59 protein-coding genes and 1 pseudogene (1 of these 60 cut by a window edge) are annotated in these 55822 nt (G+C 62.5%); 22 read left to right on the top strand and 38 right to left on the bottom strand.

The features are described from left to right. Together QMK32_RS25405 and QMK32_RS18605 are read right to left on the bottom strand one after the other, a co-directional pair. Positions 1 to 255, bottom strand: partial view of a dienelactone hydrolase family protein gene (locus QMK32_RS25405; RefSeq protein WP_502943691.1) — the 5' portion only. 69 nt of this gene lie to the left of the window's left edge; the window shows 255 of its 324 coding nt (coding positions 1-255); its start codon is at positions 253 to 255; its stop codon lies beyond the left edge, outside the window. Between the two features lie 253 nt (positions 256 to 508). Beyond that, positions 509 to 2080 (bottom strand): MFS transporter, encoded by a 1572-nt coding sequence (locus QMK32_RS18605; RefSeq protein ID WP_283476659.1) that lies wholly within the window; start codon positions 2078 to 2080, stop codon positions 509 to 511. A gap of 623 nt (positions 2081 to 2703) precedes the next feature. Here QMK32_RS18605 and QMK32_RS18600 point away from each other — a divergent pair. Continuing rightward, positions 2704 to 3696, top strand: a complete 993-nt coding sequence (locus QMK32_RS18600) for a hypothetical protein (protein WP_283476658.1) — start codon at positions 2704 to 2706, stop codon at positions 3694 to 3696. A 190-nt stretch (positions 3697 to 3886) separates the two neighbouring features. Here the strand turns inward: QMK32_RS18600 and QMK32_RS18595 are convergent, their stop codons facing one another. The 11 genes from QMK32_RS18595 to QMK32_RS18545 form a co-directional block, all read right to left on the bottom strand. Next, the gene (locus QMK32_RS18595; RefSeq protein ID WP_283476657.1) at positions 3887 to 4432 is read right to left on the bottom strand and encodes an RNA polymerase sigma factor; all 546 of its coding nucleotides are present in this window, start codon (positions 4430 to 4432) and stop codon (positions 3887 to 3889) included. Positions 4433 to 4587: 155 nt separating this feature from the next. After that, a complete protein-coding gene (locus tag QMK32_RS18590; protein ID WP_283476656.1) occupies positions 4588 to 5004 on the bottom strand; it encodes a hypothetical protein in 417 nt (138 codons plus the stop codon). Positions 5005 to 5077: 73 nt separating this feature from the next. Next, complete coding sequence (locus QMK32_RS18585; protein WP_283476655.1) at positions 5078 to 6082, bottom strand: C39 family peptidase; 1005 nt, start codon at positions 6080 to 6082, stop codon at positions 5078 to 5080. A gap of 58 nt (positions 6083 to 6140) precedes the next feature. Continuing rightward, positions 6141 to 7241, bottom strand: a complete 1101-nt coding sequence (locus QMK32_RS18580; protein WP_283476654.1) for a hypothetical protein — start codon at positions 7239 to 7241, stop codon at positions 6141 to 6143. Between the two features lie 225 nt (positions 7242 to 7466). Further along, positions 7467 to 9434 carry an Hsp70 family protein gene (locus tag QMK32_RS18575; protein WP_283476653.1) on the bottom strand — a complete coding sequence of 656 codons (1968 nt, stop codon included), beginning with the start codon at positions 9432 to 9434 and terminating at the stop codon, positions 7467 to 7469. A 264-nt stretch (positions 9435 to 9698) separates the two neighbouring features. Beyond that, positions 9699 to 9842, bottom strand: coding sequence for a hypothetical protein (locus QMK32_RS18570; protein ID WP_283476652.1), 144 nt, complete (start codon positions 9840 to 9842; stop codon positions 9699 to 9701). A 99-nt stretch (positions 9843 to 9941) separates the two neighbouring features. Next, entirely contained in the window at positions 9942 to 10226 is a 285-nt protein-coding gene (locus QMK32_RS18565; protein ID WP_283476651.1) for a recombinase family protein, read from the bottom strand. Between the two features lie 108 nt (positions 10227 to 10334). Beyond that, positions 10335 to 10538, bottom strand: coding sequence for a zinc finger domain-containing protein (locus QMK32_RS18560; protein WP_283476650.1), 204 nt, complete (start codon positions 10536 to 10538; stop codon positions 10335 to 10337). A gap of 265 nt (positions 10539 to 10803) precedes the next feature. Beyond that, positions 10804 to 11709: a class II aldolase/adducin family protein gene (locus QMK32_RS18555; RefSeq protein ID WP_283476649.1), complete on the bottom strand. Its 906-nt coding sequence runs from the start codon at positions 11707 to 11709 to the stop codon at positions 10804 to 10806. Between the two features lie 125 nt (positions 11710 to 11834). Further along, positions 11835 to 12719: an acyl-CoA thioesterase domain-containing protein gene (locus QMK32_RS18550; protein ID WP_283476648.1), complete on the bottom strand. Its 885-nt coding sequence runs from the start codon at positions 12717 to 12719 to the stop codon at positions 11835 to 11837. Next, positions 12710 to 13663 carry an aldo/keto reductase gene (locus QMK32_RS18545; protein ID WP_283476646.1) on the bottom strand — a complete coding sequence of 318 codons (954 nt, stop codon included), beginning with the start codon at positions 13661 to 13663 and terminating at the stop codon, positions 12710 to 12712. The genes QMK32_RS18550 and QMK32_RS18545 overlap by 10 nt, the downstream gene beginning before the upstream one ends. 95 nt (positions 13664 to 13758) lie before the next feature. On the opposite strand from QMK32_RS18545, the gene QMK32_RS18540 reads away from it, so the two are divergent. Then, positions 13759 to 14346, top strand: coding sequence for a TetR/AcrR family transcriptional regulator (locus QMK32_RS18540; RefSeq protein ID WP_283476645.1), 588 nt, complete (start codon positions 13759 to 13761; stop codon positions 14344 to 14346). Between the two features lie 612 nt (positions 14347 to 14958). Here QMK32_RS18540 and QMK32_RS18535 read toward each other — a convergent pair. Genes QMK32_RS18535 through QMK32_RS18525 form a run of 3 tightly spaced genes read right to left on the bottom strand, consistent with a single transcriptional unit; the run spans position 14959 to position 18766 of the window. Beyond that, positions 14959 to 15312 (bottom strand): hypothetical protein, encoded by a 354-nt coding sequence (locus QMK32_RS18535; RefSeq protein ID WP_283476644.1) that lies wholly within the window; start codon positions 15310 to 15312, stop codon positions 14959 to 14961. A 47-nt stretch (positions 15313 to 15359) separates the two neighbouring features. Further along, positions 15360 to 16808: a GTPase gene (locus tag QMK32_RS18530; protein WP_283476643.1), complete on the bottom strand. Its 1449-nt coding sequence runs from the start codon at positions 16806 to 16808 to the stop codon at positions 15360 to 15362. Then, positions 16805 to 18766: a dynamin family protein gene (locus QMK32_RS18525; protein WP_283476642.1), complete on the bottom strand. Its 1962-nt coding sequence runs from the start codon at positions 18764 to 18766 to the stop codon at positions 16805 to 16807. Before QMK32_RS18525 ends, QMK32_RS18530 begins: the two co-directional genes overlap by 4 nt. A gap of 281 nt (positions 18767 to 19047) precedes the next feature. Here QMK32_RS18525 and QMK32_RS18520 point away from each other — a divergent pair, with 281 nt between their 5' ends. Both QMK32_RS18520 and QMK32_RS18515 read left to right on the top strand, forming a co-directional pair. After that, the gene (locus tag QMK32_RS18520) at positions 19048 to 20319 is read left to right on the top strand and encodes a DUF7373 family lipoprotein (protein ID WP_283476640.1); all 1272 of its coding nucleotides are present in this window, start codon (positions 19048 to 19050) and stop codon (positions 20317 to 20319) included. A gap of 326 nt (positions 20320 to 20645) precedes the next feature. Then, a complete protein-coding gene (locus QMK32_RS18515; protein WP_283476639.1) occupies positions 20646 to 20858 on the top strand; it encodes a hypothetical protein in 213 nt (70 codons plus the stop codon). 126 nt (positions 20859 to 20984) lie between these two features. On the opposite strand, the gene QMK32_RS18510 is transcribed toward QMK32_RS18515, so the two are convergent. Together QMK32_RS18510 and QMK32_RS18505 are read right to left on the bottom strand one after the other, a co-directional pair. Further along, positions 20985 to 21347, bottom strand: a complete 363-nt coding sequence (locus tag QMK32_RS18510; RefSeq protein WP_283476638.1) for a hypothetical protein — start codon at positions 21345 to 21347, stop codon at positions 20985 to 20987. Between the two features lie 524 nt (positions 21348 to 21871). Then, positions 21872 to 22252 (bottom strand): VOC family protein, encoded by a 381-nt coding sequence (locus tag QMK32_RS18505; RefSeq protein ID WP_283476637.1) that lies wholly within the window; start codon positions 22250 to 22252, stop codon positions 21872 to 21874. A gap of 192 nt (positions 22253 to 22444) precedes the next feature. Between QMK32_RS18505 and QMK32_RS18500 the strand changes: the two genes are divergently transcribed. Beyond that, on the top strand, positions 22445 to 23041 hold the full coding sequence (locus QMK32_RS18500) for a GNAT family N-acetyltransferase (protein WP_283476636.1): 597 nt from the start codon (positions 22445 to 22447) through the stop codon (positions 23039 to 23041). A gap of 30 nt (positions 23042 to 23071) precedes the next feature. Here the strand turns inward: QMK32_RS18500 and QMK32_RS18495 are convergent, their stop codons facing one another. Beyond that, entirely contained in the window at positions 23072 to 23281 is a 210-nt protein-coding gene (locus tag QMK32_RS18495) for a hypothetical protein (RefSeq protein WP_283476635.1), read from the bottom strand. Between the two features lie 86 nt (positions 23282 to 23367). Here QMK32_RS18495 and QMK32_RS18490 point away from each other — a divergent pair, with 86 nt between their 5' ends. Beyond that, on the top strand, positions 23368 to 24000 hold the full coding sequence (locus QMK32_RS18490) for a hypothetical protein (protein WP_283476633.1): 633 nt from the start codon (positions 23368 to 23370) through the stop codon (positions 23998 to 24000). A 469-nt stretch (positions 24001 to 24469) separates the two neighbouring features. Here QMK32_RS18490 and QMK32_RS18485 read toward each other — a convergent pair whose 3' ends face one another. Together QMK32_RS18485 and QMK32_RS18480 are read right to left on the bottom strand one after the other, a co-directional pair. Beyond that, positions 24470 to 25309, bottom strand: a complete 840-nt coding sequence (locus QMK32_RS18485; protein WP_283476632.1) for a hypothetical protein — start codon at positions 25307 to 25309, stop codon at positions 24470 to 24472. Positions 25310 to 25499: 190 nt separating this feature from the next. Continuing rightward, positions 25500 to 25916: a PaaI family thioesterase gene (locus QMK32_RS18480; protein ID WP_283476631.1), complete on the bottom strand. Its 417-nt coding sequence runs from the start codon at positions 25914 to 25916 to the stop codon at positions 25500 to 25502. Between the two features lie 79 nt (positions 25917 to 25995). On the opposite strand from QMK32_RS18480, the gene QMK32_RS18475 reads away from it, so the two are divergent. Continuing rightward, positions 25996 to 26808, top strand: a complete 813-nt coding sequence (locus tag QMK32_RS18475; protein ID WP_349307575.1) for a helix-turn-helix domain-containing protein — start codon at positions 25996 to 25998, stop codon at positions 26806 to 26808. 292 nt (positions 26809 to 27100) lie between these two features. On the opposite strand, the gene QMK32_RS18470 is transcribed toward QMK32_RS18475, so the two are convergent. The 4 genes from QMK32_RS18470 to QMK32_RS18455 all read right to left on the bottom strand — a co-directional run bounded on the left by QMK32_RS18470 (position 27101) and on the right by QMK32_RS18455 (position 33017). Then, positions 27101 to 28552 (bottom strand): amidase, encoded by a 1452-nt coding sequence (locus QMK32_RS18470; RefSeq protein ID WP_283476628.1) that lies wholly within the window; start codon positions 28550 to 28552, stop codon positions 27101 to 27103. Between the two features lie 721 nt (positions 28553 to 29273). Continuing rightward, positions 29274 to 29669 (bottom strand): DUF6262 family protein, encoded by a 396-nt coding sequence (locus QMK32_RS18465; RefSeq protein ID WP_283476627.1) that lies wholly within the window; start codon positions 29667 to 29669, stop codon positions 29274 to 29276. Next, positions 29666 to 31591, bottom strand: a complete 1926-nt coding sequence (locus tag QMK32_RS18460; RefSeq protein ID WP_283476625.1) for a tyrosine-type recombinase/integrase — start codon at positions 31589 to 31591, stop codon at positions 29666 to 29668. Before QMK32_RS18460 ends, QMK32_RS18465 begins: the two co-directional genes overlap by 4 nt. 253 nt (positions 31592 to 31844) lie before the next feature. Beyond that, positions 31845 to 33017 (bottom strand): site-specific integrase, encoded by a 1173-nt coding sequence (locus tag QMK32_RS18455; protein WP_283476623.1) that lies wholly within the window; start codon positions 33015 to 33017, stop codon positions 31845 to 31847. A gap of 161 nt (positions 33018 to 33178) precedes the next feature. On the opposite strand from QMK32_RS18455, the pseudogene QMK32_RS18450 reads away from it, so the two are divergent. The 3 genes and pseudogenes from QMK32_RS18450 to gap form a co-directional block, all read left to right on the top strand. Further along, a pseudogene (locus tag QMK32_RS18450) lies at positions 33179 to 33712 on the top strand (excalibur calcium-binding domain-containing protein); the annotation flags it as partial. Positions 33713 to 34075: 363 nt separating this feature from the next. Then, positions 34076 to 34654 carry a TetR/AcrR family transcriptional regulator gene (locus QMK32_RS18445; protein ID WP_283476621.1) on the top strand — a complete coding sequence of 193 codons (579 nt, stop codon included), beginning with the start codon at positions 34076 to 34078 and terminating at the stop codon, positions 34652 to 34654. A gap of 21 nt (positions 34655 to 34675) precedes the next feature. After that, positions 34676 to 35671 (top strand): type I glyceraldehyde-3-phosphate dehydrogenase, encoded by a 996-nt coding sequence (gene gap / locus QMK32_RS18440; RefSeq protein ID WP_283476619.1) that lies wholly within the window; start codon positions 34676 to 34678, stop codon positions 35669 to 35671. Between the two features lie 244 nt (positions 35672 to 35915). On the opposite strand, the gene QMK32_RS18435 is transcribed toward gap, so the two are convergent. Beyond that, on the bottom strand, positions 35916 to 36422 hold the full coding sequence (locus QMK32_RS18435) for a DinB family protein (protein ID WP_283476618.1): 507 nt from the start codon (positions 36420 to 36422) through the stop codon (positions 35916 to 35918). A gap of 436 nt (positions 36423 to 36858) precedes the next feature. Between QMK32_RS18435 and QMK32_RS18430 the strand changes: the two genes are divergently transcribed. After that, on the top strand, positions 36859 to 37059 hold the full coding sequence (locus QMK32_RS18430; protein WP_502943690.1) for a recombinase family protein: 201 nt from the start codon (positions 36859 to 36861) through the stop codon (positions 37057 to 37059). A gap of 102 nt (positions 37060 to 37161) precedes the next feature. On the opposite strand, the gene QMK32_RS18425 is transcribed toward QMK32_RS18430, so the two are convergent. Continuing rightward, positions 37162 to 37593: a protein-tyrosine phosphatase family protein gene (locus QMK32_RS18425; RefSeq protein ID WP_283476617.1), complete on the bottom strand. Its 432-nt coding sequence runs from the start codon at positions 37591 to 37593 to the stop codon at positions 37162 to 37164. Positions 37594 to 37694: 101 nt separating this feature from the next. Next, positions 37695 to 38660 (bottom strand): recombinase family protein, encoded by a 966-nt coding sequence (locus QMK32_RS18420; RefSeq protein ID WP_283476615.1) that lies wholly within the window; start codon positions 38658 to 38660, stop codon positions 37695 to 37697. A 177-nt stretch (positions 38661 to 38837) separates the two neighbouring features. Between QMK32_RS18420 and QMK32_RS18415 the strand changes: the two genes are divergently transcribed. Beyond that, positions 38838 to 39671 (top strand): MerR family transcriptional regulator, encoded by an 834-nt coding sequence (locus tag QMK32_RS18415; RefSeq protein WP_283476613.1) that lies wholly within the window; start codon positions 38838 to 38840, stop codon positions 39669 to 39671. A gap of 869 nt (positions 39672 to 40540) precedes the next feature. On the opposite strand, the gene QMK32_RS18410 is transcribed toward QMK32_RS18415, so the two are convergent. The 3 genes from QMK32_RS18410 to QMK32_RS18400 are packed head-to-tail and all read right to left on the bottom strand — an operon-like array spanning position 40541 to position 44423. Beyond that, on the bottom strand, positions 40541 to 42967 hold the full coding sequence (locus tag QMK32_RS18410; RefSeq protein WP_283476610.1) for a site-specific integrase: 2427 nt from the start codon (positions 42965 to 42967) through the stop codon (positions 40541 to 40543). Beyond that, positions 42964 to 43305 (bottom strand): helix-turn-helix domain-containing protein, encoded by a 342-nt coding sequence (locus QMK32_RS18405; protein ID WP_283476609.1) that lies wholly within the window; start codon positions 43303 to 43305, stop codon positions 42964 to 42966. The genes QMK32_RS18410 and QMK32_RS18405 overlap by 4 nt, the downstream gene beginning before the upstream one ends. Continuing rightward, positions 43302 to 44423 (bottom strand): tyrosine-type recombinase/integrase, encoded by a 1122-nt coding sequence (locus tag QMK32_RS18400; RefSeq protein WP_283476607.1) that lies wholly within the window; start codon positions 44421 to 44423, stop codon positions 43302 to 43304. Before QMK32_RS18400 ends, QMK32_RS18405 begins: the two co-directional genes overlap by 4 nt. 105 nt (positions 44424 to 44528) lie before the next feature. Between QMK32_RS18400 and QMK32_RS18395 the strand changes: the two genes are divergently transcribed. The 5 genes from QMK32_RS18395 to QMK32_RS18375 all read left to right on the top strand — a co-directional run bounded on the left by QMK32_RS18395 (position 44529) and on the right by QMK32_RS18375 (position 48748). Next, the gene (locus QMK32_RS18395; RefSeq protein WP_283476606.1) at positions 44529 to 45047 is read left to right on the top strand and encodes a recombinase family protein; all 519 of its coding nucleotides are present in this window, start codon (positions 44529 to 44531) and stop codon (positions 45045 to 45047) included. A 563-nt stretch (positions 45048 to 45610) separates the two neighbouring features. Next, on the top strand, positions 45611 to 46543 hold the full coding sequence (locus QMK32_RS18390) for a DUF2637 domain-containing protein (protein ID WP_283476605.1): 933 nt from the start codon (positions 45611 to 45613) through the stop codon (positions 46541 to 46543). After that, entirely contained in the window at positions 46540 to 47145 is a 606-nt protein-coding gene (locus tag QMK32_RS18385; protein ID WP_283476603.1) for a TetR family transcriptional regulator, read from the top strand. Before QMK32_RS18390 ends, QMK32_RS18385 begins: the two co-directional genes overlap by 4 nt. A 186-nt stretch (positions 47146 to 47331) precedes the next feature. Continuing rightward, positions 47332 to 47826, top strand: coding sequence for an HAD family hydrolase (locus QMK32_RS18380; protein WP_283476601.1), 495 nt, complete (start codon positions 47332 to 47334; stop codon positions 47824 to 47826). Between the two features lie 106 nt (positions 47827 to 47932). Next, positions 47933 to 48748, top strand: a complete 816-nt coding sequence (locus tag QMK32_RS18375) for a hypothetical protein (RefSeq protein WP_283476600.1) — start codon at positions 47933 to 47935, stop codon at positions 48746 to 48748. Positions 48749 to 48862: 114 nt separating this feature from the next. Here the strand turns inward: QMK32_RS18375 and QMK32_RS18370 are convergent, their stop codons facing one another. Beyond that, entirely contained in the window at positions 48863 to 49237 is a 375-nt protein-coding gene (locus QMK32_RS18370; protein ID WP_283476599.1) for a histone-like nucleoid-structuring protein Lsr2, read from the bottom strand. Between the two features lie 199 nt (positions 49238 to 49436). Between QMK32_RS18370 and QMK32_RS18365 the strand changes: the two genes are divergently transcribed. Both QMK32_RS18365 and QMK32_RS18360 read left to right on the top strand, forming a co-directional pair. Then, positions 49437 to 49637: a type II toxin-antitoxin system HicA family toxin gene (locus QMK32_RS18365; RefSeq protein ID WP_283476597.1), complete on the top strand. Its 201-nt coding sequence runs from the start codon at positions 49437 to 49439 to the stop codon at positions 49635 to 49637. Then, positions 49634 to 50020: a HicB family toxin-antitoxin system gene (locus QMK32_RS18360; RefSeq protein WP_283476596.1), complete on the top strand. Its 387-nt coding sequence runs from the start codon at positions 49634 to 49636 to the stop codon at positions 50018 to 50020. The genes QMK32_RS18365 and QMK32_RS18360 overlap by 4 nt, the downstream gene beginning before the upstream one ends. Before the next feature lie 93 nt (positions 50021 to 50113). Here QMK32_RS18360 and QMK32_RS18355 read toward each other — a convergent pair whose 3' ends face one another. The 3 genes from QMK32_RS18355 to QMK32_RS18345 form a co-directional block, all read right to left on the bottom strand. Further along, positions 50114 to 50236, bottom strand: a complete 123-nt coding sequence (locus tag QMK32_RS18355; protein ID WP_283476595.1) for a hypothetical protein — start codon at positions 50234 to 50236, stop codon at positions 50114 to 50116. 10 nt (positions 50237 to 50246) lie between these two features. Next, positions 50247 to 50924: a formylglycine-generating enzyme family protein gene (locus QMK32_RS18350; protein ID WP_283476593.1), complete on the bottom strand. Its 678-nt coding sequence runs from the start codon at positions 50922 to 50924 to the stop codon at positions 50247 to 50249. Positions 50925 to 51267: 343 nt separating this feature from the next. Further along, on the bottom strand, positions 51268 to 51954 hold the full coding sequence (locus QMK32_RS18345; RefSeq protein WP_283476592.1) for a DUF2510 domain-containing protein: 687 nt from the start codon (positions 51952 to 51954) through the stop codon (positions 51268 to 51270). A gap of 459 nt (positions 51955 to 52413) precedes the next feature. Here QMK32_RS18345 and QMK32_RS18340 point away from each other — a divergent pair, with 459 nt between their 5' ends. After that, positions 52414 to 52728 (top strand): hypothetical protein, encoded by a 315-nt coding sequence (locus QMK32_RS18340; protein ID WP_283476591.1) that lies wholly within the window; start codon positions 52414 to 52416, stop codon positions 52726 to 52728. A gap of 56 nt (positions 52729 to 52784) precedes the next feature. Here the strand turns inward: QMK32_RS18340 and QMK32_RS18335 are convergent, their stop codons facing one another. Continuing rightward, positions 52785 to 53099, bottom strand: coding sequence for a hypothetical protein (locus tag QMK32_RS18335; protein WP_283476590.1), 315 nt, complete (start codon positions 53097 to 53099; stop codon positions 52785 to 52787). A 71-nt stretch (positions 53100 to 53170) separates the two neighbouring features. After that, entirely contained in the window at positions 53171 to 53383 is a 213-nt protein-coding gene (locus QMK32_RS25400; RefSeq protein ID WP_502943688.1) for a restriction endonuclease, read from the bottom strand. A 495-nt stretch (positions 53384 to 53878) separates the two neighbouring features. Here QMK32_RS25400 and imuA' point away from each other — a divergent pair, with 495 nt between their 5' ends. Next, positions 53879 to 54733: a DnaE2-dependent mutagenesis accessory factor ImuA' gene (gene imuA' / locus QMK32_RS18330; protein ID WP_283476589.1), complete on the top strand. Its 855-nt coding sequence runs from the start codon at positions 53879 to 53881 to the stop codon at positions 54731 to 54733. Further along, on the top strand, positions 54730 to 54954 hold the full coding sequence (locus QMK32_RS18325) for a hypothetical protein (protein ID WP_283476588.1): 225 nt from the start codon (positions 54730 to 54732) through the stop codon (positions 54952 to 54954). The genes imuA' and QMK32_RS18325 overlap by 4 nt, the downstream gene beginning before the upstream one ends. 224 nt (positions 54955 to 55178) lie before the next feature. On the opposite strand, the gene QMK32_RS18320 is transcribed toward QMK32_RS18325, so the two are convergent. Continuing rightward, on the bottom strand, positions 55179 to 55822 hold a 644-nt coding region (locus QMK32_RS18320), incomplete at its 5' end, for an alpha/beta fold hydrolase (RefSeq protein ID WP_283476587.1).

Raw genomic sequence — 55822 nt, 5'->3', positions numbered from 1 at the left:
CCCCACAGGGCCATGAAATGCGGGGAATGCCCACTGTCCCGGTCGGGGTAGGCGGCCGCCGGTTCGCGTGGCGACCAAACCGCCGATGCAGTAACCGACTACCCCGATTCGACCGCCGCTTGCTTCAGGCTGTTCAGCGAGGAATTGGCGGTATAGTTCCGCGTCGCTCACAACGCGCTCCGCAGTGTGCTGAGGGTCGGGCGTCTTTCTCCAATATGGGTAGGGAGCCCGATCCGGGGTGCTCGACCGCCTCACGCCTCTACCGCTCGGAGCGACCAAGCCGGGAAAAGGGGCAGTTTCGTGAGTCCGCGGGAACCGACGATTTCGTCGCTACCGGGGTTGCGCCCCGACCCACCTCTATTGAGCTTGGAATGGACGTCACCGACCGGCGGGGGCTCGCCCATCGCACCATCCGACCAGGTCCAGCACGCAGAGATGTCTCGGTCGATCAGGTAAATGGCTTGACTACGGTCGGACTCTGAGGGGCCAGTCCCACAGCCGGCGACGGCTAACCGCTATCCGAGTGGAAGCTGACATCCACTGACTGGGAATGTTGTACGGTCGGTGCCGCTCGATCATCGAAGTCGACAGGCTCAGGGTCGTCGAACGCCTCCGTCGGTGCCGGAGTCTGCGTGGCTGGGCGCAGCGCGAACACCAAGAGAATCGCACCCACGAATGTGGCAGCAGCTATCCAGATAACACCGAAGTGCATTGCGTGCACAAATGCGGCATCGGCGGCGCGCTGCAATCCGGTGATCCCGTACATACCGGCGACATGCCGGGCCTGTTCGGCGGAAATCTCGGCGCGGTCAGCGAGATCTCTTGGCACACCGACCAACGAGGGCTTGATCTCCGAGCGATAAGCGATGGACATGATCGTGCCGCCCACTGCGATGCCAATCACGCTACCGGCTTGTCGCACTGTGTTCGTGATTGCCGATCCGGCACCGGATTTCTCCAACGGAAGAGTGCTGAGCAACGCGCCGGTGACGGGGCCCATGACCATACCGACCGTCAAGCCCTGCACCAGAAGCAGCGCCTCGATCCAGACGAGCGGCGTGGTCTGATTCAGGAACCCGTAACCCGCCATCGTCAGTCCTGCCACCAGAAGCGAGGGCACCGCAACCGGGCGCAGGGACCACTTACTGACCAACCGCGCACCGAGTGGGGCACCTATTATCGCGCCGAGCGCCGTGGGGAGATTGGCCAGGCCAGCTTTCAATGGCGAAAAGTAAAGCACGCCCTGCATGTAGAAGGCGTTGTAGAACGTGATTGCGGCGACCGAGAAGAACAGCAGTGCCATCGCGGCGTTTGCCCCACCGAAAGTCCGCTGCGCCAGCAGACGCGGGTCGAAGCTCGGTGTCTCGATATTCAGCTCGGTAAGTATGAACACGCCCAACAAGGTCACCCCGATCAGGATTGGTAGCCACACATCGATGGCACCCCAACTTGTGACTTGGCCTGCCCGTATCAGCCCATACGAGAGTGTCGCGAGCCCACTGACCGAAAGTAGCATGCCTGCCGGATCAAGAGACCGTTTGATGGGACTCCGAAAGTTTGGAACCAGGAAGGCTGTTCCCAGCAGCGCCACCGCCACGATCGGGATATTTATTATGAAGATCGATCCCCACCAGAAGTGGCTGATCAGGACTCCTGCAACTACGGGTCCCACTGCCATTCCGATACCGGCATTTGTTGACGAAATCGCGATCGCCGTCGCCCGCTTGGGTCCGGTGAATGTCCACAACAGGATGGCGAAATTGGCCGGCATGATGAATGCGGCACCGAGACCCATCAACGCTCGGGCGGCAATGAGCTGCCCGGCGGTCCCGGCATATGCTGCCCAGACTGACGCGCAGGCGAAGGCGACGAGGCCGAACATGATCATCAGCCGATGACCGAACCTGTCACCGAGAGCCCCCGCAGTAAACATCAGGGTTGCAAATACCAGCGTGTAAGCGCCCGTTGCCCATTGCAGTTCTCCAGGGCTGGCATTCAATCCTTTTACTGGGTCGGCGAGAGTCTCCAAGGCAATGCTGAGAACAGTATTATCCAGCCAAATAAGTACCGATGAGATCATAAGAACCGCCAAGATTAAATAAGGTCGAGTCTTAAAGGTGCCGGAAATGCTTGTCACGAATACTCCCTACACCGTTGGGTAAATGCGATCCCTAAAGTAGGAGCGGACAGGGACTTTGTCAAACTAGATGTTTTGCTCAATATCCGGTTTCAACTGTTGCAAATCAGGTTACTTTTGTGCCTCAGGAGCAAGATGGGCACATTCTGAAAAATGTTTAAAAATTCTCTTGCCGAATTCGACAATATATGTCCCTAACCACGATCTTTCGTAGGGCGGACGGGCACGCGTGAGCGGTTCTAGATTTGGTTTTCGGACCCGGCTGTCTCGTGCGCGCACGGTGACTCTGGCCGATGTCGTTCGGCGGGCGCTCGGTTCCGCGGTCCGAGGTGTCGCGCGAGTGCGTCCTCAGATGCCCATACGTCAAGCTGTCTTGACGGTAAGGGAGATTTTCTACATCCAGTCCTGAACTCCCGCCCCACGTGTCACGGTGACGACGCAGCACACGGCCCCGATGTCGGGGCCGGCTTCGGAGATAATCGGGGCCGGGGGAGTCGCATACCTGAGTGTGCGGTGTCTGTGGAACTCCGTCGGCGTTGTCGGTGTCTGCGGGTAGCGTCACTTTCGTGTCTGCGAGACCACCTACCGTACTCCACGGCTACCGCTACGAATGGCAGCTGTTCGTCGATTGGTGCACCGCGAGCGATGTGAACCCACTACCGACATCGGCGCTCACTCTGGTGGAGTTTCTGGGCGACAATCCCGCCGGCGATTCCGTTCAGTTGCGGCGAGTCTCGGCGATCAACAGTCGACATAGGGGTGCCTGCCTTCCTGAGCCCGGGCGCGTCACCGCGATCAGGCTCGCACTCGACTCCGCCCGCAGCACCCGAATTCGGCACCGCGCTACCCAGCTCGGGGCGCTGGCTACAGCGCTACCCGTGACTGGGTCGACGGAGGCATTGTTCGGGCGCCGCGACGCGGTCCTGTTGCTGTTAGCGGGCGCAGGTATGTTGTACACCGCGATCGCCGGCCTCGACCGGGCCGATATCGCAGTTCGGGACGCGAGCCTGTGGATCGGCGGGCGCCATCAACTTCTGATCCCATCAACCCCTGAGCTGGATCCCGGCGAGCTGTGGAGACGCTGGCGCACGGTGCTGGCGTTCTCCGACCGCTATCCCTCGACCACGCTGCTCTTCCAGCACCTGCTGGGAGATACGTTTCCGGACATGACCGCAGTCCCGAATCGTGCAGGTCCGGTTGCTGTCTCGATCGATCGGTGGGGACACATGCCGCTGCCACCGGTTGCGATGTCGCCGGCCGCGATAGCCGACATAGTGCGCGCGCATGCGACCGGTCAACCGCCCCGCCGCATTATCGGCCGTCCCCTTCGGTACAACGATCAACCTGGCAGCGACCACCACCCGACTTCGATTGCAGCAGAGTGTGTTTCAGCCGATCTCGATCCCGGCTACTACACCGCCGGTGTCGCTGCCCGCCGACGCGCGCACGAGAAGTTATCCGAGCTTCCCTCGCTCGTCGACGACGTCGAAGACCGCATCGAGCAACTCCTGCAACGCACCCTCGATTTGCTGGACGGCGCGTCCATCACCGAACAATGACCGTCGGGCTTCGGTGCATGCATGGAGACGGCATGTCCAGAGAGTCAAAATGTCTCGCCGGTCGATGATGCGTTGACCTGTTGAGACCACGATCATTCACGGTTGATCTAGGCAGGTCGGGGAGTGAGGGTGTCGGGCTCGGCGTCAAAACATCCGCGGCCGTGCCGATCGCGGAGATACGGACTGCCAGTCACTGCAGGGCGGGTGTGAGCAACTCTCTGAGTTGTTTTCGTCCGCGGTGGATTCGGGTCTTCACTGTCGCGACAGAGATCTGTTGGTGTTCGGCGATATCGGCATAGGGCAGGTCACCGAATTCGGCAAGAACGATGGCGGTTCGAAAGTCTTCGGGGAGCTGCATCAGTGCCCAGTGGATTGCATCGGCTGTGCTGATTCGGTCATCGAATCCGGTCGCATGCTCGGTCAGGTCGATTCCCGATCCGTCCTCGGAGCCGTCGATGTCGAGGCTGGCGGTGGGTTTGCGTCGCCTGACGATCGCGAGTGCAGCGTTGGCTGCGATGCGATGGAGCCAGGTATTGAACCGGGCGTCGCCGCGGAACTTGTGCAGATTCTGCCAGGCTGCGGTGATGGCGTCCTGCAAGGCGTCTTCGGCGTCGTGAGTGTTGCCGGTGATCTGTAGACATACGTGCCAGGCGTTGAGACGGTACTTTCCGGCGAGTTCGGCGAAGGCTCGGTGATCTCCAGCCCGGCAAGCGGCCAATAGTTCCGCATCGTTCATACCGCCCCCGGTTCTCTTGCAGACTGCCCACCCGAACTGCTGCGCGGCCTAGATGCTACCTGTCGGTATGCGAAGCTGCGGAGGCAGAGTTTTCGTCTCACCGCCGAACCGGTTGGGAAAGTCTGTCGACCGATACGAGAGGGCCCGTCGGTGATCTACAGGTCAGTGTCCGAATGGCCTTGATCGTGATGGATCTCAGGTCCGTGGTCTTCGATGGCGGGGTTGATATCGGGTTCGTAGGGGGAGAGGTCCACAAGGTCATCGACGGGATTGTCGTCGTCGGTGAACTGGCGGTGCCCACCGTCCGAGGTGTCGATGTGGGTAGGGATGGCGCCGATGAGGACGACATCACCCTCCGTACCTTCCTCGTGATCGTCGTCGTCGATCAACACGATGTCCTCGTCTACGGGCATTGCAGGTAGATCATCCTGCTCCGGTACGAGGTCAGCATCGATGATGTCGCTGGTGGGATCGAGTGCCACCTCGAGGATGCGGTCCCACACGGCGTCGGGGAGCGGCGGCAACGCGCTGGTCACTCCCAGGGATGCCAGCAAAGACTCGTCGTCGGTCATCGGTCATCTCCTGTCGTGGCGTCGTATTCCATGCAGGTTTCTGCACCGGAGATAGTGCGGCGTGGTGATGTGTTCATTGTGCCCTGTCTCGTCCGGAGAGGTCGATTACGACGGTGCGGATCGGATGCGATGCTGCAGAGGCGTGGCCGGCGGTGTCGAGCAGGTCAGAGTCGGGTTCGTCGGTCAGGAGAAGCTGGCGCCCGGAATCGGACCAGGCGTCTTCGAACTGTTCGATCGAGATTTCAAGCTGACTGCCCGAGGGCACACCGGGGTCGGAGAGGATGACGACTCCGCGGTCGTCGTCGATGCCGGCGACGACGAGAACATGATCGGCAGTGTTGTCTTCTCCGTCCTCGCCTTCTGGTCGCCAGATTTCGCCGGAATCGACCATCGCGACAACGGCGTGGCCGTCGTCGAGTGAGGTGCGTACATCGTCCAACGAACCTGTGCTGATCGTCGCGGGTACCCCTTGGTCTTCGAGGAGAATTTCGATGTTGGACAACGTCATTCCCTGCGAAGGGTCGCCGTCGACCACCAGTCCGAGTTCGACGGCCCGGTCCATCAGGTACTGGGGATCAGTGATGTTCGCACCGGTGTACTCGGCGACGATCTGGCCGACAACCGCAGGCCCGCAGTATCCGTCGATCTGTTGATAGAACCAGTTGATCGTCCAGGCGCTCGGATTACCGTGCACAGAACTCTCGTTCGTCTCGGCGCTGGCCGTTGCCGCGGTGTCAGCCTCCGGCAAGTTCTCGCTCGGCGTGCTGGCTTGATGTGATCGTGCTGTGTCGACAGCGGAACTTTGGGCCGGGCCGTCGAGGCCGTCTCCAGTGAGATCTGGGACGCTCACATCGCCCTTTGTTGCCTCGGCGGCGCCGGCAGACGGAAAGAACGCTGGGGCCGGCAACGGTAGAGGTGAATCGGCGACGTCGCCGGCGAAGAGTTCTCCTGCATCGTCACCGCCCCACGCAGTGCAGGTGTCAACGAAAAGGTCGGGGCCGCCCTGGACGCCGTCGTCGGCGGCGGAGAGATCTGGGGCTGCCGCCGACCACGTGTAGTCGCCGAAGTCGTTCATCATTTTCGATCCTTTCTGCCCCACTCGATCTCGTCTGACGCCTGGCGGTGGAGAAGGCGAGTCAGACCTGGTCGTAGCTGTCACAACTGGCGATGGATGCCTCTGGTTCGTATGCAGGCTCCGGTTCGGTCGGCGCATCGTATTGGGTGCTGGGCAGGAGGGCTTGCAGGTCCGCCATGCTGCCCAGTTCTACGTCGGCGCTGGTGACGGTAGTTTCCAGTGAAATGTTGTTGTCGAGGTCGGCTGCGCCCTCGTCGAACATGCCATCGCCGTCGACGTCCACCATTACGGTGTTGGTGATCTGGTCACCGTCGGTGTCGGCTTCCACGGTGTCGAGGTACCCATCACCGGTGGTGTCGATGAGAGCCACGTCAGGATGACCGTCGCTATTGGTGTCGACCATCGTCTGGGTGACGTGCCCGTCCACGAGAATGTCCTGCTGAAGGATCTGACCAGTCGCGTTGTCCAAGTAGGTGACCTGGTCATCGTGGTAGTCGCCGTCGAGGTCCACTGAGACCTTGGTCATGCCGTTGGCCTGTTCGGCAGTGCTCTCGTAGCTGTAGTTGTCGTCCGTGTCCTGCTGGACCAGGACGATGTTGCCGTCGTCGTCGTATTGGGTGATGGTGCTGATGCCGTCCACCTTCGAGTACACGGCCTCGAGCTCGACCTCCCCGGCGACACCGACTGTGTCGTTCAAATCGACGATGGGCGCTTGCGCGCTGTACGAGTCGGTTGCGGTGACCGGCTCCTCGACGGGCGCGGACGAGGTTCCGTAGCTGGCGCTGAGCGGGTCACCGGTCACGTCGCCGGTGGCATCGCCGGTGGTATCGCCCGAGTTCAACGTGACTGGCTCTTCTGCCGGTGCGGTCGCAGTTCCGTAGCTGGCGCTGAGCGGGTCACCGGTGACATCGCCGGGGACCGCGTCCGGGGCCGACGTGACACCAGTCTGTGGTCCGAACGCTGCGTCGACTTCCTCGAGCTCGTCGGCGACGAGCTCGTCCATTTTCTCTTCCTTCTCACTCATGCTCAGCGAGTCGTCGTCGGAGACTTCCTGCAGCTTGGCTCGGAACTCGGCGGTATCGGAGGAGTCGTACACGGTCGGATCGTCGTACACGGCAGAAGTGGATGTCGTCTCGGGAGTGGTGGTGTCGTTGCTGTTCATGGTGTGTCCTCGCTGTCATCGGTTCAGGTTGGCGCGTGGTGTTGGTAGTTAGATGCAATGAGAGGGGCCAAAGGTTCCCGCATCCTCGAAATTGGTCCCCGAGCTGCGGCACAGACGATGTCGAATGCCGCAACCAACTGCAGGGACCACCGAACTCGATTCGGTGGTCCCTGCAGTCGATAACCTCACGTGTTGCCCTGAGTTCCGGCCGGAGCTCGTCGTCGATCAGTTGATGAGACCAGCTCTGTTCAGAAAGGTTTTCGCACCGTCGAGTCCGACTGCGCCGGTGTAGAACACCATTACCCCAGTCGAACCGTTGGCGTAATTGATGTCGTACTGGTTGGCGTACTTCGGGCCGGACAGGTGCGCGGCCGCGGTTCGAGCAACATTTTCGACCACCACGTTCTCGTCGACGGCAGTGTTGTTCTGATACCCCTGCCGCAGCGCCAGCACCTCCTTCTTCGCATCGCGCACATCGACCGACACGATGACCCCCGATCGAGCGTCGGTGACAATACCGGCGGTCAGAGGGCTGCCCTCGCGGATGATGCACTGAATCTGCAAGCCGCCGTTATCGGTTTCCCCGCTGGCGGTGCACTTTTCGACGTCCAGCTCACTTTTGAGCGCAGGCGGAAGCGCTGCCAAGACAGCTTCCTTCGTTGCCGGCGGCGCGGTGGACCCGTCGCCGCCCGATGCTGCAGCAGGCTCGGCGCCAGTGGCGGCCGCAGTGACGGTGCTGCCGCCATTTCCCTGGTTCCACGCGAGAGTTCCGCCGGCGACAACGATGACGAGCACTGCCGCTGCCGCGCCCGCGAGCAGGAGCTTTCGCCTGGAACCAGGCTGCCGGTCACCAGGCTGCGGTGCGTTCGCGGTGGCGGCGTAACCCGCTGGCTGCTGCCACTGCTGCGTCGGCGCGCCGGTGGGCGAAGTGTTGTTCTGATGTGCCGGGTGTGCGTAGGAGGGGGGAGCTTGTTGTTGCGGTGGAGCCGGATTGGGGTACCCCTCCCCGCCCGGTCTCGGGGCCGATTGTGCGGGATTCGCAGGAGGGAATGTCCGTGTCGAGGGATGCGGCGATCCGGTGGGGGCGGGCGATCTACCCAGGCCCCGGACAATAGGTGCCGCAGCCGCGAGTGCACCCTGCGCGACCACGGTTTTCGGGTCGTCGAGGGTCGCGATCGGGCCCAGGCCAGCGAGCCTGTCGTGCACGAGCGGTATCCGAGAGGAGCCGCCGGTCAGATACAGCGCCTCGAGTTGGCTGGGATCGGTGATGTTGGCGTCGGTGAGAGTCAGGCGCGCCAGGGTGACAGCTTTGTCGAGGACCGGTGCGATGAGTTCTTCGAACTCGTCGCGAGTGATCTGAAATTTCTCGGTACGCCCGTCACCGGTGACACTGATGGTGGCCGAGGGAGCCTCGGAGAGTAGTTCTTTGGCACGGCGAATCGAGTCGTCGAGTGCGTAACGCACATCCAGTGGTGCCCGGGTGCGCAGGAAGTTCAGCAGGTCTGGGTCGCGGTCGTCGAGCTGGCGATCGACCCAACGCCTGATGTGCGCGTCGAGGTTCTTTCCGCCCAAACCGTTATCGCCGCGGGCGGCGATGATGTCGAAAGTGTCGTGTTCGTTGGCTTCGAGGACGGCGATGTCGAGGGTGCCGCCGCCGAAGTCGAACACAGCGATTTTCGTTCCGGGAGTGAGGCTGTGGGCGCGGGAATAGTAGTGGGCGGCCGCCCGGGGTTCGGAGACCGTGGTGACGGTCGAAGAGTTCAGACCCAGTTGCGCCGCGGCATCGAGCAGTACCTGAATTTCGCGCGGCGACCATGCTTCGGGGTGGGTGAGGACCAGCTCCGAGGGTGCGGCGCCGTCGTGGGTGCTGGTGGCGCGCGCGATGACCGATTCGAGAACAGCAGCAACGGGAACAGAGGAGGAGATGGTGTAGCCGTTGACAGTGACGACGCCCTGCCCGATGGCGCGTTTCGGCGACGGCATGTAGGCGGCGGGGTTGGATTCGGCGCGGTCGGTGGCCACGTCGCCGACCGAGATGTGGTCAGGGGACTCGACGAAGACGGCAGAGGACATGGTGGTGCGGTTATGACTGAGGGTGAGTGCTTCCACTGCGCCGCTGATCGGGCTGGTGTGGGCGGCAGCGGTATTGGATGTACCGAAGTCGATACCCAGGATCCACTCTCGTGCGCGCATCACTGCCTGCCCGCAGCGAGGGTGCTACGTCCGGGTGAAGAGTCGGGCTGGCGGGGCGACATCAAGCTCGAGTACATCGTCGATCGTCCTTCCACACGTCTCTCGGCGCGCATGGGGCCCACGCGCGGGAGATATTTTTGTTCTCGAAGAGTTAGATGCTCGCGGCCGGGTAAAGGTTCCCACCGATCGCATTGTTTTTTCGAGGCCCAGGAGGGCGGGATCCGAATACCCCGGAAAGGGTCCGCGGGTTGCTATAGGACCTGGTCAGGCGTCGTTGTCAGCGAGTACCCGGTAGAGCGAGGCGACAGAGGGATGCCGGCCAGCGCTTTGGCCGGTCTTGGTGGTCAGCTTCTTCACAATGTCGGGTATTGGGGTGCCCTTCTCGCGTAGCGCGTGGGCGAAGCGCACGTCGTCGATCACCTTCGGCCGGCCGCCGCGGTCGACGGCAGCCTGCTGGCCTTTTGAGGGTCTTCTCTCGGATGTACTCGCGGTCGAGCTGAGGCGACGTCAAGCACGGCGAAAGCATCGAGCCCATGCCGAGCGGGTCCTAGATCCGGTCAGCTGCTCCAGTTGCACCCCACCGCTTTGTAGCTGGGCAGATGGGGCATAAGTTTCTGCAGCGTTGCGGGCGAGGCGTTTGAGCTCGTGCACGGTCAGGATCACCGCTTGGTCCGGCGCAGCGGTCTTGATCTCGTGGACGAGGGCCAGTGCCTTCTCCAGCTCGGGGCGGATCTTGATGCGGATGCTGACCTTCTCGGAGAGCACCCGCGTACAGCGCGCGGCCGAGAGCATCGAGCTGGCTCTGCAGCTCCTGCCGGGCCGTACTGCAACGGGCGTAAACGATTCGGATCGGCATCCCGTTCGTCTCAGGCTTCGCCGCGACGACCTGAGTCTCTGCGTTCACTTCTTGCCGGGGCACTGGTCGCCCGGGACAGCGACGGTGAGCTCGTAGCGCAGCGACGGCACGAGGGTGAACCAGGCCGTGTAGTACTTTGCAGCGGTCTTCCCGGCCTGTGTCCAGCACGAGCTTGCTACCGGCGCCTCGCACTTCGAACACGGATAGCGTTCGACCGCAGCGGCGGCATGTTCCGAGGTCAGGTCCATCCCTGATTATCTCAGAATGTGTCTGAAGACTCCGGTACGAGTCAGCCCGTATGGAGATTCGACGTTGACATGGTCATGGGTATGTCAACGTCGAATCTGATGGTCGTGCCAGGTCCACTCGGTGATAGCGCGTGGATCGACCCGCGACACGCCTCATGCGCAGGCACCTCGGGCCGACGTTCGATGGTATGCGCGCGGAACGCTATCCATACGAAACTCCTTCCTGTGGTGGTCAACCACCTATATCAGGATGATCGCGCGTCGCTCATGACCCACTCACCACGTCACGCACAGACGAGGCAACCGTTCTTACATGTCGGTCGTAGTTCTCGGTCACGGTCACTGGAATGTCGAACGGGCCCGAGTCCGAAACCGCCAGCTCAGCCCACATCGGCTGGGCCTGAAACCAGCCCGAGAAGTGACCGCCGGTCTGCTCGCGGACCTTCAGCGCCGACTCCCGGTCGATCGGTTTCGGTATGCCAGCCGCCATTGCCAGTAGCTGCGCCTGGCACGCGCGGTCCATCGATACAAACCACCACACCGCCTCTGCCACCGACTTGCCGACCGTGATCAGACCGTGGTTCTGCAGTATCGCGGCCTTGTGATCCCCGATCGCCTTAGCGATCCGTTGGCCCTCCTCGACGTCGTTGGCGACGCCGCCGAATTCCGCGTATACGCCGTGGTCTTCGAAGAACGCGCACGCGTCTGGCGTAAGCGGGTCCAGCGGGATTCCGAGCGTGGAGAAGGCCTTGCCGTGCAGCGAGTGTGCGTGGGCGGAGGCTACGGCGTCGGGCCGGGCGCGGTGCACTTCCGCGTGGATTACGAAGGCTGGGCGGTTCACGTGGAAGCGTCCTTCCAAGACATTGCCGTCATGATCGCAGCGGACCAGGTCGGAAGGCTTGATCCGGGAGAACGCCATGCCGAACGGGTTGACCCAGAATGTGTCCGGCTCGCCGGGATCCCGGACGGTGATGTGCCCGGTCACGCCCTCGGAAAATCCGAGCCGGCCGAAGATCCTGAACCCGTCGGCCAGTTGCTTCTTGCGGTACTCGCGCTCGGTGTCGACGGAGTCGAAAGTCGGTGGCAGCGGGAAGGGCAGTTCGCGATCAGCGAACCCGACCTTCTTCTCAGCGCGCTCACGCGGTCCGGGATCTGTTGCAGTGACGGTCATGAGCGAGGTCTCTTTCTCAAAGAAGCAGTCTGTGTGGGAGTGCCGCCTGTGAAACAGGCGGCGTCGGGACAGTGACTCCGCGGATCGGACAGGCTACCGAGCACCATCCGCGTCGTCGGGAAGGCTCAGATCATGGCTGCGGTCGCTGGCTGAATCTCACCGGCGACCGCCACGTCGACCTGCCGACGCGCGTTGGACAAAGCGGTGATCGTGCACGTCCCCAGCGGCCCAGCGCGGTCGTAGAGGCTCGCGGTACCGACCGCGATGCCGTTCGCGGACACGTGGTCCCGTGCCTGCAGACCCAGTTCCGGTCCTTCCGGGAGCCGGGACAGGGTCATGGTGACGTCGGTGTTGATGTAGCCGACGCCAGCTGTACCCCAGTTGCACATGAGGTTGGTGAAGTCGGCGACGACGGCCGAGCGCTCGAACGCGGTGATGGGCATGCCCTCGATGAGAGGAGGGATGTTGTTCCACACGGTCTTGCGGTGCGCGTTCAAGCCGGAGGTGAAGCTGTGCGTCCAGTCGCCGACCCCGGATTTGAACAGGGGCATCGAGCCTTCCGGGTGGTCGAGGCGGACATCGGGAACGTGCATGTCATGGGTAGGTCGCCAGATCTCCCCGGGTGGCTCGGTGGAGGCGATCAGGTATTGCGCGGTCGCGCGGGCCCGGACCCGGCTTCGCTGGACGATCTCCGCGTCGGCTACCCGGATGCGGTTGCCATCCCGGATGACCGCGCTGCGCAGTTCGATCGGCTCGTCGAGGACCGGGCTGAACATGTCGACGGTGAACCGGGCGGGCACGAACTCCGTTCCGGGACTGTGTGTCTCCAGCCCGTGCGCCAACAGTCCGCAGACGACGGTGCCCGACAATTGGGTGGAACTCCAGGCGCTCAGGGACTTGCGGCCCGGGAAGTATCGATTGTTCTTACAGGTGAAGAACGCCGCCATGACGTCCCCTCCGTTTGCGGCAACGGTGTCGGCGTGAGCAGGCCGACGGTCTTCTACAGCCATGGCGAGGGAGTCCCGCGGTCGCCCTGCCCGCCGTCGGGTGCGATCGCGGCGATACGTGCAATATCGTCAGCGGTCAGCTCGATGTCGGCAGCGGCGACGTTCTGCGCGACGCGGTCGGGATTGCGCGAGCCCGGAATTGGGACGATGAAATCGCGCTGTGCAAGGGTCCATGCCAACGCCAACTGCGAGACGGTGATGCCCTTGCCGACGGCGAGTCCAGCGAGCTGGTCGACCATGTGGGCGTTGGCGGCATAGTAGTCGGCGTTCCACCAGTCCATGAAGGTGCGGAAGTCCCCCCGCTCATGGTCACGGGCCGGTTTCGCCGTGCCGGTGAGGAATCCGCGTGCCAGCGGCGAGTAGGCGACGAACCCGATGCCGAGCTCGTCCAGCAGCGGGAACAGAGGTTCGGCATCCGGCGCGAAGATCGAGTACTCAGTCTGCAGCACCGAGATCGGGTGCACGGAATGCGCTCTGCGGATGGACTCGGGTGTCGCTTCCGACAGGCCGAGGTATTTAACCTTGCCGGCGTCGACGAATTCGGCCATGGTGCCGACGACGTCCTCGATCGGCACGCCGGGGTCGAGTCGGTGCTGATACAGCACATCAATACTGTCCACTCCCAGGTTCCGAAGGCTGGCCTCGACCACGTCACGAATGTGCTCGGGGCGCGAGTCGGTGCCGAAGCCGGGGGTGAACCCGAACTTGGTGGCGATCACCACTTCATCGCGGAACGGTGCCACCGCCCGGCCGAGGAGTTTCTCCCCTTCTCCCCAGCCGTACATCTCCGCGGTGTCGTAGAACGTCACCCCGAGGTCGCGCGCCCGACGGATCGCGGCGACCGACTCGGAGTCGTCGGTAGTGCCGTAGCCGACGGTGGTGCCCATCGACCCGTAACCCACCGCCGACACGGTCAGACCTTGTGTCCCCAATGTTCTCTGCTGCATGAATCCCTCTCAAGTCGAACCAAACAGTTCGGTTTGATGTTATGTGTGCCTGCGAGCATCGTCAAACCGAGCAGTTCGGGTTGATAGGGTGGAGGGTGTCGCTCCTCCCTCGTACCGATTCGACCCGTGACCGCATCGTCGAGGCGGCCACGGCCGAGTTCGCACGGCACGGGATCGCCGGTGCACGGGTCGATCGGATCGCCAAGGCTGCCAAGACCAGCAAGGAGCGCGTCTACGCGTACTTTCGCAGCAAGGACGAGCTTTACCGGTTCGTCGCCGCCCAACAGCTCGACGCGGTCGCCGAGGCGACGCAGCTGGACCCCGCCGATCTCCCCGGATACGCCGGACGGGTCCACGACTACTTCGTCGCCCACCCCGACAACCGACGTATCATGCGGTGGGGAGAGCTCGAATTCGTCGGTACCGGCGCCGCCGCCCGGGACATCGCCCGCCGGAAGATAGCGAAGATCCGATGCGCACAACAGGGCGGCCTGCTCGATCCCTCGTGGGACCCGGTGGACATCCTCGTGTTCGTCAGCCAGCTCGCGTCGGCTTGGGCCGACCAACCCGTACTGCCTTCGACCGAGGGCAGTACCCGCGATCAGTTCCTGGCGGCCCGTCGCGCGGCCATTGTCGCCGCGGTCGATCGGCTGTTCCCCGCTGCGGGAGGCGCGAACGGTTAGTGGCCGAGCGGCGAGTCGATGAGGGACGTAAGCACCCTCTGACCTACCAGGAGTTCATCCGTATCCCGCCCGCCACACGCCTGGATATCAGCTTTCAGCCACGTTTTTAGAACTGCCTCTTACAACACGGTTGTTGTGGGAAGCAACTTAAGCTGCTTATGCAAACGCTGTACCAGCGCAAACGTCTGAACTCGAAATCCCCGCTTTGTTCAAGAGGAAATGCTTCGTGGGCACGCATTGCTGCACCGCTTGTATTGCGTGTGGCGAGTGCGTTCACCACCAAAGTGGACAAGCAGCAGGCGGTGGAATGCCGGACGCGTTGGCGCGCCGGAGGTCAGGCAGACTTAGCGGGGGTACACGGTGAAGCAGTCGCATAAGGTCGGCGGCGAACTCGGGACGGGTTGGCCGCATGCGCGCTATCGGGAGTCCCTGGAGAGTGCCTGTTCCCGACAGTAGTTCGGCAAACCACCAAAGATCACATCCATCGCGGGAGTTTTACCAGCATAACGTGCCGAAATTCAGCGACACGTCCAAGGAAACAGGGGTGCCGCGCCGACGAGACCGGCGATTACTCAGGCCGGCGCACGCAGTATCTGGGATACCCGCCCATAACTACGAGCGGGGCGCAGCAATAAACGGTTTCGGGTGCACATGCACCCGGCTGTCCGGAAATCCGGCAGCGTCGGCGCCCTCGTGCAGTGTCTGCACCTGAGCCGGAGTCCAGTGCTGGGGATGAGTGAGAACGAGATCGTCCGGCGGGGCGAGCACATTGCTCAGCCGAGCGCTTGCCACCGTGACCTGGTCGATGCCATCGAAAATTACCTCGGCGGGAGAACGGGTTCGATCTGTGTCGCTGCGTTGCCTGATCAACGTCAGCGAATGAACCTGGCACTGCTCGGTGCGGGTCGCCGCGACCACGACGCCGTCGTCGCCGAAATCGATTGTCAACACCACTATGTGGTCCATGTACCGCTACCCCCTGCGCCGATCGTGCATCGGCCGCGCTCGATATTTCATCGCAGCATCAGCCCGTAGGTGTGAATCAGGGAGACCAGGGCCGCATCTTCGGCGGAGGTCAACGTCGACAGGGCGCAGGTGTGCGCCCAGGTGAGCTTGCGCTGCGCCTCAGCCCGGATGTCGGCGGGTGAGGCGTTCGGCGGCAGCCCCAACGCTGCGGCCGGGTGGGGATATTCGATGAGCCGCCGCAGCTCGGTGGTTACCGGCGATGTGGGATCCGCATCGAGCATCGCTTTGAGATGTCCGAACAGGACAACGGTGTGCAGTGCTGGATCGGTACGCAGCGTGTCGACTATCGCGCGAATACGGCCGCGGTCGGGGTGGGTGTACGCGAGTCGCTCGAGTTCACCGATGATCCGGCCCGCGCGATGCAGGTGCGCGAAGCTGCCCAGGTGATAGGTCAAGACACTGCGCAGTCTCGGGACGCCGGATCGGGCTACGAGCCAATCGTTGAGTGCAGCTGCGCCGCCGCGCGCGATGGTGCGGCCGTGGACGATACCGTATTCGCCCAGTAGATCCAGGAGCCTGTTGCGGACCTCGACCGACACCGACCCACCGGCGCCGATGCCAGCCGAGGCATCGTGAGCGCCGGAATCGAGGAGATCGATCAGGTCGAAGGGCTCGATGTCGACCAACGCGGCGAGCGCCCTGGTGTCCTGCTCGGTCACTGCACCAGTGTGAGAGGTCTCGGCGAGCAGCCCCGCGATCGGCAGAACCGTCATGACGGTCTCCGAGAGCTGCGCTGCGAGGGTGGCCGCATGATGCTCGGCGTGCTCGAGTGGATCCCGGCCGCCGAGAGCCCCTTCGCCGAATCCGTCTGCACGCGAAAGCACACCGAGGGTGGTCAACGGTGTGAAGCCGAGCCGGCGGAGGAAGTCGAGCTCGTCGGCGCGCGGCGCAGAGTCGAACAGAAACACTGCGGCGTCGGCATCGACGGAGGCAGTACGTGTCTGCTCGAAACCATCGATGAGCACCCGGCGGGTCCGGGTCTCGTTCTCGGTGGTCAAGGTGGCCAGCCCTGGCGTATCGATGAGCGTGTAGTCGCGGATCGCGGCCGATGGAAGTCGCCGGTGCAGGTAGGCGATCTCGTGGGGCGCAATGTCCAGGGCGGTGATGGCGCCTCGGACGGTGTCGACGGGGCGGCGGGCGCCATCGAGCAGAACTGCCTCGGTGCGGGCCGGGGCACCGTCTTGATACACCGAGACAATGGCGGTGGCTTCCAGAGCTGCGGTGTCGGCAACAGACGCACCGATCAGGGCATTGACCAGGGTGGACTTTCCAGCCTTGAGACGTCCCACGACGACGATGCGCGGCGGCGACCACAAGATCTCACCGATGCGGTTGGCATGGGCAGCGAGATCGGGGCCCACGGCTGCCAGTGCGTGCAGCGCCCGGTCGAGAGCGGCGCGCACCGGGTCCAACGCCGGCCCCGCCGGGGCGTTCACTGCCCACCTTCGACGGTGACCATCTGCCGATCGCCGACCGAGCGTGCGGGCGCGGGGGCGGAAAGTTCGACGATGAGCCCCTCGACGCGGGTGATGTTGCCGCGGACCACTTTCAGATTTCCCTCGAGACGAGCCAGTTTCTTCTCCCGTGTGGCCTGATCGGCGCGGGCGCTGTCCTGGGCGTCCTTGATCTGCTCCTGCAAATGCGCGATGGAGGTTTTGAGGTGTTCGCGGTAGCGGATCACGATCTCCGGGCGGGCCTGTGCGAGCGTCGAATCGATCATGCGGGTGGTGGTGGTCTTGGTGGTGGCGATGGTTTCCCTCAGCCACGTCAACAGATTCGTCTTACCCGCGCGCATGGCACGGAATCCGATGTTCAGTCCCACCCAGGCGACGCCGACGACGGCGCCCACTCCGATGATGGTCGTCACGCCGATGATGCCCCCGAGCATCGAAGAACCCATGACACCCATCGTGAGCATCGACGGGTCGAGCAGCCCCTGACGCTTGCCTGTGACCTGATGGGTCTCGATCGTACGGTTGGATAGCACTGTGACCACTTGCCCGTAGATCTGCTCCCACACGACATCCGAGTCGAATCGTGGGGCAACGATCTCGTTGTAAAGCTGCTCGAGGAACACCGCCACGGACCCGGCCATCGCCGATTGGAAATCCTTCTCCATCTCGGCAGTGAAGTGCTGCGGATTCCTGCGCAATACGTCCATGCCGTTCTTGTTGATCCGTGTCGTCCACTTCTCACGGATCTCGTCGAGTCGGCGATCGAGTTCATCGGTGGCGCTCTGACGGATCAGCGTCAGATCCCGCTGCAGGTACTGCTCCCACTCCTGCGAATGATCTTTTATCGATTGCAGTTCCTCGAGCTTCGCTGTGAGATCCGGAAGGACGGCGGCACTGTCGGTGATCCCGGCGATCTGCGTCTCCATATCACCGGCGAGGGTCCGCAGACCGCCGAGGGAGGTTCGCAGGCCATTGGCAACCGGCATGTACTGCGCGCCGGCAAGTTTCGCATCGATCAGTGTGCGCAGTGCAGTGATGCCGGAACGATGCTCGGCGCGATCACGACCTGGACCGGGGGCCATCTCGGCGGCAACGACCGCACGCAGACTCGACACACCCACAACAGGTACGTCGCGGCCCAGATGCTCGCGGAGCAACTGCTTGTCGTTTTCGACGATCGGCGCCCACCGGCGCACGTTCTTGTCGGTTTTGGTGACCACCACGATCAGCGCTTCGGTCGCGCTGCCGGCCGCGGCCGCGAAGCTCATCTCCGGAGCGGTGAGCGGGGTGGTGGCATCGCAGACGATGACCAGTACACACGCCTGAGCTGCCGAAGATGTTGCCAGTGCCGCGTAGGACGGGTCGAGCCCGCCGACACCGGGGGTGTCGATCACCGTCAACCCCGGCATCCGGTGACCGGGCACCGCAACTGCTGCGCGCGTCGGCAGCTCGTGGAGTGCAGTGTTCGCGACATGGATGCCTTCGCACGAGACCCAGTCCGCGAGTTCGGATGCAGGGATCTCGACGCCGCGGCCCGGGTAGAGCAGCCGCGCTGTCCCGGCAGGAAGATCCTCGGAGGCATCGCCGAACGCGATGGTCGTCGAGGTGGTCACCTCCACCCCGACAGGAGAAAGATCGCGGCATCCGACGAGAGCGTTGACCAGTGAGCTCTTGCCGCGTTTGACCTCGCCGACAACGATCACCGAACGGGACTGGTGATTGTCCGCTGCGCGTTGTTCGGCGAGATCGCTGATGGCGTCGTAGCCGAAGGGCCGCAAGATTTTACTATTGACTGTCTCGAGTAGAGCGTCGGCACGCTGACCCAACGGTGCGACGGTCGCGGCTGCTCTACCCGGGCTGGGGTGTTCGCTCACAATGCGAGGAGAGTCGGCTACGCCGACGTTGCCGGCGGCGGTGCGGACACCGGTGCTGTCGGCCACGTATCTTCCCCCGGAATACTCGTTACTCGATGCCATTGCGTCTTACCTGTTCGCACTCGGGCGATGCAGCGCCGACTGTGTGCCGGTCAGACCTTAACGCCTCGGCGGATGCGAGCGCATCGGAGCACCCGCGTCGGAGCCGCTGGGGGACGCCGCAGTGCGGCGTTCGAGATAAGACGGGAACCTTTCGCACCCGAGCTGCATCCAACTATCACAGACATCGTCTCGTTCCGGCGCCTTTCTACAGGCCGGACCGAGACCTCGAGAAGGGACGTTCGACCGTGCGAACAAAGACATGGATGGTGCGCGCCGGCGCATTGGCCTGTGCCGGAGCACTCCTCACCGGATGCAGTACCGATGGCAGCGCGGACGGTGAGCCGGTCGCCAAATCCGGCGGTGACAACGCTGCCGTGGATCCTGCCGGTCTCGACACCGGCTCGTACCCCACCGATCCGGCACCGGAATACGGACGCGCCGCTGACGACACGATCCTCGACGTCGAAACGCAGCGCCTTGCCGAATTCACCCTCGCCCCATTCGAAGTAGACCCTGGACTTTCGAAGGTGGGGATGCCGACGATGGGCCTGCGTAGCTCCGCGAACATCGGAGTCATCATCAACGGCGGCGCACCGGACATCGCCAAGAAGCACGACTTTCTCTACGGCTACTCCACTACAGCCTCGACGCCGGTCCCCACAGTGACCGACCCGTCACGTTCGATCGTGCACGTAGTGATGCGGTTCGCTACCGCCGAAGGTGCCACCGCTGCTGCACGGGAAATCCACAACGACCTCATCACAGTCGATTCGGACGACACCGGACTCGACAAGCCCGAGACCATCGCAATACTGCCCAACACGCTCGTCTCGACGTCCGAGCACAATTTCAACGCGGGCCCGGAAGTGTCCGTCAACGCTTTCACCGCCCACGGAACTTACGTTCTGTACACCTACGCGAGCGCGCCAGCAGACCAGAAGGACTGGACTGCAACCGCTGTGGCCAAGGCATTGGACCTACAGGGACCGTTGATCGATCAGTTCCCCGCCACGCCGACCAAAGAACAGCGCGGCGACAAGCCCGCCGAACTGCCGATGACGGACCAGGACAAGATTCTGATCTACGCCATCCCCGAAGAAGACGACGAAAGCCAACTCGGCAACGACATGGCCGCGTACGGCCCCCGGGGCATGGCGCACCGTTCCACCAACCCGCCGCTGACCTACCGCGTCCTCACCGAAGCCGGTTCGAAGAACAACGCCGTATACAAGACCACCGTCTACCGCGCATCCGATGATGAAGGTGCACAGAAGATCATGAACGAATTTCACAATGACCTGACCAGTCAGGGATACACCGAAGCTCCCTCGCCGCAGGGTCTGCCCGATGCCCGCTGCGTCACCAAAGAGACAGTTCAAGGCGCCCAGGACTACTGCATGATCGCCAACGGCCGGTATGTCGGGGAAGCATCCGGCCTCGATAACAAAAAAGACGTCGACCAGCAGATTTCGGCGCAGTACCTCATCCTCGCCAAGGCCGATCAGAACGCAAAATAAAACCGACCACGCCAAGACTGCCAATCTTCAACTTTAGTTGAGGGTGGGAGGGCGAGCTATCGCCCATACGGCGGAAGATGCGAGGGGGGAGGAGCAGTCGACCTCCCCCTCAGACGGCCAAACACCCCTCCCCAACTTGTTCGACGCAGCGCAGAGTTAAACGGTTCCGCAATTGGAGAAAATCTTTCCGTCAGGATGCTCGCGCTCGCATACACCCCCGGCGCAGAAGGTGGGGCGGTCCCGATCGCGCACATCCTGGTCTCCGAGTTGGAAGAAAAAATTGCCCACGCTGGAACCCCACAGGTCTCCGGTGCGTCCAAATAGATGTGGACGATGACCTTGAATACCGAAAGACCAACGCTGACAAGCCACAGCCGAGGTCCGCAGTCGACAACACCGTCTCACTGCTGCGATGCAAGGATGTCCGCGAGCGGTGGGCATACACGCCACGTGTGCCGGACTATCTTCGCGAAGCCCTCGAAGAGATCGAAGCGCTTCATCTCGAGGAGCGAGCACTCGTCGAAGCCTGCGTCGACTGAAAGGATGGTTGCGCGGTAGTTGATCGTGCGTGGTGCACCGACTACCGGAGCTTTCGGGTGAGGTTACCTCCGAGATCCAACCGCTGTCGCAGAGAGCGGCAGCCGGCCGCCCCGCATATCGGATGTTCAGAACATCGACAACTGCGCATCGTCGATGAGCTTGCGTTTGGTCCGAGGTCGGGTAGCTGGGGTCATCTGCCCGACCGTCGTCGGATTCGGCGGGACCTGATGTGTTGCGATCCCGGCTTTGTCGGCCAGTATCGCCCGCACACGTACACGCCGAGCCTGCTGTGCGCGACCTTTGGTGCTGTCGCGGTGCGCCCACTCCGACTGCCAGGCCGCAGACCCGGCCGCCGGCGCAGTCAGCGCCCGATCGGTCAATCGATCGAGCAGGATATCGATCTTCTCGGCCAACGACTGCGCGAGCTCGTCGAGAACCTCGTCCGGCACGCCTGCCACATCGCTGCGCCCTACCCTCGCCTCGACCATGCCTCGCACTCTAAAGGTGGCATATGACAACAGGGTGGGCCGGCTCCCCACCACAGTCACCTGGACTGCTCGCCCGCGTTGCTCGATCTTCCGATCACTCGAATATTCAACAAAATGGAACCGAATACCTCGCGGATTCGTCCAACTCAGTGTGGAAGACGATTGGTACTACCGACAAGCACTTCTCGACGAGGGGTACGACCCCGACGACCCTCATATGAGAGCCGCGATTGCCGATATCGTCGCTTTACTGCAGCGCATAGGAAGGCAGGAGCGCAAAGCAGCGCAGGATACTGACTATCCTGTTCCGCCGAGTGTTGCCGGAGGCAGTTCACACACCTATCGCGGCTCCCAAGATGGGTAGGAGGTGGCGAACACAAAAGGGTGATCGGCATCAGCCGGTTCCCCTGTTTCAAACAATCGAGGTGATCACGCGCCAGAGCTTCGTGCGGTATTGCTATCGCTACTCGGACGCAGCGTCTCGACTTCAGGCCGCCGCTCAGGCGAAACTCGTCGAATGCTGATTACGGGAGATAAGGCTTCGTGAGTACCTCGATCAGATGGCCCGCCGGGTCTTTGAAGTAGACGCCTCTACCGTCGTGATGGTGGTTGATCTGCCTCTTTTGGGTTTGGTGTGGGTCGGCCCAATACCTGATTGCTCCATTCGAAAGTCGTTTGACGACAATGTCGAACAGGTCGTCGGTGACGCGGAAAGCGTAGTGCTGTGGTTGGATCTCGTCGACCGGCGGTTCCGCGAATTGGATGAGTGCCCCGTCGCTGAGCTGGACGTTCGTGAACGGGCCCCACGATGGCGCTTCCGGTAGGTCGAACAACCAACGAAAGAATGCAGCTGACACCGACCGGTCTTTCGAGACGACGATGGTGTGATCGAACGTGATGGTCATGAGTGTCTGCCTCCTGGGCAGTTCCACGCCTCCATGCCTGACGCTGTCCGTCATCGACACGCGACGCTGGCGATGATCCTGCCAACCAGAGCGTGTGCTCGCAAGCAGTGCCTTTGACGGCGTTGTCTCGCCGAGAACGGTTTGTCGGGTAGGTGTTGCTCAACTTGATTACGCTGTACCAGGATTGACTTTGTGCCCATCCTGGTCGAACCGTCGATCCCCGAGGGATCGTTGTTCGGGATTGAACAACCCGTGATCGAGGTGTCGCGGTCGGTTTCGCTCAGGCCGTGGTTGAACGGCGACGCCGCAGCGGTGATGGAAATCTTTCAGGACCCACTCATCCAACGATGGCACGTCAAACGCGCTGATTCGATCGAGGAGGCAGCAGGATGGATCGGAGGGTGGTGGCAGTCTGAGTGGCCCAAAGAATCCGGAGCCCATTGGGCTGTGGTTGATTCAGGTTCGGACCGCCTACTCGGTCGTATCGCATTGAAAAATATTGATCTCTATGACGGGACGGCCGATCTGGCGTACTGGATGGCCGCATCTGCGCGCGGGTATGGAGTGTGCCCGAATTCCGTTGTTGCGTTAGCAAGATGGGCCTTCGACGAAATGGCCTTCAACCGACTCGAACTCGAACACTCGGTAGACAATGCTGCGTCGTGTCGCGTTGCGGATAAGGCCGGATTTCAGACGGAAGGCATCCGTCGCGAATCAGCACGCCATGCAGACGGGTGGCATGACATGCACGTACACAGCTTGCTCAGGGGAGACTCAACCCCAGGCTGAATCGGATCCAGGGCTTCAGGCGAGCGCAATTCAGGCTGTCTGCATGTTGCTTCCCGCATTGAGATCCGTCACCGCCGGATTCGCACCCAATTTGCGCCCGCCCTCACCGGAGCTGAACGACACGCCCGCAGCCGGCACATCTCCGGAGGTGACTTCGACGAGTGAGATGACCATCGCGTCGATGAGCCCGAACTCGATCCAATGCGACCACCACTGCCCCGCCGATAACGGCGGAGGCATCTCGAATGTATCGGCCGCTATTAGCGGTCCTACTACGATGTCGACCGACCACGCTCGTCAATGACTTTGCCTATAGGGGAACCACTGTGTCTGATTTTGACTACCCGCCGCCTGCATCAACCGCATCGAAGGGGCGACGGAAGTGGCCGTGGGTCACCGGTGCAGTCGTGTCCGGCTTGCTGATCATCGGTGTGGTGGATCCGACCGGGTCGAGGGACACAGCGGCGCAGGAGGCGGCGGTTGCCACAGCATCCGCCACGACGACCAGCACTCCGAAAGCTGCCGTCGCTACAGCATTGCCCGTGGCTCCGGGCGCCGCCGCGACTACACCCGAGTCGATGCTCGCGCCCGTACCGGTGGCGTTGGCGGTCGAGAACGCAGATGGTGCCAACGCTGCGCTGGGCATGCTGGCAACGGTGCCGATCAAGGGAAGAGCCCCGAAGACCGGGTACGACCGTGAGGTGTTCGGGCAGGCGTGGACCGACGATGTCACGGTCGAAGGTGGGCGCAATGGCTGCGATACGAGAAACGATATTTTGCGGCGGGACCTCACCGCTATCGCTCTGAAGCCGGGGTCCAACGGGTGCGCGGTGCAGACCGGCACCCTGGCCGATACGTACACCGGCACCACCATCAGCTTCGTCCGCGGCACCGATACCTCGAGCGCTGTCCAAATCGACCACGTGGTATCTGTAGCGGTCACCGTAGAAGACGTATGAAACATATGTTCAGTGTGTCGACGGCATGCCGGTCACGGTAGGCCATCCCGCCGGAGTTGCGTAGTTGCCGTTGGGATGAAGCACGGTTGATGTCGGCGCGAGCACCGCTCGCTCTCTTGGTGGGTCAGCCCCGTCCCGCTTGAAGATCGTGTTACGGGACCGCTTTGCTGTCGGGGGAGTTTGGTCGAGAAAGTGCGTCAGACGGGTCCATGCGTGGTGCGTGCGTTCACCCCTCAATGACCAAGCAGCAGGCAGTGGAGTGCCGGAAGCATTGGCGCGCCGGAGGTCAGGCCGACTTAGTCGCGGTACACGGAGAAGCGGTCGCACAAGGTCGACTGCGAACTCGGGAGGGGTCGGCCGCGTGCGTGCTGCCGGGAGTCACTGGGGTGGCCGATCATGTTCGCAAGAGTAAATCGGCAAGCCGCTTCGGATCGACTTTCCAGTCCTCACGTCGAATCCGGCGCTGCTTTCACCAAAGATCGCACCCGCTGGGCCTCGTAAGGTGATCCGACAGGGCCTCGGACATTGGCTGCCAAACGCTTGGGTCAAGTTCTTCGTCGTTGGTCGGCAGAGGGGTTTCAACGTCGGAAGCATAGGCCTTGACTGGCTTCTCGAAAACTGTCTCGGTAACGATTACGTCCCTGGCAAACAACTCAGGGTCAATGGTCAGCACACCCTCGTCGACAAGGCTCTCCACTAACAGCAGCGTAAGGTGAACGTGGTCGACTATTCGCGCGACGATGCCGGCGGCAGCCTTGTATCGTTCTGTCACCCCGAGCCCTTTAGATTCTGCTTCTTTGTCGTCGGCATGCACGACATCGCCGTAGAACCACGCATACATCAAGTCTTGGTCCGTAGCGGTGCCTTGTTCGGTGACGATGTAGTACGCCTGGGCCTTGTCGTCGCGCGTCGCAACGTTTTCCCACATTTTGTGCCAGATGGTGATCGGTTCAATGTAGGGAGGGAATTCGGCGGCTGGAGCAAGGGCTGCTACGGAGTTAAGCACCTTTGCGAAGTGCAGGTCATCGCCGTCGAGCGTGAGAGGGCGAATCCGCGCGGCCAACGACTCCATAAGCTCCTCCGCCGGATACTCCTCTCTCAGCACGTAAGTATCTTCATTTGTTCGGTGATCCTTGGTGATCAACACGTTCATTTGCCCGCTACGAGCTCGTTCCATGAGATCTCGCTGTTCGCGCCACAGCGAGTGCGATGTGATCCGTCGGGCGCGAAGAACGAACGCTTTTAGTCGCTGCTCATCAGTGAACGCGATTCGCTTCTGCCTGCCCATGGCATGGATCGTATGCGCCATGTTTTGGGAGTGGGTGGATCGCCTCGAACGTCGTCGGGCACCTATGCGCTCTGCTTGTCCAGGCCGCCGGTCTGGCGCGTGAGCACAATCAACGACACGGCCGATTCCTGCACCAGCAGGGTCCCGTTGCAGCAACGAATGAATAGTGCGACCTTCGAATACGGACACGTTGCCATCAGACGTACAACAGCTAGTGGAAGATGCGACTAGTTACCTGCCCCCTGGCAACGGTATTCCCTTGAGTGTCCTTGACAACGACCTCGGTCGTCGTGGTCGTCCGGGTTCTATGGACAACTTCGGCAGTCGCGGCAAGGTCCGTACGAGCCGGGGTAAAGTAGGCAACCGAGAGGTGTGTAGTCGCTCCTCCCGTCGCGTTGTCCGCCTCGACAACCCCAGAAGCAGAAGCAGCCGCTCCGGCGGCATCGATGAGCGTTGCCAGAATCCCCCCATGGATGACGCCAGGCATGGTCTCGATATCTTCAGATATCGGCATGGCAAGCGTAATTGCATCGACCTCAGCGTCCTCGACTGACAGCGTCAACGCCTTGCCCACTGGTGAACCAGCCACTAGTTTGTCGATCCAATACTGAGCGAGGGCGCTGATCATGAGGTTATCTCCTTCGGTGGGGTGGGTTGTCCTCCAAGTTCACGTGTAAAAGGTCTGCACGTCGATTACCTCCGAGGTCATGGTGGTGCCCACATCTCTGCACTACCGTTGGCTGATGCAGGTCTCAGCGGGTGCCCTGGTCCGAGAGTGGCGACTGCGGCGACGGCTTTCACAATTGGAGTTGGCGCACAGCACTGATGTCTCACCTCGGCACCTCAGCTACATCGAGACCGGGCGTTCGAATCCCACCAGCCGTATGCTGCTGCGCCTGTGCGCGCAGCTTCAGATCCCATTTCGTGAACAAAACCAAATCCTGCTGGCTGGGGGCTTCGCTCCCGCTCACCCACAACATCAGCTCAGTGACGCTCCGCTCGCTGATGTGAGCCGAGCTTTGGAATCAATCTTGCAGGCGCATATGCCTTTTCCAGCGCTGGTCATTGATCGTCGATGGGATTTGGTGACCGCGAACGATGCGGCGTACTCGCTGTTCGGTGACGTCGACCCGATCATGCTTCGACCGCCCATCAACGTCATCCGACTTACATTGAGTTCTGATGGATTGGCTTCGCGAATCGTGAACCTCGATCAGTGGCGATCGGCAGTGATGCAGCGACTCCAAAGCGAATACACCGCAACAGGTGATGCCGATCTAGCGGCACTGATAAACGAATTTTCGGATGCGGCCTCAACCCCTGCCTTAGATGAAGACCTCTTCGTCGTACCTCTGGAGATCAGGGCTGTCGATGGCGTCGTGCTGTCGTTCATATCCACTACCACCGTCTTCGGCACGCCTCGCGAAGTGACTCTGTCAGAGCTGGCGATCGAAACCTTCTATCCGGCAAACGACACCACCCGACTTCACTTCCAGGCCCGGATGTCAGTTCTCAGGTGATCTGGCGATGTGGTGCCGAGTTCTCATCGAATGTGGCGAGAATGATGTTTCGGTGCTGGAACCGTCGGCAGGGCAGACAAGGTCTGCCGGGGATTTCGGGGGCCGTGTTCATTACCGAGGGTGGCGTGAAGCGGCGGGTGGCGTGGGTGTCGCTGCCGGAGGTTGTGGGCGAGCTGGGTCGACCAGTGCGGTCATTTCCGTCGTATCGGGGCCAGCGAAATTCTCCGGGGTGGTGTTGGTTGCCCACGACGGGCTGCAGGGTCGGATTCGAGTCGTGTCCGGTAGAACGCCCCTATTCCGGGGCCTGGAAGCCGCCGATTTTCCGCTCGAGCAGTTCGGCCAGCCGCAATGGGGTGCGGTCCTCGAACATGGGACCGATGAGCTGAACTCCCACCGGCAGGCCCTTTTGGGACCGGCCCGCCGGGATGGCGGTGGCAGGCAAGCCGGGCATGGTCGCCAGACCGGCCCACACGAGCTGGTCGAAGTACGGATAGGCGACGCCGTCGATGTCGATGTGCCGGTCCTCCAGACCTCCGTTGTGGTCGTGCGGGAAGGCTGGAGTGGGCGTGATGGGGCACACCACGGCATCGAACTCGGCGAAGAGCTGCCGCCAGCTGTGGCGGTGGAGCTCGCGACGGTTGTTCGCCTCGACCCAGTCGCGGTGGCTCAGCACCATGCCGTGCACCCGCGCCGCATCAAGACTCCGGTCGTGCGCGCTCAGGGCGGCGGCGTCGGTCTGTAGCTGTTCATACACATCGACGGGAATACCTGCGGCGGCGTTCGAGAGCATCAGCAGCATGTACAGCGTCGCCGCATCGATCGGATCGGGCAGCAGGGGACTGCGCCGTTCGACGCGGGCACCTTCGTCGACGAGCGCCTCGGCGACCCGGTTCACGCCCGCCCGCACAGCCGCTCCGGTCGGAATGAGCGGATGGTCCTCGATGATCAGGACACTGAAGTCCGAGAGCCGTTCGTGGCGCGCGGGCGGCAGTGCAACGTCGTAGGCGACGCCGTGGGTCAGCGGGTCCGGTCCGGCCATGACGTCGAGCAGCAGTGTGAGGTCACGGGCGGTTCGGGCCATTGGCCCGACGACAGCGAGGTCGAGGTCGACCGGCAATGCTGGTGCGGTCGGTGCGACCATGCCGCGGGTCGGCACCAGCCCGAGGGTCGGCTTGTGTGCGTAGACACCGCAGAAATGCGCGGGGGTACGCAGCGAACCGGCTAAGTCGGAACCGATGGACAGTGCGCCAAATCCGGACGCCAGGGCCGCCGCCGACCCACCCGACGAGCCACCCGACGTGCGGCTGTGATCCCACGGATTGTTGGTAGTGCCGTAGATCTTGTTGAAGCTCTGGATATCTCGCAGCATCAACGGCACATTGGTCTTACCGAGCACCACCGCGCCGGCGGCCTTCAACCGCGACACCTGTACCGCGTCCTCGGCCGGTATATGGTTCCTCTGCTGCGGCATGCCCCAGGTTGTGGGCAGCCCGGCGATGTTGTAGGACTCTTTGACTGTCACCGGAATACCGAGCAATGCCCGCTCCTCGCCACGGGCGCGCGCCTGGTCGGCACGGCGCGCGTCAGCCCGTGCACGGTCGAAGTCCGGCACACAGATTGCGTTGATTGCTTTGTCGTCGCGCTCGATACGGGCGATCGCATCGTCGGTCAGTTCTGCCGAGGTCACCTCACCGGCGTGCAACGCTGCTGCGAGTTCTTCGGCCGACCGAAAATTCCATTTCATGAATCCGACGCTATGGGTCTGCCGTGGAAGACATAAAATGCGGCTTCGCACAACAGAAGTCGAACGCACCAGCTATGTTGGCGACGTCGCGCACTCGTTCTGCCATTGAGGACACCCCACCCAGGTCACAGTGGTTGCAGTGAACCAACGCCACTGGCACAGGCCACGGAATGCCGTTTTGCGCAACGGGATGGATATCTCAGTGCTCACCGTGTTTCCACAGCTTATTCGCCCGACCGCCGGTTATGGTGGCGCGCGGCGGGGATCGGTGTCGGACTGGAAGTTTAGGAGACCTTCATCGGACACCCGCGCGTACTTCGCGAGGCTGCGAATCGAGGTATGACCGGCGAGCTTCATTAGCACCGGCGTGGACGCACCATACTCCGCAGCGTGGGTCAAATCGCAAGTGCCGAAGCTGGTGCAAGGTATATGGGCCAACGTCTCAATGGAGCGTGTGAGCCTCGAACTACTCGGCGCGCGCCGGTATGACAGCCGCGCCCGTTCGGTCGGAGGGCGAGAAGAAATTCGCCAGATCCGATGGGAAGAATCGACTGACATTGCATCTGTCGCATGTGGCGGACCGCAGCTCAAACCCGCCTAGCTCCGCCACATTGGATGCGAAGCCACACCGGAACCCATAAACGCGGAGACCAGCACGAGGATTCATTCACAACGGAGGACGGTTCCTGGGCCGGACGGCTCCGGAGCCTGAAAGCGGCGGTCAGTCTTCGAGCTGTGCGAGGCGTCGGCGTAGGTGGAGGTTCTCCCCGTGCGCCGTGGCCAGAGCCGCCTGGAGCGCATGCACCTCTTCTTGGTGGCGGCGGCGCTCAGCCTTCAGCTGGCTCGAAAGGGCCCGGATCGCGCTGCTGCTGCTGGATTCGCCATCTGTCGTCGGTTCGGCTGTGCGCTGGACTAATGGTGCGGTTCGTAGATCGGTGATCTTGGATCGTAAGTCGGCGGCGTTGTAGAGGAAGTCGGTGGACACGCCGGCGCGTCGGGCGACGGCGGCGAAAGTGACCGGTTCGCCTTCCTCGGCCATCTGTTGGAGCGCAGCGGTGGCGCATCTGAGGGCCTCGTCGTGCCGGGATTTGGCGGCTCGGATCAGGTGCTCGCTCACTGGGCGTCCTTCCCGGTGTCTTTCACCGGCTGGGTGCGGTCGTTGGCTCCGGCACCTCGTACGGCCTGTGCGGTATCGCTGACGTCTTCGATGGCGAGCAGGATCTGCTGCAGTGAAGTGGTTTCCGCTGCCCGGCCTTGCAGCCAGATGTTGTCCTCGCCCATCGGTGTGCCATACCTAGCCAAGAACGCGGCCTCCCGTTGTTCGACCAGCCGTTCAGTATCGGTGAGCTGGCCGCGCAGCGCCGGAGCATGGCTGGCATCGGTGACGAACTTGTCACACGAGAGGCAGGCGTTACCGCGATTGCACACTTGCTTCGGCGGCAGCATGCACCAGCCATTGGGAAGAACTCGATCCGCTCGCCTATCCAGCTGCAAAACGTCGTAGAGGTCGCTCGGGTCCACAGACAGAGGGCGGCCGTCGGTAGTGACCTTCTTGAACCGGAGGAACTCGCGTTCAGCGGTCTGGGCGAGGGTGACCGCGTAGTGCATCGTCATCTCCGGGCTGACGTGGCCGAAATAGCGCATGACCACGTGCAGCGGGACCCCGGCATTGAGTAGGTTCGTTGCGGCCGTGTGGCGGAACCGGTGGGTCTTACTGATAGGCACGATCCGCCCATGGCTGTCCACAATGTCGAGCCGGTCGGTGAGCTTGCCGAGGACGCTGTGGAGGGTGGCGGCGGAGTAGGGGTGCATCCCGTTGCGGTTTTCCCTTGGTCGTGGGAAGAGGTAGCGCGGCGCTCTATCTGTCCAGCCCATCGCGGTCATGTGTCGTCGGGCCTCGGCCTGCTGGGCGCGGATGATGGCGACCACCTCGTGATCGACGGGGATCGAGTTCGGTTGCCCGCTTTGGACCTTCGTCTGTTGGTAGCGCATTCGGGCGATCAGACCGGACTCGTCGGTGTCCTTGGTGCCGACCAGCGGCAGCAGCGGGTCGAAGTCCATCATCAGGACCTCGTTGACCCGGCGGCCGGTTCGGATCAGCAGCATCAACGCGTGGAACGCCGCGAGATCGCCAAGGCCGCCGTCTGCCTTGGGGAGCGCCAGCAGCTCAGCGCCTTCGGCGATGCGAGACACGACGTCGTCCTCGAGCACCATGTCCTCGCTGCGTTTGTTCGTCAGCCGCGGTTTGTCGCCGGGGCGGAACAGGACGCTGTGAGCCGCACCCAGCGTCAGCCACCGTGGCTCGCGCAAAGTGGCCGCCGCGTCGGTCCGGTTGTCATACATCCAAGCGTAAAAGTGCTCAATTGTGCTCAGAATTGCCCTCCGCGGGTTCGCCGCCAGGGGATGGCCCGTCCGAGGGCCCGAGGTCACCGTGTGACTGCGCACGCCGGCGAGGAAGCCGCGGACGAAGGGACGCAGTTCATCGGGGTCGGCGACTAGCGATGGGCCGGCGTCTCCAACATCTTCGAGGTAGCGCTGCAGCCACTTCAGTCCATCCAGCCGCGTCCTCATCGTGCTCCAGGAGTAGCGCTCCGTTTCCAGGCAGGTCGAGAGCCACCACTTCGCTGCTTCCCGGAGCCAGTCGCTGGTCAGGTGACTGAAGTTGGCGATGCTGCGCCCATGCGGCTCGTGGTCGCGTTGCGGGACGCGCGGATCGAGCTGAGGATTCCAGACATTTAGCTGCCACCAGTCTCCCCGGTGATATGGGTAGACCAAGACGTCTTGGAGCCGGCGGATCGTGTGCAGCGCGTGCTTGTCGTTGCTTCGGCCCAAGTCGGTACCGCGCAGTCGGGCGCCCTGCGCTTGGCGCAGCCACTCCTCGGGCGTCAGCTGCAGCAAGGATTGGGCGGCCCGAGCGGTGGCGCCGCCATGACTGGTGGCGGCGCGCAGCACTCGGCTCGTCGCGTTGAATGCCAGAGGGTAGACGCGCCGTCCGAGTTCGATCTCACGGTGGAGCAACCAAGCCAGCTCCCAGGTCATCGGCTCGGGTAGGCCTCGCATGCTGACGGCGATTGTAGTCCAGGGACCCCCGGCACTAGTCTCCGCTACGGCTGCTCGGTACCGCTCGGGCATCGTGGTCTTGTCGAAGTGGTCGCGCCGGCAGTCCTCGGGCAACATCTCCCAAAGATGCGTGGCCACATGGATATCGAACATCTCGGAGACCGGTAGCCGTGGGTCTCGCCGGTCGAGCCGTTTCCCGGCGCGCCCGTTGCGCTGGGCCCTGCCTGGCTGCTCAGACATCGGCGCTGCCCTCCCATCCCTGCACGATGTGGCGCCAATTGGCCAACGCGGCGAGTTCGGCATCCTCGGTGACATGCCCGTATGTGTTGGTCGTTGTCTGCACGTCTCGGTGACCCAGACGGCGGCTCACCACGTGCAGCGGGGTGCCGGCCAACAACAGGGCCGTGGCGTGGGTGTGGCGGAACCAGTGCGGAGTCATCCCAGACGGAAGTTCCGGGATCTGGCGCTTCATCCTGTCCAGGTGCGCGTAAACGCTCTCTGGCCGCAGTGGGGCGAACATCGGTTCCCGGAAGGCGTTGCAGAAGATGTAGGCCGCGTCCCAGTCCTCGATGACGGCGTCCGCGCCACGGTCACAAAGCCACCACACGTAATCGCCATACAGTCGGTCGAGCACGCTACCCACGAACACGCGCCGTGCCCCGCTCTTCAACTGGAGCCCGTGTGGATGCTGCCGGGGGACGATCTGGACCGAAGCGGTGTCCCCGCGCCCCATGCTCCAGTCCCGGTGCTGCAGCGACAGTGCCTCACCGATCCTCAATCCCGTTTCTGCGAGCAGTGTCCAGAGCAACCGGTAGCGCAGGTCCCCAATCCACTCCCCGCTGACCGGGTCGAAGCTGGCTTCGGAGGCGATCAGTGACTTGACATTTACGGGCTCCAGCACCGGCACCTCCCGTGGCCGGACCCGCACCCGAACCTGCGATTTCCGGCGGGTCTGTCTCCGCGCCACGTGCTCCAAGAACGGCAAGTACCGACCCGGCCGGGCATGGACCTGCTCGTAGAGGAACGACGCCGCGGGCACTCCCATCGAGGCGTGGAAGCGGTAGAAGCTCATCACCGGCCGCACCCGGGCCGCGACCGTCGCATCCGAAACCACACGACCCCGCTCTAGCGCAACCGTCCGGGAGCCGACTCGTCCCGCCCTCAACGCCTGGAGGAACGATCCGAAGTCCGTCAGCTGGACCGCGTCCCACGCGCGGTTGCAACTGGCCAGATGAGTCGACCAGAGAGCGAGGCTTTTTGCGTAGGCGCGAATCGTGTTCGGCGAGTAATCCGACTGCCGAGCAAAATCCAAGTAGGCCTCGACGGGTTCGATCACTTTGCCTACGTCGTCAACCACCGTCCACGTCACGACATCCTGGAACGTCACCCGCTGCGTCGCTGCCATCAGCACTCCTTCGTTGACAGCAAACGTAGAGACGAGCACCGACAACCGGACCTTCCCAACCATCACGCCGATACCTGATAACACCACCGTCGACATACCGATTGGTCACTTCACCCCGCCGTCACTGACGTCGTCGGCACCGTGCGAGACGTACCGGATAACACGTGGTCGCCCTCAGCAATGCCTGGCAGACAGGTGCGCAGCAACTCGACCCGGCCACGCGGGCGAACCTGGCGAACGACCCGCGCAACCTGCAGGCCGTCGACGGCCCGGCGAACCAGCAGAAGAGCGACGGTGACGCCGCGACCTGGCTCCCCAGTAACACCGCATACCGGTGCACCTATGTTGCTCGGCAGGTCGAGGTGAAGGCCGCCTACGGATTGTGGGTCACCCAGCCCGAACACGACGCGATCACCCGCGTCCTCGGTGATTGCGGCGCCGCAGCCCCAGTCGCACCTGCTCCAGCTCCGCCAGCGCCAGCTCCTCGACCTGCACCGGTCGCACCAGCACCTGTTCCGGTCGCACCAGCACCAGCACCAGCGCCCGCTCCGCTGGTCGAGGCGCCTGCACCGTCGAGCGTGTACTACCAGAATTGCAGCGCAGTTCGTGCAGCCGGTGCAGCCCCCATCCGGGCCGGACAACCCGGCTACAGCAGCAAGCTCGACCGTGATGGTGACGGCGTCGGTTGCGAGTAACGCCGTGGATGTGATCTGGAACTGTAGTCGTCGACTTTGAGTCGGCGAAGGGTCGGAAGTTCACGGCACAGGCCCTATCGCGAGGTGGGTCACCGAAATTGAATGCAGAGTCCGATGGAGGTTGATCCGACCTAGACGTCGGTTGAATACCGTCCGGGGTGCCTGCGGCTGCACTCTCAGAGATGTTGCGAGTATGTCTCAGCGCTGTGCGATCCGCTCGATTGTTCAGCCGGTTGACGCTCGCTCGACGACGTTTGCGTCCGTGAACCCGTTCCGGGTTCCTTCCAAGCCATCTTCGGAGTCTGCCCCCTTTCATGTTTGTCCCGGTTTTGTGCTGTACATACTAGTTGTTACAGTGACCGTGTGAGTGCACGAGATCAGCTGACGGGTGCGATGGCAGAGTTGTTGTGGGAGCGCGGCTATGCCGCGACGAGCCCGCGTGAGGTGATGGCGCGAGCTGGGGTTGGTCAGGGCAGCATGTATCACCATTTCAGCGGGAAGCACGAGCTCGCGGTCGAAGCGCTGTCCGCAGTTACCGGGGAAATGACGGGCGAGTCATCTCTTTTGAACGGAGAAGGTTCGCCGCTCGAGCAGATGAAGCGCTACCTCCTGTTACCTCGGCCTGGTACGCGGGGATGTCGGGTGGGTCGGATGACCCAGGACCCGCAGGTTGTCACAGATGCGGAACTCATCGCAGTCGTTGCGAATGCCTTCGACGCGATGCTGACCCGCTGGGAGCGGGTGATCACTGCCGCAATTGCCGCAGGGGAACTCCCCACGAGCATCGTCCCGGCGGATCTCGCGCGAACACTGGCGGCGGTCCTGCAGGGCGGCTATGTACTTGCTCGCGCGAAGGGCGAGCAAGGCCCGATGGACGCGGCGGTTCGTGGAGCCGTTTCCCTGCTCGACGTCGCCCATTCCGCTGTCTGCACCGATCACTGACCAACCCGAAAAGGAGACCCCTTGACCGTTCGAATCGGAATCAACGGCTTCGGCCGTATCGGTCGCAGTTACCTACGCGCCGCGCTACGCAGCGATGCGGATGTCGAGATCGTCGCGATCAATGACATCACCGACGCCGCAACATTGGCTTCGCTCCTGGAGTGGGACTCATTGTCCGGGCATCTGGAAGGCGTTCAGGTCGATGGGGACACGATTGTCGTTGCAGGGAAACGTATTCGCGTCACCTCTGAGCGCGAACCGTCCCTCATCCCTTGGAACGACGAACGCGTCGATGTCGTCATCGAGTCGACCGGCCGTTTCACGGACTCGGTCAACGCTCGCCAACACCTGACCTCTGGAGCGCGCAAGGTGATCATTTCGGCGCCCGCGGACCGTGATGTCCCTGCAGTCGTACTCGGGGTCAACGACGATGCCCTCGACATGCCGGAAGACGTGTTCTCCAACGGCTCCTGCACGACCAACTGCCTCGCCCCCATGGCGAAGGTTCTGCACGAGGCGTTCGGCATCGAGTCCGGACTCATGACGACAATCCACGCATACACCAGCGACCAGCGCCTCCACGATGCTCCGCACAGCGATCTCCGGCGTGCCCGCGCCGCGGCACTGTCCACAATCCCGACTTCCTCCGGTGCAGCCGCTACGATCGGGCGGATCATCCCAGAACTGGACGGGAAACTAACCGGACTCTCGCTGCGTGTCCCGGTGCCCGTTGGATCTATCACGGACCTCACCGCCCATCTGTCACGACCGGTGAGCGTCGAGGAAGTCAATGAAGCGTTCCGCGCAGCAGCACAGACTCCTGAACTCTCGTCCTACCTTGCCTATTCGGAGGCGCCACTTGTCTCCGCCGACATCGTCGGCGACCCTCACTCGGCGATCTTCGATGCGCCCCTCACCCAGGTCGTCGGCGAACAAGTCAAGGTCTTCGCCTGGTACGACAACGAGTGGGGATTCTCCAATCGCCTCGTCGAGCTCTCACAGCGGCTTGGCTCGTAAACAATCGGTACCCCGGTTGGGATGCTTCGATGGGGGATAACGCAGCGCCCGTTACGTAACCGCGCGGTGAGAGCAGCTGCTACACACGAGCTTGGTCTCAATGGTTTCTGACACACTCAGGTGTCCCTGTGCTGTCAGTTTCAGAAGTGGACTGCATTCTGTGCTGGAGTTTTGCAGGTGAGTGCAGCTGCCTTCTGACATTCCGATGGCAGAAGTGGGCTGCACGGGCGGTAGCCGGTTGGTGTCAGAGGAGCGCGGTATCGACCGAGTTGGCGGCGCCGATCTGCTCGCTGAGGATGTCGCCGTGACCGGCATGTCTGGCGAATTCTTGAATCATCAGAAGCAGTGTCCATCGCATGGAAACAGTGCCCTCGACAGGAAGGTCGATGGTCTCGTCCAGGCCGAAACGTGAGGCGATTCGGCGTGATTTACTGCTGGCTCGTTCGAACTCGGCAATGACCTCTACCAGCGTCTCGTGGTCGCTGACGGTGAAGGTGCCTTCGTCACGGCGCGAGTAGCCGGCGCATTCGGATTCACTGAGTCCAGCCCAATGCTTTTGGAACCAAATCCGTTCCGCGGCCGCCGCGTGCTTGATCAAGGTGATCGGCGTTGTCAACGACGGAACCAATTGTCTGCGGGCATCAATCTCGGACACGCCCTGCACGGTGTCGATCAGTGCTCGTCGGTTGTGGTCGAGCATGCTGTCGATGATGGATCTATCGGCGCCGAGCGTAATCATGTTGTCCTGCATTGTTTTTGTTCCTTCCGACTATGTGGGGCTTGCGTTGGGTGAGGGCGAGGTGTGACCGTCGACAAGTTAGGGGCAATCCGCCGACAAGTGGAGGGGTCACCACCAAAGGCGCTGTTGAGGGGGCGGTCGGAGTGGTTCAAAGCGAGCGGCGCATCACCAGAAGTGAGACGGGGCGCAATATCAACACCGCAACGTCATGCTGATCGGTGGAGAGCCGAAGCTTAGCGCTCAAGCTGTTCGGTGGGCCGTCTTTCGGTCGAACTTCAAGCAAAGCCTGAGCTGCCTCCTGCGGCTACGAATGTGCGTTTTGACGATCGTCTATCGAGACACCCCGAGGCCAAATTGATTGATGCCCCGACCCGCCTGGCGGTGTCCTGGTAGGTAGTGTTGCAAGGTATTCCGATTTGATCACAGATTTCGAGACGGAGGGCTTCAGGTGGACGAAAACCTGATCGGGTACGCCCGATGCTCCACACGCGGACAGGATCTACGAGCGCAGCGCACAGCCCTCCACAAGCTCGGAGTCGACATCGGCAACATCTACACCGACCGCGGATACACCGGTCGCAACCGCGAACGCCCCGGACTGACGGAAGCACTCACCGCAGTGGGGGATAATGGGACAGTCAGGTATTGAAACCCTTTGAATACAGGTACATCTGCGCTTCCTGGAGAGGGCATACGAGGATCTGCTTGGTACGGCCTTCGCAACGCATCCAATGTGGTCATTCCATCCGTGTTAGCTGAACCGGGTCACGAATCGTTTCTGCCATGGTGTCTCGACAGCCCTGCGCGAGTAGTTCTCTCGGACGTAGTCGACAGCTTTGTCGGCCGGTATTCCGTCGAGCACTGCGAGGCACGACATTGCTGTGCCGGTACGTCCGAAACCGCCGCTGCAGGCGATCTCGACGCGCTCGCTCCCGGAACGCTCTAGCAATTCATGGAGTGTCGGGGCGAATGATCTGCGGTCGGATGGCAGCCAGAAGTCTCGCCACCTCACCCACTGGCTCTCCCAATCGAATGGCGACGGTTCGCGGCCCTGCAGGTACACCCCGAATTCCGGCTTCTTTCCTGTTGGAAAGCGGTTACGGAGGCCTCGGCCGCGAACCAGCCGCCCAGAGGGCAGACGCAAGAGCCCCAGCGTTTCCGAGTCCCAGATCTCGTTTGTCACTCGATGCCCTGTCGATAGAGATGGATCGATGGTCGTGTCACCCGTCTGCGGAATTGATGGACACCAGACAGTGCCTGACTCCGGCGACGGTCAGTTCTCGTTCATGCATGGTCGGGGCAGAGCAGCGTCGGTTTCGTACACCATCCTGCATCGGCGAGCCATCGCTGGACCGGATCAGGCTGGGCGTCGTCGATGTCGGTGCCAGTGGCCAGTTCTCCGGCGAGGATGGGTCCGTCTCCGCAGACGGTGCAGGCGACGTCGACGACGATTTCCTCGGGTTGGCAACTGCGGCAATGGTGTCGGGAGACAACTTTACTGGGGTCCTGGCAGTCGAGATACAGCCAGGAGACAGCCAGGTCAACACGTTGGTGAGCCGCCTCGGCTCGGGTGGTGGGCTCGTGCCCGCAACCTGGGCAAGCGCGCGGAGTTCTTCGCGCCTGTGCGGTGTGCTCAAGTGTGGCCACACCGAAGTCGGCGGCAGTCGGCGTCTCGGGATCTGCCGCCACGATGTCGGACTTCTTCAGATGCCCATAAAGAGTGGTTCGGCGTACGCCGAGCAGGCCGGCGATCTGGGAGACGGTGTGCTGGTCCGCGTCGTACAGGCGTTGAGCGTGTTTGACCTGCTCGGCGGTGAGTTTCGAGGGCCGGCCCCCCTTGCGGCCGCGGGCCCGGGCCGCGGCCAGCCCGTCGCGAGTGTTGGCCGCGATCAGCTCTCGCTGTAGCTCGGCTAGCACCGAGAGCATTCCGAACATCGCCCGCCCTTCGGCGGTGGCGGTGTCGATGCCCTGCTCGAGCACTTTCAGGCCCACACCCTTCTCTCTGAGTTCGGCGCCGAGTCCGATCAGGTGCACTACTGAGCGGCCCAACCGGTCGAGCCGAGTGATCGCGAGCTGGTCGCCGTTGCGCAACAACTTGAGCACCAGGTCCAGTTCGGGGCGGGACGCCTTGGCGCCGGAGGCGTGATCGACGTGGACATGTTCGGGGGCGACGCCGGCTCGGTGGAGTGCGTCGATCTGGTGGTCCGGTGTCTGGTCCCCGGTCGAGACGCGCGCGTAGCCGATCAGCATGTGTCGACAATATCCGAACGGTAGGTTATCCGACGTTGATTGTCGACACGGGTATTCGACAGCTGCGGCCTGGGACAACTTCCTTCGGGCGGCTGTGTCGAGAAACGATGGTTTCTCGACACAGCCAAAGATGTCGCGCACGCCTGAATCAGTTAATCTTGACCTTGACGTTAGGTCATGGTTGAGACTGGGCTTATGCGAATAGGTCAGCTCGCCGAAGTTGCCGGCACAACGACGCGAACGGTGCGTCACTACCACCGACTCGGTCTGTTGAACGAGCCGCAACGTCGATCCAACGGATACCGCGCGTACACCGTCAGCGATGCCGTCCGCTTGATGCGAATCCGTTGGCTGGCGACTAACGGGGTTCCCCTGGGATCGGTCGCGGCCATCCTCGCCGAGGAAAGGTCGAGCGAAGACGATCGAGACGTGGAAGCGGATCTTCGATCGTTGATTGCCGGCATCGAGAAGGAACAGGCCATACTCGTCAGCCACAGAGCTCAGCTCACCGCGATGCTCGCCGAGGCCGAACGCGGAAACCCGATCTCGGTGCTGCCAGCGGAGCTAGCGATAGCCTTGTCCGACGCTATCGACACCGCTCCGTCAGTCAACGTCGGTTCGGCTATTCGGCGTGACCGAGACCTCGTCGAGGCCCTCTCAATGTCGGGGAAGGCCCCGCAGGTCATGCTCGCCGGCTACGAGGCAACGATGACCGATGATCTCCAGCGCGAACGGTATTTGGCGCTGCTTGCTGAATGGGCACATCTCGAAGGGTGTGGCCCGGGCTTGGCGGAATCAGCGATCGAAGCACTCTCAGCCCGACTCCTCGAATTCTTCGATCAACAGAAGATGGACGTCATGGAGTCATCCGCGGAAGTAACAGAGGTCGCCGGCGGACTTGGTTGGACACTTTCGCTTGACGACCTGATCCCCGACCCCGCACAACGCGAGGTCGTACTACGGGTTCAACGAGAACTGAGCACCCGATCCTCGAGTACTGCGGATATCTGATGGCGCTCAAGCTGATTCGACGATTCGAACGGGCGGCGCAAGTGGTCACGGCGGCTGTTCTCGTCGTCAACGCCACCTTGTTGCTAGCCGGTGCAGTCAGCGCTCGTCAAGCGGTGCTGTTGTTCGTCGCGGTGGAAGTTCCTCTCGCGTGCGCGGTGATCATCACGTTTCTCTTCGCGATCGGGTTGCAGCGCCGACGCGGTATCGGGTTCCGGGACGCGGCCATGACCGCGCTCGGGCACTCGCCGTTCTGGCCACTCATCCGCGCTGAGGTCAGGGCCTACCGGGCGCTTTGGCTGTGGATCCGCAGACGGCACTCCGGAGTCGAACCGGGCGCGATCGTTCTCGGTGCGCACGGAGGAACGCTCGTGATGCCGACGGCGTTCGCAGTCGCGACCGTCGTCGAGATCGCGGTGCTGCATCTGCTTCTACCGTGGATGTGGCTTCGAGTGAGCCTCGCGGTCGCCTCAGTCTGGTCGCTGGTCGCACTGTTCGGTTACTTGGCGATTCATCGCACTAACCCGCACTACTTGACCGACGTGTCCCTCGTGCTTCGTCAATCCGGCTCCATCGTGGCTGCGATCGATCGGACCGACATCGATTCGATTGCCTCTGGGTCCCGATTCACCGAGACCACACCGACGATCAAGGACGGCCGACTGTACCTCCCAAATGCCGACGGGACGAATGTCGATCTGGCCCTTGCCCGTCCGGTTCTCGCTCGACTGCCCGCTCTCATGTCTTCGCGAAGAATCACCGAGGAGGTCAGCCGCATCAGCGTGCACGTCGACGACCCAGCCCAGGTGCGCGTATTGCTGGCTCGTCGTGATGGTGAGCCCACTGCGACGCTCGATACTTCGAATCGCCGGTCACAGTCTTTGGGTAGGTCGCCGGCCAACGTCGGCGGCGTATCGGGTCCAGTCACCGGCGCTGGTTTGTTGCCAGTCGACTGCGACATCGATGTGGATGCCGAGGGTGCGGGCGAGGATCGCGGCAGGAACTTCGGCGGCGAGCGCGAATAAGGCGGCTGAGCGTGCTGGGTTCGGCCGGATTCCGAGGCCGCGCAGCCGGACTCCCATCTGAGCGGTGCTGACCGGGTTTCCGGGTTGGCCTCCGGGAAAGAGCCAAGGCGAAACTCCGCGTTCGCCTATGGCGGCGTGCCCGGCGCGGGTGCCGACCAATGTGGTGACGAGGTCGGAGAGCGGCACCGGCAGCAAGATAGGGGTGGTGCCCAGGCGTAGATGGACGCCGTCCGCTCCGATGGTGACGTCCTCGACCGTCAGGGCGGCGATTGCCGAGGCGCGCTGTGCGTACAGCAGCACCAGCAGTCCCGCGACTCGATCCTCGGGTTTGACGGTGTCATCGCACAGCAGCTTCCGGGCGATAGACCACCGATCCTCACCGTCGAGCAGATCAGCAGGCCCCTGCCAGCGGCGACTGGCACCTCTCAGTGGCGTGTCGGTCAACTTGCTGGTGGTGACCCAGCGTAGGAAGCTGCTGGCCGAGTACCGGCGGCTGGCGCTCGGGTCGGCGAGCCATCTGTCAATGTCGGATTGGGTGCATGTGTCCAGATCCAACTGCTGGGAGGTGAGCCAGTCGAGAATCAGGAGCGCTCCGCGCAGTCGGTGCCGGATGCCGGATGCCTGTCCGAATGTAACAGGTCGGCCGCGGTTGCGTGTGCGTAGTCGCCTCATCAGATGCCAGGTTGCGTAATGGCGCAATAGTTTTCGGCTCTTCGGTTCTGTGACTTCGCTGACCGTGCCGGCGATCCAGCGTTCGAGCCGAGCGAGGTGCTCATCGCGGCCAGGCAGAGCGCCGGTTGAAACGAGCACGCTGCGCAGATGCTCGACGGTCTTGTCTGGGCCGATCTCATCGAGAGCGTCATGAGTTAAAACTCTTGTGCCGCTACCGATCTCGCCCAATACAGCTACCGCTGCACTGGACGATAGCCAGTACAGCACGGTGCGGGGACGCTCGATCTCAGCGAGAGTGCGGTGCAACACGGCGAGCTCGGGCCGGATGGACCCCGTATCGTCGGCGAGCAGTCCGCGTAGATGTTCGTCGAGAACGCACCGCGTGCAGGGATGGTGGTCAATGAGTCGATCGGCGGTCCCGCAGCGTGGGCATGGTTGCCATATCGAGGGATCGGCGTCGCTACAGCTGGCGCACAGAGGCACGTCCAGGGTGCCGGAGCGGACAGGATTTACTTCACCGCAGCTAGAGCAGCGGATCCACCGCTGCTGGCATGCACTGCACCAGGGCTCACTGGTGATTCGGGAGATCTCGATCGACCTATGCCGGCCGCAGATCGTGCATGCGCCGTACTGTCTTGGGCGGCAGTTCCAGCAGAACGGCCCGTCCGAGGTGCGGGCCTCGACCGGGCGGCGTTGACGGCACCTTGTGCAGTCCTCGTGATTGGCGGGGTCGTTGAGCGTGCAGCGTGAGCACAACGGCAAATCCTGATCGTCGCGGCTGCCGGGCTCGCGGTTCTTGCCGCAGCGTGAGCACGGCACGCACCTGTGTGCGATGGAGCAGCGGCGGCAGATCCGCTGCCCGTCGTGGCACCGGCTTAGTGGAGCGGTCCGTCCGCAACCGGGGCACACGGGGCGCACGATACCGGTGGATCCGGCCTCGCAGAGCGCGTCGATGAGCCGCAGCACCGACGGTATCGCCGCCAGGTGGCCATCGCCGGTCAACAGCTCCGACTGGTCCTCGATCGCCCAGGCCAACCGGCGCCGCGCGGTCGGTCCGGGAGCGGCGCGTTGGGCGGCTGCGGTAATCGTGTTGGGGTCAAGCGCCGGATCGAGCGTGGCGATGATCTCGATGAGCACCGAGTCGGGATCGCGAGATTCAGGGACCGGACAGTGATGGCAATGTGGCCTGCCACGTCGGTCTCTGCGACCGACCGGACTCATTTTCCCGCATCCAACGCACCGCTCGTGTGGCCGACCGCATGGGTGGCAGTACCAATTCTCTCCGATGCGGGCGAGAGTGCCATGCAGTTGGCGGTCGCAACTGGTGCAACGCGGCGGCGCGATCCCCGTGGCACCGGCGGCTCGGGCCCCAATCAGCAACTCTCCGACCACCAGCGGTGCCGGGGACCGCCCGTCGACCAGCAGGTCGGGGCGGTCGGTCAGTGCGAGCGCGAGCCGGCGAGCTTTCGCCCGGCCCGCAGCGATATCGGAGACCAGTCGCCGCGCCGTGGCCGGGTCGAATCCCGGATCAGCCTGGACGAGCAGGTCCACGATCGCACCGACCGGGTCGGCGACCGCCCGATCCCGGGCGTCGTCTGTCACGGCCTGTCGACACCGTCGATGCGGGCACGCTTCGGGCGCAGGTTTCCGACACCCGCGGCGCCGGATCCGCCTACCGCCGCTCGGGTGGGTGTGGCCGCGGCGGACTCGATCGGCTCGATGAGGTCGGTCATCGCGCAGTCGAGCACATCGAGCAGGGCCATGAGGACTTTCAGGCTCAACCGTTCCGGCCGATCCACGACGAGCCGGTACACCTGAGAGGAGGACAGCCGGATCCCGCGCCGGGCCAGCGGCTCGATCAGGTCGGTGGTCGAGAACATGCCCCGGCCGGCCATGACGTGGCGCAGGTGCCAGTGGTAGTCCAGTTTCGCGGCTATCACGGGTTCCTTTCCTCTGTTGTGTGTGGCTCGAAGGCGGGCGATAGGGCTCGGCGCAGTGCTGTGTTCATGAAGTCGTCACTGACGTGGGTGTAGATCGCCGTCGAGCTGTCGCACTCGTGCCCGACCTGGGATTGAATGAACCGGCGGTCCACCCCGTCCTCGGTCAGGTGGGTGACGTAGGAGTGCCGCAGCGAGTGCGGGACCAGCATCGACGGCAAGCCGAGCGTGTCCCGGTAGGCGGCGAATCGGGCGTTGATCTCCGCTGATTTGATCCGTCCGCCGCGCTCGGTCACCCATAACGCGGGGTGCTCGGGTTGCCCGAAGCGGGGACGGACGTTCTCGACGTAGTCGGTCACCGCCTCGACTGCCCAGCCCATCACGGCCGCGACGTTGCGGCGCCGTGGCGTCTGCCCGCGCTTGGCCTTGCCGTAGCGCACGTGCAGCGTCCCGTATCGGCCGAACTCCGGTGCCGCGGGATTGCGGCCCCAGTCGACCAGGTCGAGTTTGGCGGCCTCCGTGCGGCGCAGGCCCCACCCGTAGATCACCTTGAACAGTGTCGCGTCCCGGTACGCCGCCAACGCGCCCTTGCGTCCCGCGCTCACCGCACGTTCGACCTGGTCGTCGGCATAGTCGAAGAACAGCTGCAGCTCCTCGCGGGTGAACGGGCGAGCTTCCGGGTTCCCCTCGTAGTCGTTGAGATGCGCGATCGTGTTCCACTCGTGGACGATCGGCACCGGGTGCACCCCCGGCCCGAACTCCTTCTCGCACTCGCGCATCCACCCGTAACGAGGATCGGTGAGGTAGTCGATGAACAGTCGCAGTCCGCCCTGGTGGTGGCGGATTGTCGAGGGTGCGAGGTGCCGTTCGGCGGTCAGCGACAGCGACCACTCGTCGACCTGCCCGGCCGTCCACGACCACGGATAGTCGTTGGTGAACGCCATGAACCGTTTCACCAGCAGTTCCCGGGTGGTGATCGTCTCCTCCCGGAGACCTCGGGCGGCCTGCTGTGCCCGAAACCCCCGCAGCATCGCCTCGAACACCGCGTCCTCAGGACGGAGCTGGACCACGCCGGATATCAGTTCGAGGTGCGCCGAACCCGCCAGGTCGCCACGGCCCATCCGATCCCCCGTCCACCATCACAATCCAGCCCGTTAAGTGGTGTGATCATGCATCAGATGGTCCCGTTGGGCAAACATTGCAGGTCAGAGTGAATTTGTGAGGGGTTGATTCGAGCACTGCGGATCAGCGATGAGCAGGCGACCAGCCGCGATGTGCCCATCGGATGCAATTCCCGAGGGTTGGGCGATACCTTGGTCGTCACCAAGCTCGACCGGCTCGGTCGATCAGTGACCGACCTCAATGCCATCGTGACCGAGCTCGACATGAAGGGCGCACGTCTGATCTACGGCGGCCAGGTCTACAGCCCCGGCGATCCGTCGAGCAAGATGTTCTTCACCGTCCTCGGCGCAATGGCCGAATTTGAAGCTGCTCTCACCCGTGCCCGCACGCGTGAGGGCGTCGCGATCGCCAAAGAGCAAGGCCGAATGACCGGCCGCAAACCCAAACTCACTGCCCTGCAACATGAACGCATCCTCAAGGACTACGAATCAGGCGAGTTCGGCGCCGTGAAACTCATGGAGCTCTACGGATTGAGCCGGTCCGCTGTCTACGCCGCGCTCGTCCGAGCGCGCGAGCAACGAGACGCCCCACCCACACCCCGTTCCGCGACGACCAGGAGCTGACTCTCGATGACTACACACGCCGATTGCTACACCGCCGACTGGCTCGACAGAGCCCAGTTCGGCCTCGCCGGCGAGGCGACGTCATGACCGCCGAACGGGCAGTGATCCGGTGCGCCTGGTGCGACGGATGGGTCTCCGATACCCCGGCGCAGCTGGCGCCGACGTGGCCGGTGTATCACGACGAGTGCCGCCCGGCGGGTGTGAACGGGTGGACCGCCGCCGCCGCCGACGCGGCTGGCCCTGCTCGGCCCCGCCAGTAGCGTTTCGGGGGACGGGTCACCTGCAACGAACTGGACGAACCCTGGCCCGCGTGGTGGATAGCGGGCATCCCTCGATGGCCGTCCTGCTCCAGGACAGAGAAAGCTCGCCGACCTCGACTACACCGAAGTCGATGCACTGGAACGATTTCGGTACGACATCGAAGTGCCCGACCTCACTACCGCGGCGCAGTGGTTAACCGACCTCCGCGCCGCGGTTGTGAGAACACCCCATACGGCCACAAAGGCCCCGGCAGTGCTCGAACACCACCGGGGCCGGTCGATCACAGAACGGACCTGCGATCAATGAGCAACGCTAATACCCCCGACCTCGACGCCACCAGCGAGGACGCTCTCGACATCCACCCCCGCGTGTTGACCGGCGCATTGATCACCGGCTTGGCCATCGCCATCATCGTCGGTGCGGCCTCGTTCAAACTGTCCTTCTCCACCCTGCTCGACCTGGCCGTCATGGCCGGCATCCACCCCGCCGACGCCTGGGTCATCCCCGTTGCTCTCGACGGCCCGATCCTCGCCGCCGCTGTCATCCGGATCGCCCTCTCCCAGCACACTGATGCCGCCACCACGCGAGGCCGGCGACTTGTCGTGGCAGTGCTGACCGTCTCGGCGGTTCTGTCCATCGCAGGCAACGCCTACCACGCAGTGCTGACCGTTACCGTGCTCAACGCCGCCGTCGCAGCAGCAATAGCAGCATTAGCGCCCGCGATGGTTCTGACGATGAGCGAGATTGTCGCCGTCGTCCTGCGTGCACCACGCCGCCGCCAGACCATGACCAAGATCGGCACTGTCGGCATTCCCGTCGATGTCTCCGCGCCAGCTCGGGCCGAAGACACGGTCGACCGTGTCGAGACCGAACAGCACAGTGCGGCAGCAGTATCGAGTCTTGCCGGGATAGACGAAGACCTCGACAACGGCCTGCTCAAACCCGCTGTGTGGACCAGTGTCGATCTCTACCTCGCGCACCCTGACTGGTCGCTGAGCGACATCGCACGCCACCTCGAGCTGCACACCTCGACGGTGTCGCGGCACATCAAGACCTGGACCCAGGTGCAGCAGAACATCGCCAGCGAACGTAGCACCGCGGCCCCGTCCATCGCCTACCAGGCGCACGCCGCTGACTCCGGTCACGAACAGAACACCGAGACGGGCTCGGACTATCTCGACGACGAGTACGCCCAGGTGGGCGCCGATCGTGATTATGCGGGTGCGAGTCGATGAGCCAGCAGCGGGCAGTGAGAACACGCGCAGATCTATTGGCAGGAGCGGCGACGGAATTCGCTCGCCACGGATACGTAGCATCGTCGGTCAACGGCATCCTCGACAACACCGCGTGCACGAAAGGCTCGATGTACTTCCACTTCGCCTCCAAGCGCGAGATGGCCGAGGCGGTCCTCGATTACGCTGCCGCCCTCTATGCTGCGATCGCGGAACGCTGGAGCACCACAGACGGTATCGATTCACTCGTTGCGATCAGAGCAATGGTAGACGATGCTGCGCAGGCCTTCACCGAAGAAGTGTCGCTGCGCGCCGAGGTTCGGTTGAGTGTGGAACCGGAATTCAGTGCTCGTCGCCCGTTGTCAGTGTGGAACGGTGCAGTATTGGTCCTCGCCAGCAGAGCTGCTGAATCAGGTTGGTTGAGAGAGGGTTTCACCGCAGAGAAATTCGTCCGTGTTCTGGCGGCACCACTGGCCGGGCACCGATTGTTGGCGCACATCGTCCCCGCAGGGGTCGCGGTGGCGATCCGGAGCGGCTACCGCGAGTCGCTCGAGACTGTTCTCGCCGCCGCAACCACGACGAATGCCGACGCACGCAGCAGGTAGTGCCGACAGCGGTGTTCACGGTCGAGACGGTCGACGTTGCGATGCCTGTGCGGCGAGCCGTGCGGAAAGGTTGCCTCGCTCAGGTATGAACGAGGGGTGGACACCGTTGCTGAGCCAAGTCGAGTAGCCCCGATCCGGCGACGGCACAGGCCGCCTGTTCATCGTCCGAACGAGGACCGGGTGGTCATGATCGACATCGATGGCGTCCTGGCTGACTTGTCGGCGCACGAAGCGATACTGGCCGAGGAGGAGATTCCGCCAGCTCAGCGGTGGCGCGAGTTCTTCGCTCACATTCCCGACGCGGCAGTGCTCGGCAGCGGGCACGATCTGGCCTGGGCGGTCGATGGGCTCGGTTACACGATCGTTTATTCGACCACCAGGCCTGCTTACGCCTTGGGTGCAACCAGAACGTGGATCGCTGACCAGGACTTCCCTATGGGCAGGGCGTTGCTGGGGAGACCGGCGTCCGAATTCACCGAGCACACACGGCAGGCCTGGCAGATCAAACTCGGCCACGCCAGGGCAGTCACCAACCGGCACCCGGCATGGCTGAGAGGTTTCGTCGACGACGACCAGGACATCGTTCGACGACTCACCGGGTGCGGTGTCCCTGCACATGAAGCCGGCGCTCTCGCGCAGCTCGGAATCGCGTCACTGCGCGGTCGCCTGGACAACTCGTAACCCTCTCCATCGCCGATGACGTGTCGATGTAGACACCTTTCGAATGCCACCGCATCACTGGGTACGGGTTGCCCACAACACCACTATCGAAGGACCGGAAAAAGACATGATCGGCGATCAAACGCGGTACGAGGTCACTGAGATCAAGGCGATCCGGGGCACCGAGTCGAAAACGATCACAAGCAAGCAGCAGGAAGGTTGGGAGCTGGTCACCCAACAGGAGGGCCTCCTGCGAACCACCATGACCTTCCGTCGACCGAAGCCGAAGCCCCCCTGGAAATTGTGGGCCACACTCGGCGGCGTCGGTGTCGTCCTGGCGGGCATCATCACCGTCGGGGCAATATTGGAAGACGACAGCGACGCATCCACGACCGACGCCCCAGCAGCCTCGAGCACCGAGCAGCACTCCCCGCAGCCTGCTCCGGAACAGGAAACGGAACCCTCCTCATCGGCTGACCCGATGATCTGCGATACGACGGACCCATGGTCGCTGAGAGATCCATGCACGTTCGGGCAGACCGCGATCTACAGCGACAAAGTGCGGTCGGGCCAGGTGCAGCTGGAGATCACCGTGGGCCCACCGGTCGAGTTCACACCGAGTGAGAACGCAATCACCGCGTATGACCTGCCTTTAGGGCCCGTGAGCGTCTACTTCCCGGTCACCATCAAGAACACATCGCCCGAGTTGGTGGAGAGTTCAATCCTCACCCACGTGTCCAACGCCGAACAGGGCGAGTACGACGGGATCCGGGAAGTGAGCGACGGCGACATCGACAGTTTCACGGTCAGTAATGCTGGCAGCTTGCCTGTGGGCGAGTCGTTGAGCGTCAAGGAAGGCTGGTCCATGGCAACACTTGACGGTGTCGAATACAGCCTGTCGATCGACGGCCTGTCCGGTTACACCATCGAGTTCACGCGGTGATCCCAAGGTGATGTGCCAGCTCGCCGGGAACAATCGTCATCGCGGCCGCCACATCCGCAGCCTGTGCACACCACTGCCGTTACCCGCGCAGGCGCCTTCTCAACGACACAACCATCAGTGCGCAGCGGTGAACGCGTCTTCGATCGCAGTAGGAATGCGGCCCCGATCGCTGATCTCGTAGCCGTTGTCTGCCGCCCATTGCCTGATCGCTCTGGTCTGCGCAGGATCGCGTGTCGCCCCAGTGCTCGACGGCGCAGCAGCAGGTGATGCTGCCGGGGTGGGGGAGTTCCTGCGTTTACGTCCGCCGACACGGGTTCCGTGTTCGATGTAGTAACCGATCTTGCGGTGAAACTCACTGGCGTTTTTGGCTTTCAAGTCCACCAGGTAGTCGACGCCGTTGACGGAGAATTCGATGGACTCGCCTGATTCGTCGTCGATGACCGTGCCGTCGATATCGTCGACCAATTGGGTGAATACTTTTTTCGCCACGGTTCGATGCGGCCTTTCAGCGGAGTCGAGATCGGGTTGTTGTCGGGCGTCAGCCTAACCAGGCCGGATGCGTTCACGCCGCAACCTGGTGGAAAGTCCACGGGGGTTTCGATCCGCCGCGCCTACGCGCCCGCCGTGAATTGCCCGAAAGCGTCTAGTTCACTTGACTAGAAACCGTCTATTTGACTAGACTAATGTGATGGTTACCGAGCAGCCCACACGGAAAGTGGTCAAGGCTCTCAAGGCGGCCGGGTTCACCTCGGTCCGCACGGTGGGATCACACAGCACATGGGTCTCGGCCGACCGCGCAGTCAAAGTGACCGTGCCCGACGGGCACCGAACGATCTCGCCCGGTGTCTACCGCAAGATCCTCGCAGCCATGAAGGAGGCGCAGCAGTGAGCAAGACCTACGCGGTGTCGGTAAGTAGGGACGGCAAGTGGTGGATGATCGCCGTCCCCGAACTCGATGCCCTCACCCAGGCCCGTCGCATCGACGATGTCCCCACCGCGGCGAAGGAACTCATCGCCCTCGAAACCGGTGTCGCGCTCGTCGACGTCGTGATCGAGCAGCACATCGAACTCGAACCCGGCGGAGAGGATCTCGCAGTTCGCATCGCCGAGATCGCAACACAGCGAGCACGTCTGGCCGAGGACGAAGCCCGTGTCAAAGAAAGCACCAAGGCCTTCGCGAAGAAACTCGCGAGCGCCCAGGTACCCGTCCGAGACATCGGATCGCTTCTCGGAGTGACCTTTCAGCGAGCCAGCCAGCTCGTCAACAGCTGACCATCCGATCTGTGCGGACGGATCACGAGAGGGTAGGCGGGATACTGTTCACGTGACCATCGACCGAAGCTTCGACCCGGACCCGGACCCCGATCAGGGGCAGGCGAAGCGGTCGATGGGTATCAGATCTGGTTCCGAGGAGAGCAGGTCGATCCATCCGACCACCTCACCGTCCTCACGGGTATGGGGAATCCAGTGATCCGGAATCGAGCTCATCGGCTGAATGCTAAACCGCGGAGCGTGCGATGCGGAAGCCGACGTCGTCAACCTTGAAGGTTGGATGACTACGGCGCCGTGCAGATGCTCGGCAACTCCAGTGCTCGTCGAACCAACCCCCGCCGCGTAACACCCGGTAGGTGTCGTAGACATCGGCGTCATAGACGTCCCAGCACCAGTCCCAGACGTTCCCCAGCATGTCGTAAAAACCCCACGCATTCGGAAGCTTGCCACCGACATCCTTAATCCGCTCACTCGAATTTGCTCGGTACCAGGCAATCTCATCGAGCTGCCCGTAGCGCGGGCCGTCAGTACCGGCACGGCACGCGTACTCCCACTCGGCTTCGGTCGGCAGCCGGTATCCGTCAGCTGTGTGGTCCCACTCGATCTCGTTATCCTCACCGCCGGGAAGTAGATGATATGCAGGGGTGTATCCGTCTTGTTGGGACAAAGCGTTGCAAAACCGGACTGCCTCCCACCAGGAAACGCTCTCGACTGGCAATTGGTCCCCCACAGAAGCACTCGGTCGAAGGCCGGTGACGTCTGCGAACACACGTTGAGTAACTGGTAACGCAGCGAGCTTGTAGGGCGCAAGATCAACAACCCAACGGCGTTGCGTCCGTCGATCCGACAGGGTTATCTGTCCACGTGATACGGAGATCATCGCGACCTGCGGCTCGGGTTGCATAGTTAAGAGATCCTACGGCGACTCGTGCTCCCTCGCCGGTGAGCGCCGAGATGATGTGTTCTAGTCCAGAGTCTTCCCGATGTACCGATTCGCGAACTTCGCTGTCCCTCAACATCAAAGCGATATCGTGAGAACACCTTTCCGGCTCTGTCAACCGCCGAGCGTGATGGGACCCGTCAACGTCGCCTCGATCGACAGTCATGTTGGGACTGTGTCTTACTCGCGCTGCGGGCGCTGCCAAGAGCAAGGGAGAGCTGGTGGCGTAGCTTCCGTTCTCCTCCGTGAGCGTCCGAAATCCTCGCGGCAGATCAGATGCAGCTTCGTGGTGGCGTGGTTGCGCCCGCTAGTCGCGGACCTGTATCCCGAAACCAAACTTCTCCAAAGGGTAAAGAACGGACCTGCTCCCGGGGACTTCCCGGGGCAGGGCGAACAGCACTGTGTTGCCATCCGACGTCGCCAACGTTGCGTAGCTTCCCTTCCGGAGCAAGTCTTGTTCGAGCTTGAATTGAGAGTCGTACGAGCCGATGTACACCATCGGACCACTCGCTCGGCCGGCGATTGCAATGACCTTCGATCGGCACTGAGCCGTTCCGTCCGCTGAGTTCGGAAGGCTCTGGTAGGCACCGCCATCGTCGAAAGTGCCGGGAGCGCAGATGGCAGCAAACCAGTCATCGCTCGACGATTGGACGGCAGGCGCGCTCGTCGAGGCGTCCGCAGCCGCTGAGCCCTCTTGTTCGTCGTTGCCGGTGACCGTCCATACGACGAGACCGGCAATGGTGGCGACGATCGCAATCCCGACGGCTACAGCGATTCGCGTTCTTGCTGTCTTGTGCGCATAGGTGGACGGCGACTGCTGCACGGGCGCTGGTCGGGTGGCACCGGTCCAACCCTTACCGTCCCACCAGCGTTCGATACTGCTGTCGGAGGGGTCTGCGTGCCAGCCTTCTGGTACGCCAGCATCAGCGGTCGAGTCGCTGCTACCTGAGTCGTTCAACGAGTTCCCATCGAAGTTGCTGTTCTGCTTTGTCAACCCTTAGTCGCTCGAGCTAGATAAATACGTTACGCAGGTTGATGGACCCGACTGTGGCAACCACTCCTTCCCTTCCATACGGCATCCTGGCTCAGCGGCTTCCTGCGGGTTTAGATGGTGTTTTGACCATCGACAAAACGGACGAAATTCCTCACTAGGCGGTATCGGATGCGAACTCATCGAATACGGGCTTGGGTACCGTTGCCCGCGAACTGACAGCACGCCCACACTCGCTCTCGCCGGAAATCTAGACCCATCAGACTAAGCCGGACAACCCCTCCACTCGCCGCAACGAGCCGCCGGGAGTAAACTCGAAATCTTCGTCCTCGGACGGAGTACGCGGGAGCGATGGCCATGCCGGAACACAAGCAGATGCAGCCACCGGACTATCACCGATGTCTTGAAACGGTCTTCGCATCACCCGACGCATGTCGTGAGTTGCTAGACAGACTGTCCGCGATGACTGAGGCCGAGGTCCAATCTCGGTGGTCTCCGTGGCGCGGTCAGGAGTCACCGCCGTACGGACCGGGCGTGAAGGATCGGGTACCGGCAGAGGTGCAGCTGGTGGCATTACAAGCCACCTACGATTCTTATCGCGAATCGACTATGGAGTTATGGCGGGACTTGTCCGACATCATGGATATCCCGGTCATGCAGGAAAGCCTCGTCGAACTCATCTGGAGCGTGCGCATGAGGATCGAACGGCTCAACAGCCGAATCGAAATTCTCGAAAGTACAGGCGCCCAGTCGGTTCCACGAAAATGCAAGGAATAGGTGCGTGAGGTCCGCACTCGCGGTTTGTGTTGAGCACCGCCGGCACAAGCGGGTAACTAGATCGCCCCGGTCTTCCTCAGCCAGTTCATGAATTGGTGCTTCTTCTTCTGTGTGAAGCTTGCATCATCGGCCGCAAATGTGAAAGTAGCATCAGGCCTCATCTTGGCTCCCGGATTCACCACAAAAACCCCACGCTTCCAAAGCCGCTGTTGATCTTCCTGTATCGCGCGCTCTTGATTTCTTGCGGCCGCAGATGCACTCTGATCCTTTTCAACGTCAGCCTGACGTTCTACAGATGTCGACGCCAGACAGCCAGCAACGCCGTTCGATGGGTAGACAGACCCATCTTGTTGGTAGGTGAACACGGCCATCCCCATCAGATCCGCATACTCCAACGCGTGCCTGGAATACGAGGAACCGGTGTAAAAGATCGCAATCAGATCTACCTGTGCCCCCGGGCACCGATCAACCGCTGGAGCGCTGGCCGTCCAACCTGAGAACCTTGCCACTTGACCTGCGCGATCGCGCTGATGGATCGCACGTCAACCCCACCATCGGGTCCGATCGATGTAACGTACGCATCGGCAAAACCAAGTCTTTGCATGTGAAGTGCAGCGTTGATTTCGGCTTCACGAGGCGTTGTGATGAACGGCACCGACGTTTCTCCTTCGTAAACGATAGACGGCCCAGACGGCGCCGACCGTGGTCGTATGGCTGGTTGCTGGCATTGCTCGTTTCAGGCTAGTAGGGTCTCTGGCAGATTCGGCCAATCAGGACAGCAAACTGCCAGTCACCGCAGGCGAATGTGCCCAGAGGAACCCTCGCAGACCGATGCCGATCACCGCGCGCAGCGAGGACCAAAGCTGAGAGACAACCCGATATTTTGGTTGAGCAAGAGACCCCACTACCGGCTCAGGATTGCTTGGAATCTTCCAGCGACTCCGTATGCGATGACTTTTCTGGGACGGCGCACGAAAGCGACTCAATATGCCTCGGCTTGAGATGTTGGGTCACTCCGTCGAGGGATACCCCTGGTGCCGCATCGCAACCGACCTGATCTCAACGGAATCACCACTCATCCGATTCGACAATCGAACGTATGTTCCCCTAAAATGAAAGAGTCCCACCGGCACGGCGAAAGGTCGCTTCCATGGCCGCAGCCGACCCCACCCGCCTCGACAAAACCGCTCAGCTCGACGCCCTCCGTAAACGGATGGCCACCATCCCTGGCCGACGCGACCACGCACCCACCGAACTGTTGCCGGAACCGGCAATGCAGACCCCGATTCCGATACCGCTGTCCAGCGCCAACGACACCAACAGTGCCGGCAACGGAGACTTCCGACCGTCTCCTGTTCGGGCACGAACCCTCCGCACCATCCCCGTACCCCTCCCGGTGGCCGAACTGCTGCCACACGGTGCACTGGTACGCGGAACAACCTTGTCCATCACCGGCGCAGGGTCATTACTTGTCGGATTGGTTGCCGCCGTCAGTGCAGCCGGTTATCACGTCGCGCTGATAGGACAACCCAAATTCGGGCTACTTGCTGTCCACGAACATGGTGGGGATCTGTCGAAGGTCGCTCTGGTCGATCCTGGAAATTCTGACCCGCTCGACGCCGCGAGCATCTGCATCGACGGCGTCGATTTGGTCGTCAGTACCGTGCATGGTCGTGACGTTCCGCCCACCCGCGCGAGGGCAATTCTAGCCCGAACGCGGACGCACGCAGGCGTATTCGCAATCACTGATGGGCACATGCCCGGGCTGGATCTGGCAATCTCCTCTCGCCCCATAGCTCTCGGCGGCATCGAAGCAGGCAGAGGGAGGTTGAGGTCGATCACCATCGAAACCACCGTCCACGGCCGCGGAATCACCCAGCGCACCGGCCGCCACACCCTCGATGCCCCGACCTTCGGGGAGAAGGGCCTGCGCTGGTCGCCTGTCGACGAGGCCGGCGCGTTGGCAGATGGAGGAACCATGCGGGGATTGGCGACGGCGCAGTGACCGAGCTGTACGAGAACTGGCCCACCACCTTCGAGCCGCCCACACGTCGCCTCGTCGACCCGCCGCTCCCGGTCCTGGTCTCCGTGTCGATGACAATCGCAGGAGCTGGCGGCGCGTTCGGCGACGGCACTGCACTCAAGGTCCGTGCCGAAGGTCTTGCTATGGACGTCAAGGTCCAGGGAACTTTGCATGCGTGGGCGAAAACCACTTCTCTGCACTAGTCAATCTCTGAACGTCGTCGATTAGACGAGTGGATGGTTCGGCCAACAGGGGAGTCGCAATTCTGTGGCCATTGGGTTGACTGCAGACCAAACAGGGTTTTTCATACGCTCAGCCCATTCTTCGTACGATTCGTTCGGCATACCGGTAGGCAAACGGTGGGCGGTGTCACGTAGCTTAGCGCTGCTCTTTCGGGACATAACAACCTGTTGCAGGCAGGTTTTGACTACGACCGGATCAGATCGAGAATAGCCGCGACCACCGTCGCCGGTTGCTCTTCGGGGATGAAATGTCCACTGTCCAACACCTCGGCGCGCAGTTCGGTCGTCCAGTCTTGCCAGATCTTGTTCGGGTCGAAAGGTAGGACAATTTGGCCCGGGTCCTGCCACATTGCCAGCGTCGGCATGGTGAGCCGTCGCTTTGCGTCACGGTCAGCACTGTCATGCTGACCGTCGATGAATGCGCTAGCTCGGTAGTCCTGACAGATGGCGTGGATGGCTGCGGGCCGGCTGCAGGCAGAGATGTACGCCGAGCGGGTGGCGGTATCGATGGCAGTGGGAAATTTGAGCCAGGTGTCGTTGAAGTGTCCGAAGAACGCATCGGGATCAGCGCCAATAATTTTTTCGGGCAGCGGGCTCGGTTGAGCCAGTAAGTAAAGATGAAATGCAAAAACACCGGCCACTCCAACTAGAGCGTCCCAGTTGTCAACCGTCGGAATGATGTCGAGCACGCCTACGTGCGTTACGACCTCGGGGTGATCGAGGCCGGCTCTGAACGCAACTAGTCCGCCTCGGTCGTGACCGATGACAGCGAACCTCTCATGTCCCAACTCGCGCATAAGATCGACCACTGTTTTCGCCGTGACACGCT

Origin of the sequence: Rhodococcus sp. H29-C3 (genome assembly GCF_030063405.1) — a bacterium.
Classification (GTDB): domain Bacteria; phylum Actinomycetota; class Actinomycetes; order Mycobacteriales; family Mycobacteriaceae; genus Rhodococcoides.
This window is presented reverse-complemented; position numbering and strand designations above follow the sequence as displayed.

Excerpts from the sequence above, each read along its gene's own strand:
- QMK32_RS18575 (WP_283476653.1), bottom strand. The coding sequence starts at position 9,434 with ATGCGCGCACGAGAGTGGATCCTGGGTATCGACTTCGGTACATCCAAT.
- QMK32_RS18585 (WP_283476655.1), bottom strand. The coding sequence starts at position 6,082 with ATGATGAACGACTTCGGCGACTACACGTGGTCGGCGGCAGCCCCAGAT.
- QMK32_RS18420 (WP_283476615.1), bottom strand. The coding sequence starts at position 38,660 with ATGCTGATCGGCTACGCGCGCGTCTCGACCGGGGACCAGACACCGGAC.
- QMK32_RS18580 (WP_283476654.1), bottom strand. The coding sequence starts at position 7,241 with ATGAACAGCAACGACACCACCACTCCCGAGACGACATCCACTTCTGCC.
- QMK32_RS18495 (WP_283476635.1), bottom strand. The coding sequence starts at position 23,281 with ATGCCTCCGCCGTTATCGGCGGGGCAGTGGTGGTCGCATTGGATCGAG.
- QMK32_RS18550 (WP_283476648.1), bottom strand. The coding sequence starts at position 12,719 with ATGGCTGTAGAAGACCGTCGGCCTGCTCACGCCGACACCGTTGCCGCA.
- QMK32_RS18355 (WP_283476595.1), bottom strand. The coding sequence starts at position 50,236 with ATGAGCTCGATTCCGGATCACTGGATTCCCCATACCCGTGAGGACGGT.
- QMK32_RS18545 (WP_283476646.1), bottom strand. The coding sequence starts at position 13,663 with ATGCAGCAGAGAACATTGGGGACACAAGGTCTGACCGTGTCGGCGGTG.
- QMK32_RS18605 (WP_283476659.1), bottom strand. The coding sequence starts at position 2,080 with ATGATCTCATCGGTACTTATTTGGCTGGATAATACTGTTCTCAGCATT.
- QMK32_RS18470 (WP_283476628.1), bottom strand. The coding sequence starts at position 28,552 with ATGAAATGGAATTTTCGGTCGGCCGAAGAACTCGCAGCAGCGTTGCAC.
- QMK32_RS18415 (WP_283476613.1), top strand. The coding sequence starts at position 38,838 with ATGGTTGAGACTGGGCTTATGCGAATAGGTCAGCTCGCCGAAGTTGCC.
- QMK32_RS18385 (WP_283476603.1), top strand. The coding sequence starts at position 46,540 with ATGAGCCAGCAGCGGGCAGTGAGAACACGCGCAGATCTATTGGCAGGA.
- QMK32_RS18365 (WP_283476597.1), top strand. The coding sequence starts at position 49,437 with ATGGTTACCGAGCAGCCCACACGGAAAGTGGTCAAGGCTCTCAAGGCG.
- QMK32_RS18590 (WP_283476656.1), bottom strand. The coding sequence starts at position 5,004 with ATGACCGACGACGAGTCTTTGCTGGCATCCCTGGGAGTGACCAGCGCG.
- QMK32_RS18565 (WP_283476651.1), bottom strand. The coding sequence starts at position 10,226 with ATGCTCTCGGCCGCGCGCTGTACGCGGGTGCTCTCCGAGAAGGTCAGC.
- QMK32_RS18455 (WP_283476623.1), bottom strand. The coding sequence starts at position 33,017 with ATGGCAGCGACGCAGCGGGTGACGTTCCAGGATGTCGTGACGTGGACG.
- QMK32_RS18380 (WP_283476601.1), top strand. The coding sequence starts at position 47,332 with ATGATCGACATCGATGGCGTCCTGGCTGACTTGTCGGCGCACGAAGCG.
- QMK32_RS18335 (WP_283476590.1), bottom strand. The coding sequence starts at position 53,099 with ATGGCCGTGTTCACCTACCAACAAGATGGGTCTGTCTACCCATCGAAC.
- QMK32_RS18480 (WP_283476631.1), bottom strand. The coding sequence starts at position 25,916 with ATGATCAGCGCCCTCGCTCAGTATTGGATCGACAAACTAGTGGCTGGT.
- QMK32_RS18475 (WP_349307575.1), top strand. The coding sequence starts at position 25,996 with ATGGTGGTGCCCACATCTCTGCACTACCGTTGGCTGATGCAGGTCTCA.
- QMK32_RS18390 (WP_283476605.1), top strand. The coding sequence starts at position 45,611 with ATGAGCAACGCTAATACCCCCGACCTCGACGCCACCAGCGAGGACGCT.
- QMK32_RS18510 (WP_283476638.1), bottom strand. The coding sequence starts at position 21,347 with ATGGTCGAGGCGAGGGTAGGGCGCAGCGATGTGGCAGGCGTGCCGGAC.
- QMK32_RS18340 (WP_283476591.1), top strand. The coding sequence starts at position 52,414 with ATGACTGAGGCCGAGGTCCAATCTCGGTGGTCTCCGTGGCGCGGTCAG.
- QMK32_RS18400 (WP_283476607.1), bottom strand. The coding sequence starts at position 44,423 with ATGGGCCGTGGCGACCTGGCGGGTTCGGCGCACCTCGAACTGATATCC.
- QMK32_RS18485 (WP_283476632.1), bottom strand. The coding sequence starts at position 25,309 with ATGGCGCATACGATCCATGCCATGGGCAGGCAGAAGCGAATCGCGTTC.
- QMK32_RS18595 (WP_283476657.1), bottom strand. The coding sequence starts at position 4,432 with ATGAACGATGCGGAACTATTGGCCGCTTGCCGGGCTGGAGATCACCGA.
- imuA' (WP_283476589.1), top strand. The coding sequence starts at position 53,879 with ATGGCCGCAGCCGACCCCACCCGCCTCGACAAAACCGCTCAGCTCGAC.
- QMK32_RS18375 (WP_283476600.1), top strand. The coding sequence starts at position 47,933 with ATGATCGGCGATCAAACGCGGTACGAGGTCACTGAGATCAAGGCGATC.
- QMK32_RS18460 (WP_283476625.1), bottom strand. The coding sequence starts at position 31,591 with ATGACCTGGGAGCTGGCTTGGTTGCTCCACCGTGAGATCGAACTCGGA.
- QMK32_RS18560 (WP_283476650.1), bottom strand. The coding sequence starts at position 10,538 with ATGGACCTGACCTCGGAACATGCCGCCGCTGCGGTCGAACGCTATCCG.
- QMK32_RS18350 (WP_283476593.1), bottom strand. The coding sequence starts at position 50,924 with ATGCAACCCGAGCCGCAGGTCGCGATGATCTCCGTATCACGTGGACAG.
- QMK32_RS18435 (WP_283476618.1), bottom strand. The coding sequence starts at position 36,422 with ATGCAGGACAACATGATTACGCTCGGCGCCGATAGATCCATCATCGAC.
- QMK32_RS18505 (WP_283476637.1), bottom strand. The coding sequence starts at position 22,252 with ATGACCATCACGTTCGATCACACCATCGTCGTCTCGAAAGACCGGTCG.
- QMK32_RS18535 (WP_283476644.1), bottom strand. The coding sequence starts at position 15,312 with ATGGACCACATAGTGGTGTTGACAATCGATTTCGGCGACGACGGCGTC.
- QMK32_RS18555 (WP_283476649.1), bottom strand. The coding sequence starts at position 11,709 with ATGACCGTCACTGCAACAGATCCCGGACCGCGTGAGCGCGCTGAGAAG.